This is a genomic window from Vibrio sp. TAP-3B (genome assembly GCF_057784735.1).
Window position 1 is genome coordinate 461374 of sequence record NZ_CM173495.1, and the last position, 57671, is coordinate 519044.

Here is a 57671-nt window from a genome sequence, read left to right on the forward strand (position 1 = left end):
TTAACTTCCTCAAACAGTTTACTTAACTCAGTTAAATCGGATAGCAGTTCAATTTGATGCTCGTCACTAGTTTTAGCAATCATGAATTCAAAGGATAAGTTTTTACTGCCACTTTTTCCCTGAGGGTCAATTAGTTTAGTTAACTCCAAATATAAAACATCGACTAAGCATTTTTGATAATTGCCGAAGATAAAAGGATGAAATTGATTCATCGCCTCAACGGCTTCGGGGCTATCGAACAGTTCCGTATATACTGTAAAATTTAAGGAGACATCTGATAACTTTTTCTTGAAAAGAACCACATCTTCCATTTTTCCTCCTAACACATAGCCCGCTTAAGTGGTGAGCAACGCTACCACGACATTCAACTAGTACACCGTAAACACTAAAGCCAAATCAGATCAAAACCGCCACGCGTTTGCAGTCCGTCTTAAGCTTGTTAGGCGATTTTTCAAGCCAAGTCCATACATGTCTTGCTTTTTAGCAACTCAAATATATCTGGACGTTCCTGAAAAAGAACATCCGTCACCATGTCTTGTATGAATGGAGCAACCCAATATTGTGAACCTTCGGGTGGAGTCATACCTACTTCTAAGTGATCCACATAATCCGATGACATCATGTAGCTCTCTTTTATTGTCAGTATGTATGACATATTTAAAATAAACACATCACGAACATCTAACCTGAGTTGCTCTAAATGATGAAGGCGCGATTTCATATGAATTTTACCTTCATTGAGCATCAGTAATGCAAAAAAGTTGTAGTGCATATTATCATTGCAACGGTCTCTAATACCTTCATATCTTTTATCTAATTTGAGTAATGTATTTAGCTCAGACAAAAACTCCGAGTTATCAAGATACTTAGACATCTTCGGCATTCGTGGTAATGGTTTTTTACCATGTAACCAGTCATTTATTTCTGTAATGTAGTAATCAGCTCTACCTGCATTGTCATTTAGATATAAATTGGTATATGCATTAACCATAACCGAGTCGTAGTACTTCCTTAAAAGAGCATAAGCATCATTCAACTTTCCATCTTTTAGTACCAAGTTTATTGACTCAATTGTGCCTTTCATAGACATAAAAACATATGTATCTATGCTCATGATTGCACTTGTCCCAGCAGTAGAAAAACTCATTACTGCATCAGATAAATACTCGTAAAACTGTGCATAATAGTTCAGCTCTTCGAATATTTGATGATTAACATACTTATCGTCTGTTGATTGCATTATTTAAACTCTATCGCCTAACGCCGCATTAAGGTGTGAGCGGCACTTGGCTACACTTGAGCGAAGCGAAGCTGCCAAGCGCTGCGAATCACTCTTAAATGCTTTGTTATGTTCGTAACTTTTTTTGCATATCGTTAAGTCTTTGTTCTTCGAGCTTCCTTGAAAACTCTTTACCTTTTGCGAGCTGTTCTTGCGACAATGGAGAAGTCATTACCTGATGATAACGAGCTTGAACGATATTCACTGACATATGCCTAGAAATTACAAAGTCTACTGAGTTATCAAGTAGTCTAGCCTTAGTTGCTTGTAGTTCTGGTGTTGTTGCATCTCTCTGTAACAACCATAAGAATAAATCAACAACTTGTAAGCCATATGACTTCTTAGAAGACTCAAGCATGAACTGACCAATATCATAGCCAAAGTCTTTAAGTGTAGGAACACCGCCAAAAGAAGTTTCTTCTTGTTCAAATTTAAAGAACAATTTATGAAACTCTCGCATCGTCCCACGAAACTCATCATTTTGGTCATGGACAAACTGTTTAACGCCCAAATCTAACTTATTGCAAAATCCATGTATCGAGTTAAGTAAGCTTGAAAACGCAACCATATTAGGGGTTTGTTTTTTGTACGCACTTTTCCCTTTTGCTGAAATCAACGTGAAAAGCTGCGGGTTTTCGATAGCATATGCCAAGCTTTCGGATACGACTTGCTTTAGCCTTTGATCTGGTATCTGTTGAGAGCGTACTAATAGTGTTCTGCACACAGCCATAAGCTCCTCGAGATCATCAGCCAAATATGCTCGCCAGAAGTCTTCATCCAGACCATCATACATCATGTCATCAATGACTAAACAAATAGAATGCCTCAGTAGGTCAACGACATACCATGTTCTTGGCACAGCTGGGTTATCCCAGCAGTCAAAAATCGTGTCAACAAACTTTGTCGGAGCTAAGTATCTTTTCTGTACAATCGTATAGTGGAACTCCCAATTTTGCTGATCTAAGGCGTCTAACAGTTGAATGCACAGTTTATTAGTTCTTTCTTCACCAAGTTCAAAGCCATGTAACCGCTCTAAGCCATGCTCTTCGCAGTAGCTTGCAATGATTCCCTCTACTAACGAATCTATTTCACGATCAATCAGTACAGCTCCTTGATAATAAAGAGCCGACTGCTCTTTGAATATCTCTTTTCCCGAATGACCAGATTCATCCGCATAAATGTATACACCTTGAGTACTCATAAAGATTTACCTTGTCAAATTTCTCGGAGAACATAACGCTTTCTATACGGCTTTTAGCCGCTTTGCATACTCCTATCATCATGCAGCCTTTCCCATCACAGTTCAATTGATAATCAATGGGTTAATGAAAAGCATTGGATATTAGATTGCAAAATGACGCATACTTTTTAAAAAGCTTACTTCGACACTCCCTCGGATAACTACAGGTAAGGCAAACATACAATCAAAGATTGTGAATGGACTTTCGCGTTGAGAAGAAAAGGGGCATTTTTGATTCAGAAAGGTGCCCACTGAGAAGGCTCTGGACAGAAAAAGTGAGGTACAGTCTCTCCTAAATTAGTAAGGACTAATTTCTACTTGGCTACACCCCAAAAAAGCAAGCAGAATTCATCTTGAATTATGCGCTCTGGCCAGCTCTCGCTCTACCTCAACTAACGGATGCTTGGCGTTATATGGGCAAATCTCATCGATCGTTTCAGAAACATTTTTCCACACTAGGTAAATATCATCACTAGATACAGTGAAGTCATCTGACTGAGCCAACGTGTCTAGTGCGTCTTGTACTGTACCGTGCTCTAGGAATGGGCCGAGCGACTTAATCAAATTGCCTCTATGGTTAACTTGATTAAACCAGTTTCGTCGATAATCGTCATAATCCAATCCGATGTAGTCCCGATTTCCTGTCATCGTATCCCACAAGTTGAAAAACAAGCACTTGGTGTTACGACTAATCAGAGACTCATTTTGCCTTAGAAAATATGGGTATCTTGCATTTTTTACTCTTTTCATAACGCACCTCTGCTAGATAAACCTGAGCTTCGACTTATGACTTCGTCAGTTCTATTTGAAATAGCAACTCAACTAGGTCGGTTGAACTAACATCATCCCATCGCAAGTAACTATCCAGAGAACTTGTTCCAGAGTCTTTGCCCAAAACTTTAAGACAGACAGCTTGGTGGTCTACCGATGCAGAAATCCAGACTTTTCCACCTTGTTGACAAAGGTATGTTGAACCTTTGATGCCATCTTTTTGAATACGTTTCTTCCATGTATCAACTTTTTGTGTGGTTATTTTTAAACTCATAGTATCCCTATAAACTGAGTCCAAGAGCGAATCGCTATATACATAAATTATGTTACATAGATGAGAGAAATTTGGTCAAATTAAAGGTTATTGAAGTGTGATAGCAAAGCGAGCTAACTCATTTCGGGGCAAAACTGAGGTAGTGCTTGCTCATACCCCGACGTTGAAAAGTTTCAATGGTTGAAGAAATCAACGTTGTTATACGTGCCGTGGTGCGAACATGATGATAGCCATGCCGATCAACGCTACCGTTACACCTACTATGTCCCATAAAGTTGGTCGAATACCATCAACTATCCACAGCCATAGTATTGCTACAAAAATATAAATCCCACCATAAGCAGCATAAACCCTACCAGCCGCTGTTGGGTGAAGAGAAAGTAACCAAGCAAATAGTGCTAAGGATAGAGCTGCTGGTAGTAAAAGCCAGACAGATTTCCCGTCTTTCAACCAGAGATAAGGTAGATAACACCCCAATATTTCTGCTACTGCTGTAATAAAGAACAACCCGATAGTTTTTGCTTCTACCAACTCAATTTCCTCATATTATTTATGACCGACTTAGCACTGAATATGACGATTGGAACGTTCAGCTCTCAATGATGCAGTCTTTTGGCTATTGCTTCAATTTATGAATCCAGACACAACAAAGAACAACTGATTAATTTCTTAAAGGCAACACATCGCTCTGACACACTGCCACCGTTCATCAGAGATAGGTTTTATTAAGGCTACGTAAGTACAGTTGATAGTAGTATCTTTGCTGCAAAGAAGGAATGGGGCAAAAGCAAGTTTAAGACAAGAAATTAACAGATAAGCGGTTGACATAAATACGTAAGCCAATAGCAGAAATGGTTTTTATCACCTTTTGGGTTTCAGTGGTAAAAACTCTAAATCAGGAGGAATCAATAAACGTATTTCTGGACGTTACATTTGGCAATGTATCACTCAACTCTTACTACGTTTAATGTCCAGCGTATTTCCATGAACCGAACAAACCTCGACATGCTCGCCTGATTGTAACTGCTCATCAGAAAGCGCATTCCAATATTCATTGTTTAAACGAACCTTATATAACCCGTTCTTTATGCCGACTATTGTCCCCACTTGGTGAAGAAGAGCTTCAGCCCCCGTAACAACGGGTAAATGCATCGCGCGATAGGCAAGCCAATAGATGATCACAGAAATCGTAAAAATCAGGCCATAGACTGGAATCGCGATGGATAAAGGAGCCAACCAAAAAATTGGCAGTACTAATAAAGGAAGAGCGAGTAAAACATGACACATAATGGATTGGCTCGATTGGTACTTTATATAATTATAGTTCGCAATCAGCGGGCTTTATATCAGGTTCCGGGGCAATAGATCTCTGCATCAAACAGAAAACTCTTACAATACTCTTGTACAATTGGACGCGCTATACTCTCTATTTGATTGAATCTAATCAAATTTGCTTCCAGTCTTTAAGCCCCCTATATAACAAATCCCGTTGTCCCTGCTCATGATTAAAAACTTACCTTTCATGACAAAAAAGTCACTTTACTGAAAGGGTGGTGTCAGAGGCGATATTCAATAATGTCAACACTGAAAACAAGCACTCAAAGGATAAAAACATGAACACAATCAAAACGGCTCTTTTCGTTACTGTTATGACAATGACCAGCGCGTCAGCATTGGCGCAACCTCTATACGCGGCGGGCAACTACGTTAGCCGTGAAGAGATGAAAACGATTTATGTCGCACCAACGTCATCGTCGGATGAAGCTTATCAACAAGCGTTATCCGAACTTAATACTCTTAAATCGTTGCCAGCGAGCGAACTGAACAAAGAGCTCAATATTTTGACCTTCAATGTGAAATCACGAAGCACTCACTTGAAAGACGGTGGTTTCGTCACGGTACAAGAGCGCATGAATGAAAATGGTCAACTGGAGTACCTGGGTAAGGTGAACGTCAAAGTGCATTATGTAGAACGTCGTGATAATCAATAATGTCATGTCAATGGAAAAGAGTATACTGTGGCTCACATCATGCTCTTTTTTATCTATTTATACTGAGCGTTTACCCATCCCGCTAATGCCATAGGTAAGTTAACTTGAAGATACTGATCGTCGAAGATGAACATAAAGCCGGAGAATATCTACAAAAGGGGTTGATTGAGTCTGGGTATGTAGTGGACTTAGTGCACGACGGTGTCGATGGGCTCTACCACGCGACCAGTGAAGAGTATGATCTGATTCTCCTCGATATTATGTTGCCAAAACTCGACGGTTGGCAGGTACTTAATACATTGCGTAGTAGCGGGATTCACACGCCAGTGATTATGCTGACAGCAAAAGAACAAGTAGAAGATCGTGTACGTGGCTTCGAGCTAGGCGCTAATGATTATGTGGTAAAACCTTATGCGTTCGCTGAACTAATGGCACGAATTCAAAATGTATTTCGTGCGCAGGTGGTCGCTTCGCCCCAAATATTACGCGTAGCGGATTTGGAGCTGGATATGATCAAACGGGTTGCCACGCGAGCAGGACACTCGATCCCTCTTACTGCCAAAGAATATGCCTTATTAGAACTGATGATGCGAAAAACTGGACAAGTGCTTTCTCGCACCACGATTGCCTCGTTAGTCTGGGATATGAATTTTGACAGTGATACCAATGTCATTGATGTGGCGGTCAAACGCCTGCGCAGTAAAGTGGATAAACCTTTCGATAAACCAATGATTCACACAATTAGAGGAATGGGCTACAAATTAGAAGATATCCCCGATGCCTAAACTTTCACTCCCTTTATCTATGAAAAACAGGCTCGTGCTGATGTTCATTGGTATGACGCTTGTCACCTATTTTTCTTTGGCTTTCATTCTCCACTATGCGATAGAACGCCACTTTTACACTCAAGATTTCAACTATATCTCCAGTAGGTTTAATGCCATTGATAAGGATTTAGAAAAGTCGCCAGAATCAATATTTAAACAGTCAAACAGTACCCCACTCTACATGTGGGTGTTTAAAGGCAAAAACGCTATCTATCAAAACTCAAGCCTAACGATTCCTCAAGTTCGGGCCTATACCCTCAGCTCGCCACAAATTTTAAACAACGACCGGGCGATAGAATGGAGCGAAGATTCGCTTAATATTCGTGCCTTTGCATTTCAGACGGGCGATTATGTGGTCGTGCTTGGTATGAGTATTAATCACCACTTTTTATTTTTAGACAAGTTGAATTGGATTCTATTCTGGTTACTTGGCTTTGCATTTTTAGTCTCTTCTGTATTTAGCAGCTTTATCGTAAAGCGAGGGCTTCAACCGCTCGTTGGACTTAATAAGCACATTCAGCAAGTTTCGCTAGAACAGATGGGGATCCGTATCGATCCTGATTCTTTGCCAACAGAACTGCGAGACTTGGCAAACAAGCACAATGCAATGCTCGATCGATTACAGATGGGGTTTCGTCGGTTAAGCGAGTTTTCTTCGGATATTGCCCATGAATTAAAAACGCCACTTACCAATATTACGACGCAAAACCAGGTTATTTTGGGAGCCTGCCGATCACCAGAAGAGTATCAGGATGCGATAGCCTCAACGTTGGAAGAGCTCTATCGCATCACTAAGACCATCAATGATTTGCTGTACATCGCGAAAGCAGAAAACAAGCTAATACATCGCAATGACGAAGTGTTCGCAGTGCATGAGGAACTTGCTCGCCTAGTGGATTATTTTGAGATACTCGCTGATGATGCCGAAGTGCAGATAGTAAGCTCTGGTAAAGGGCGACTTTACATGGATAAGAATATGTTTGAGCGAGCCGTGGGCAATTTGCTTTCTAATGCCATTCGCCATGCTTATGCTCATTCGACGATCATTATTAAAGTACAAGAAGTCGGCAAACACTTAACAATATCAGTCAGTAACCAGGGTGACGAGATTCCTAAGCAAAGCTTACCGTATATTTTCGATCGTTTTTATCGGGCAGATAAATCACGCCAAAATCTGGGGAGCATTGGCGCTGGATTAGGCTTATCCATCACTCAATCAATTGTGCACGCCTATGATGGTGAGATAAATGTAAAGTCTAAAGGCCAACACACGACCTTCCAAATCACCTTGCGCTCCGCGAGTTAGTTATGTCTCATGGCAAGAACAATCCGGCCAGTAGTATGTAAGTGGCCGGATTGTTGCCTGATAAAGAATTGAACACTAGCCAAAGAAATAAGCTAACGCTAAGATCAAGACTAACAACACACCTATCCCTTTAAGCATAGAACCCATTTCGTTATTGTTGGGGCCTCCTGCAGGAGGTCGATTACAGCAACTCATAATATATTCTCCATGTTATAAGCCAATACCAAAATTCTTAGGCAGTGGCAGGTTAGTCATATTTTTTATACAGGCTTGGTTTACCATTTTTATCGAAAGCGACAACGTTGAAGTTTTTATATGCTTCTCCATCACGAGCCATACCTGGGGAATAACGAGGCATTCCTGGTACTGATATGCCTGATATATTTGCCGGACGTTCTTTTAGAAGACGGGCTACCTCTGCCTCTGGCACATGACCTTCAATCATATAGCCATCAATAATCGCGGTATGGCATGAGCTAAGCTGTTTAGGCATATTGAAAGGCGCTTTCACTGAATCCCAGTTGTGTTGTTTGTGAACGTTGACTTGATAGCCTTCTTTCTCCATTGTGGCCGCCCATTGACTGCAACAACCACAAGTTGGTGATTTATAAAGTTCCACGACTGGGTTAGCGAAGGCATTTACACTAAACACAAGTGCTGAAATTGCTGTAATGTTAAGATACTTTTTCATCAAATTTCCCTTAATTTTTTAGAACATGACATGCATGTCAAGAACATGCTGTTTGTACTTCAATCTGTAATCACCGGCATTTGCGGTCCATGAGTAGGATTTGGTCTCATAAGGTTCAATTGACAATGCACGGCCAGATCCAATCGGCTTCAACGTCAAATCCAGGGTTTCAAAGGTTTTGTTTAAAATAACCAGTTGATTAGTATTGCTTTTGTCGACGTTTACTTCGGTGTATGAAACGTCACCATCTATCGTCCATTCAATGAGCTGTAGATTACCTAAGGCTTTCAGATATCCCGCCAACAGATACTTTTCTCCATCGCTAAGCGCATTATTCAGGAGCTGCATTGTCGGTTCATTTTTGAGCGCATCATTTATCTGGCTTAATGAGTGGTCTCGTATATTGCCTCCCACGTTACCACCCCCTTGTGCAAACAGACCATGGCAGGCGCTGCAGCCATAACCACCAACGGTACGAAAAAGCGTTTCTGCTTGTTTAAATTTTGCGGAATCCAATGTTAATGCCGGTACATCTTGGTTTGCCTCTTCTACACTCATTTGTTCCTTTGTGTGATTCGTACCTTCATGGGCAAATGCTGTCAGTGCATGAGAACCTAATAGAAAGGCAGAAAAACAGACTAAAAATATTCTGGTATTCATGAGGTTACCTTCTCGCGCTTATAAGCACGGCTACTAAGTGTTCGTTAAACTAATGACGTGGTTGAGCAGGTTATATTGACAAGCGCTATTTAGAATGAGCTTGTGAATGTAACGATGGACAGAGCGATAGCCCTTGAGGGATTTAGACTATTGGAGGTCGGTATAACGAACGAGTAACCGAGTTTACACACTCGACAGTGTCTGCAAGGAAAGGTATCAAACGAGAGGTTTGATGATGACTAACGATAACTTGTGATATGAGTGGATAACTGGCCGTACAGCTTGCGGGACAGCATTGATGCGCAGAAACATCGCTATTTGCTGTGTCATGGCAGTCAGTTTTTACAGCGAGAGTCTCATGTTGTGATGATGAACAATCTATGTGTGCATCATGTGATAGAGAGAGTGACGGCTGCGCACCAGCCTGATTTAGAACTGGTAAATTAAGAGATGCATTAACAGGCATACTGGAGAGCACTAAAGCAACCAGTGTTAGCCCAGTCAACCAAATTGTGTGCAGCGGTTTTAGCATCACAACCTCTCAATTACCGATACAATATCGATTTACAAAACTCACTTAAAAATATAAACCCTTCCCCTAGGGAAAGGTCAATAGGATCGAATAAAAACCATACTAATACTGAGACTTTAAGGCATGTATATCCAGCCCTATTCTTCTTATCAGTCTTTGGTCAGCGCCGACACCTCATTTTTTATCAATAATAACTAACGTACCACGGTACATTTGCATCTGACAGGTAAAGCTATATTCTCCTGGTGATCCGGGAGGCAAATAAACATCTTTATTTTTGTTCAGTGGCAGCTCTTCACTAATATCAAAGTCGGCAAATACCACGGTCGCAGCGCAAGGTGAAGCATCTTTGCGCAGAAACCGTAATGTTGTAGGCTTACCTGCCTGTATTCGGATACGTGATGGTTCATAGGTACCGTTTTCAACTTTTATCGAGATCACTCCCTCATCCGCCGTCACCTCTTTTGCTTTATACAGCCAAAACCACCAGACAATTAAGCCTATTAACAGCAGCCCGAGTAGATTAATTATTATCATGTCACTCCCTCCCGTTAATGTTCTTTTGCCTTGAACAACCGTAATCGGTTTGCATTACTCACTACGGTTAATGATGAGAATGCCATTGCCGCGCCAGCGATTACAGGATTTAACAGCACCCCGAAGAACGGATAAAACAGTCCGGCAGCAAACGGAACACCAGCGACGTTATAAATAAACGCTCCGAATAAGTTCTGTTTTATATTACGCAACGTTGCTTTACTTACCGCTATAGCATCCGCAAGACCGTGTAAGGAGCCTCGCATCAATGTGATATCAGCACTTTCAATGGCCACATCGGTTCCTGTACCGATGGCAAAGCCAACATTGGCCAAGGCCAGAGCAGGAGCATCATTGATACCGTCACCGGTCATGCCAACAATTTCTCCCTCCGTTTGTAGCTCTGCAACTTTATTCGATTTATCTTCTGGCAAGACTTCTGCGAAAAACTCCTTAATTCCCACTTTTTCGGCCACGGCTTTGGCTGTTGCCCTATTGTCGCCGGTGAGCATCACAACCCGGATACCATTGTTCTGCAATCGCTTGATTGCACTGATGGAGTCTTCCTTGATCGGATCGGATACGGCAATGATGGCAGCCAGCTTACCATCGACAGCAAGATAAATAGGAGTCTGCGCTTCTTTGGCCATTAGCTGAGCCGTTTCGATATGTGGTTCAATATCAATTGACTGATCGCGCATCAGCTTTTCGTTACCAAAAAACAACCGATGTCCACGGACGACGCCTTCTACTCCATGTCCGGCTATCGCCTGAAATTTCTCAGCTTGTTCAGGAACCAAGTCCCGATCTTTGGCTGATTCAACAATCGACAACGCCAATGGGTGTTCGGAACCTGCCTCAAGGCTGGCAGCCAGTTGCAATACTTCATTTTCATCAGAGGCTTCTGCCAGATAGATACGGGTCACTTTAGGCGACCCCAACGTTATCGTGCCGGTTTTATCAAGGATCATGGCGGTTATTTTTGACGATGTCTGTAAAGCCTCACCATTTCGGATCAATACTCCGGCTTCTGCTGCTTTACCGACCCCAACCATAACAGACATAGGTGTCGCCAAACCCAGAGCACAAGGACAGGCAATAATTAACACAGAGGTAGCAGATACTGTAGCAAAAGCGACTGCGGGGGCTGGGCCAAAGTTGAGCCACATAAGGGAACTGACGATGGCAATAATCATCACTACGGGAACAAAGTAAGCAGAGATGACGTCAGCAAGGCGTCCAATAGGCGGTTTTGAGTTTTGTGCCCGTTTCACCATGCTTATAATTTGAGCCAACGCAGTATCTTTACCAACCCTAGTTGCTTCAAATAAGATTGACCCACTTTTATTCATCGTTCCTGCGACCACCTTATCACCAGTGGTCTTCTCGACCGGCATAGGTTCGCCTGTCAGCATCGATTCATCTATGCTGGTGTGGCCCTCTAGTACCTCCCCGTCCACTGGAACCTTTTCTCCCGGCCTGACTCTGACGTTATCACCAAGCAGTACTTCCTCAATAGCAATATCAACATCTTTACCATCTCGAATTACCCGAGCCGTCTTTGCCTGTAAGCCAATTAACCGCTTAATCGCTTCTGATGTTCGCCCCCGAGCTTTTATCTCTAGGGCTAAACCAAGGTCAATTAAGCCAATAATCATAGCGGAAGCTTCGAAATAGACATGGCGTGCCATTTCCGGTACAAAATTTGGGAAAAAAACCACGACCATGGAATAAAGCCATGCCGTTCCAGTACCTAGTGCAATGAGGGTATCCATATTAGCGCTATGGTTGACAAAAGACTTCCATGCACCAATGTAAAAATGCTTACCCGAGAAATACATTACGCCTAAAGTCAGCAATCCGACGACAAACCATGCAATTCGCTCTGTGGTTGTTGTGACTGTCATTTCACCGACAACAATACTGTAGAGCATTAAAGGAATACCAATTGACAAGGCGACTGTCATTTCTCGTATCAAGCGCTTGTAGTATGCCCAGTCTGCTTGCTCTTTGTCGTCAAGCAACTCTTCATCGCTTGCTTCTTCGCCACTTCTGGCGTTATACCCCGCACGCTCAACCGCTTTTATCAACATCTCAGGAGAGGCGCTTCCCGTTACTGTCACGGTACGTAAAGCAAAGTTCATTGTGGCATTGTCTACGCCATCTACCTCCAATAAAGCTTGCTCTATCTTTCGGGTACAACTGGCGCAGGTCGCCCCATCGATAATTAGCTCACACGTTACGCCATGCTCATTATGGATATGAGAATTGTTCACTTGAACCTCCTCTGCTTATTGAGGCTTGATACAACCCACTAGAAAGGTTAGTGATCCTGCGCCTCTGTCCCCGAAGTACCTTCGGCCAAATAATTGACTAAATCATCTAGATCCTGTTCACTCATCATCCAACGCGGCATTGTCGAATCCAGATGCTCTCCGGACGGGTTGACACCAAAGGTGATCACCTGTTTAAGACTTTCTTTGTTGTATGCCGGATGATCGCCATGTCCATCACTATGTTCGCCAAACAAAACCTCGGCTTTCAATGAAGGAGGCTTCTGCCAGAAAGACGGATACATCCGCCGACCACCTTCGCGTTGCTCGCCATGGCAGTCGGCACAAGCAGTAAAATGCATCCGAGCGCGCATATTCCCTCCTTGATAAGCAATCATGCTTCCGGTTTGACTTCTTCCGGTGAAATAGATCTGTTCACCGTTTGTAGGGTATGTGCGGCTCTTATCTACTGTGGAATACATGTGGCTAACCGACATATCACAACCGACTAATACAAGGGTGGTAAGAAGCCATCCCCACCGTAGTTGCCTTATTTGTATTTTCATGCCTAATCAACCTTTATGAAGAGCTAAAAATTACGACACAATAGGTTCCGTTACCGTAAAAATAGCCCAGTCAGGATCAGATTGGAGATAACTTTATTCATGACCATGACTCTGCTGTTGATGTATTTCATCCGACTCCAGCATTTGTTCCATCATCATATTCATCATGCCCATCCTCTGTTCCATCATATTCATGCGTTCATCGACCTTCATTTGATCATGCTGTGCGCTCGTATCTCCCATCATCATATGCATACCTTCCTGCATACTATTGTGGTGTTCTCGTAGTAATTGCTCACGCTTTTCAGGGTCACTTTCTTGCTTAATACTTGCCATTAGCGATTGCATTTCGTGCATATGTTTGTGCATCACATCCATTTGAACGCCACTCATCATTCCCATCGCCATTCCACCTTGTTGCGCACCGTGGTTTTCCTGATGCGCACTGGCAACAATAGGTGTCGATGCCAACACGGCCGAGACTGCAATGGTAGTAATCAACGTTTTCATACGATTCTCCTTAAATAATTTTTGTCTGAAAAATCTAAAGCTGTTTAGGAAACCAACCGGGAGTAAGCTTCATGTACTGAAGATATTCATCACCGAATTCTTGTATTGAGTATTTCTCTTCGCGATTAGCAAGACGTACATATAGAACCACAAGAATTGGAAACATAATCAGGGTCGGAATAGTTGGCCACTGTAATAAGAAGCCCAGCATGATAAGGATAAAAGCGATATATTGCGGATGCCGACAACGGGCATACCACCCTTCCTTAGCGACAACATGTAACTGCTGCGCCCGATGAAGCGCACTCCACGCGGTTGCTAACATATAGAATCCAAAGAAAATAGCGAACATACTTAATATATGCATCGGGTCCCAATGGGGATCCCCCTCAAAACCGAACAACGTGTGCCATAAATGTCCGTTTTCATGTGTTAAAAAATCAACATTGGGAAATTGCTCCGTTAACCAACCAGACAATAAATAGATAGTTAATGGAAACCCGTACATTTCTGTAAACAAAGCGACAATAAATGCTGAAAAAACACCTAAGCTGCGCCAGTCCGTTTGGCTTTTCGGTTTCACAAAACTAAATGCAAAGAAGATGAAGATCGCTGAGTTCATCAGTACCAAGCCCCAAAGCCCGTAATCACTTCCTTCGCTCATGATTCTCGTCCTCGTCTTCAGATTTGTGTTTAGTCAGACGCCAGCTCTCTTCCATATGACCATCTTTGCCTCTATCTGAAGACGATTCATCTCGTTGCCCATATTCTCGATGGTGAACATCATTATGATGATGGCCATGACCATGGTGCATAAAAAGATGCATCACAGGACAGAGCAAAAGAATGAGGTATGGAAAATACTCAAAAACATGCTCACGATGTTCGGTTATAAGAAAATAACTCGCAGCGCCAATCAGAGCGATAGCACCCCAACCGTTCGGTGTGGTCCAAAAAGAACGTGATTGCCTTGCCATTATTCTTCCCCATGAAATCTGTGTTCTTCGGCCTTTGAAGGTTGTTTTGTATGGATCCGATAAAGGCCATCTACGGCTTCCACCGCAACCAATCCTTCCGCGTCCGCATTAACATACGCAGTATCAACGATTAGCTTGGCTATTTTTTCTGCATGCTCAGTAATGGTATAGATGGTTAGCTGGATATGTTTAATAAGATGTTGCTCATCTATGGCATCAAAATACTTCCCTCGACCATACACTTCATGGACCGTGAAGCCAGTTACACCATGCTTGATAAGGCTAGTTTTCACTGCATCTAATCGCTGTTCATCGAAGATTGCGATTACTTTCTTAAAAGTCATCCGTTATTCCTCTCAGCACTTCCGCTACTTCACTTCAGTTTTATCTAGTCCCATATTTACTATACGAATAAGTACTTTCAGCAAACTGACGCATAGATGACATTTCTGTAATCTAGCCTCATGATGGATTTATACTACGAAGTTTCTATAAAAATCGGGGACGGATTGTCTTTTAGGTTTTCGGATTAGGTTTAGTATGGAAAACTGCAGGAACAGGATGGAGGTGAACTTTCACTCTAAATTACTTTGGGGCAAGGACGTGTTTGTCGAGATCGACGTCAACACGTCCTTTGGACAAAAGTGATTTAGAGATATTGTAACTTCTGAGGCACATCGGGTTAGAAAAAGTATCTTAAAACCTTAATCACTTGTTATATTGGGTTTCGATGTTTATAAATGCCTCTCCAACCTCTTTTACATAATTGTCTATCACTTTCATGAACAAAGCAGAGTCCTTGTAATCCAGCCCGCTATTTTCATCTTCAATATAGGTGGTCAAAAAGACAGAAGTAATTTGCGCAAGACTAATTGCTGTAAAGTGTGCAGGTTCTGTAAGCCCCGAATTAGATTGACCACAAAGTAACATATCATGCTTCGCTTCTCTCATCGCATATAAGGAAGCCATCTCGTAATAGTCAGAATGAACGTTACGACTAGCTAGCTTATAATTATGAGACCATTTATCAAGCTCTACAAATTCACGTAGTTTACCAATTTGCTTAAAACCAGTGTGTTTTCTAGCCCAATGCCACCCGGAGTCACCATTGGTTATTGCTTGTTTAAGATCAGCGTAAAGCTTTGCCTCTTCTTCTGAAAAAGTTTCTTGCCCCATTGCATCCGCCGTTTTTCGGTGTTCTTCAATTCCCTCAGCAGTTTGAACCATTCCATGTTTGATATAATCAATAGCTGCTTCACGTCCACATTTTTTAATCACTAGACACGTAACAACCATTTCATACAAAGTACGCCAACGAGCCAGAGCAGCATCAGGATATCCACCTTCTAAAAGGTGGATTATTTCCCCTGAAATACGACATGCGTGAGCGTGCTGACGCATGAAAACGCCAATCAACTCATCAGTTTCATATTTAGGGATTTTTATGAACTGCTGCTGAAAGTTCATACCAGCCTCTAAGCAAGTTTCTCTTAACATATGCAGCTTCGTGAAACCTAGAGCCCACCTTTTACGATTTCTATTTATAAAAGCGTCATGCTCAGACATAACACGTTTAACGTTACCTTCTTCTTGCTCATTGATATCTTCAATTAATAAAGACGCAGCCAAATCAATGACTGACTCGTAACCAGGATCACTACCATCTTTTCGGAGTTTTTCTTCCACAAGATCTAACAGTTCTTCGAACAATTTTTACTCCTAACTTTGATACCAATATAACGCTTTCTAGACGGCTTCTAGCCGTCTTTTATTCATCTATAATGCGGTCTTTCTTATCGTAGTTCAATTGATAATCAGCATGTTAGCTAGATGTATGGGAAGTTAGACTGCAAAATGGCGCATAATTTTAGAAAGTCCAACATTCAAACTTTGTCTATAAATTTTAGTAAGCCAAACGCACATTGGAAAAATGTGTATTACATTCGAGGCTACAACAGAGTGGGGCATAATCGTGCCAGATTGAAGAGGCTGTCACGAAGTGGGACATTTCAAATTACTGTATGCCCCTTTCAGTAAAATCTATAAGGCGCTCTACAAGACATCAGCAAATTTGGGGAGAGCACTGGAAGACGATAACTCTTCTCCTTCTAACTTTCCTTCTCTTGCTAGGCGCTGTTTGTTCATCGCTTGTGTTTCGTAATAGTCCTGTGCAATCGCTGTTTCAATGAACCCCACAGACTGCTCGGTAAAGTCACTTACCGCATGTTTGATCTCTTCCAGCGAGACACTGAAAAACTCTTTACGGCGATTAATCATATTCAATCGGTGAGTATCAAACTTATCGTGAAGTTTCTTCTCTAGAGTTGGAGCATCATCAGTATGAATCATTGCATGTACATCAAAGGTAAACGGTACTGAAGCATCTCCAAGCTCTTTCACTCTATCCATTGGTTCTAATCGACGGGTCATGCCTATCTTGTAGACATTTTCCCCAAACGATCCAATGTTAGAAATAACATAAACATGACCTTGCTTAGTTTGCTCCGCCATTGATTGAGCGCGTTGGTGCTTGCGCTCTGCTTCCTCTAAATTTGCCTGTAACTGTGCAATCTGTTTTTCTAGTTCTGATTTCATTTCGTCGCTAGCTTTTTCAAGCTCTTTTCTCGCAGCATCCAAAGCTTTGTGATAACGTTTTTCTTCCTTTATAGCTTCCGCTTCTGCTTTTTTTATCTCTGCCTCTATTCTTGCTTCTTCACGCATTTGTGCTTTGATTTCCGCCTGTTCTTCTTTCTCGCGTTGTTTCTTTTCACGATATTCGTAAGTCAATTGGAGTTCTTTTAACTTTTCTTTGAGATAACGCTCTGTAATAGATATGGCATTCGGTTCATTTAGCTGGTTGATTGCGGCGAACGCTTTCTTTATACGTTCTTCCATCTTTGTAACGTTTTTCCACGTACAGTTGGCAATAGCTGCCTCACATTCGTTATTGAAGGCTCTTGCGGTGAGACGAATACTCTTGTTGGTCATTTTCTTGCCTTCGGTTCGAGAACCGTCGACAGCCCATTCACGGTAGCAGTGTATCGCTCCACTGGAAGACTTCTCTCTCAACAAGGTTTTCTGGCACTCCTTACATTTCTTGATCTCTTCTTTGAATGTTTCAGATGCATCAAAATCGAACTTTGGCTCATAGAATCCGAGTTCGATAAGCTCAATATCTTCGCTGAATATGGCGATTTGCTTAGTTAAAGAGTCATAAGTGATTTTCTTACTTTTGTAGTCGACCTGAAGTTCACTGATCTGCTCTTCAACAGATTGACGTTTCGTAATTGCCTCGTCTCTCTTGGATTCGATTTCGCGTAAGGCTTGACTCGCTTTTTCTTCTATCTCATTCTTGTCAATTTTCAGCTGATCCTTGATTTGCTCGCACTCAGCTTCAATATCAAATATCTGAGAGTATTTTTCTTTATACTCTTCGATTGTTGTTGCTGCCTCTGATAATTGAGTTTCTGTAACTGCCAGTTTCTGACTCAGCTTTGAAGACTTTCTTACCCAAAAAAGCCCGACAACAAGCAAGATTACTATAGCTCCTATTAGCATGTAAGTTAGTGAAATTTGTTCCATTTACCGCCCCTACCGTCTCATTAAATATGAAACTGATAAGATAACTAATATCTACTCTCGTGTAACCGAGCAAATGTCACAATCGAGATATTTGTGTGCGGAAAATGTGAGTCAATCATCCTGACTTCATGTGCCAACATGCTTCGAGGCTTTCTATTAGTATTTGTATGGAAAAGCCCGATGAGCAGGATGTGAATGAATTCCTACTCTAACTGAAAATGGGGCATAAATGAGCCAGCACAGATCTGGACATAAACGCGTTAGATTAATGACTCTAACGCGCTTATCTGAGATTAGATAAAGTATCTTGAAACCTTAAACACTTGTTAGCACTCATTCTCAACAACAAGGCACGCTTGTGAAACTTGTTTTGCGAAGTCAGCCAACACATGGTTGAACACAATAGTGTCGATACTTGGATACGGTGTTAAGCACGCTGTTGTAGTAAACAGTAGCGATAATACGGTACAGTCAATAGGCTCCAAGTGACCAAAACTACTAGCGCCAACTAGAAATAAGGGATTTTGCTCGTTACAACTGGTACCCAAATTCGCATAGTTAACTTTAGACGGAGCGTGGTTTTTTTCACATGCCCAAGAGAAATAGGGGCGATAGTGGTCGAGACCAACTAACTCTTCTAACGTCTTTAATGATATATATTTGTTTTTGCCGATGCCATTATCTGTGGCTAAAGGTCTAGCCCATTCATAGTCGCCTTTTCTACCATAATCCTCACCGAGAATTGCTAATGCTTCCGCTTCTCGAAGCAAGTTTGCTTCCCGCATTTCCTCAGTAAACGGAGCATGATTTAGACGCTGATGATATTTGTCGTAACAGCGCATACCATTGGCATTTTTTACATGCTCAGACAACAGAAATCTAAAACCCGATTCTTTAGATAAAGCAATAGCTCTCGCACAAACAGCTAATTCATGCGATGTACGCCAACGAGCCAGAGCCCCATCCGCAAAACCCGCTGAAACTAAAGCTTGAGTTTCACGAGCCACTAGAATTGCTTTTGCATGAAGTTGAATTAACGCTATGAACTGATGATCTTCAGCTTTTTCGGCAGACTCTTCATTGTGTTTTCTATATTCAGAAACAACCTCAAATGCTAATTGTATATAACTGTCGAACAGACTAAATGCTTGCTCCCACTTCTCTACATTAAGAGACTCAAATTCACGCCTTTCTAGCAATGTATTTTGGTAGCTTTGAGATGAAAAATTCAGGTAATTCTTGAGCATTGGCTCTGCAATGGACTTTGTTATTTCAGTCAACTTTTCACTCGACATCTCACCAAGTTCTTCAGCTAATTCGTAAAGCTGATCTTGCATATCTCCAAACTTATACCCAATTGTCAATTTATACTCCTATGAGTGCTAACGCCCGCCTAAGGGGCTGACAACGCAAACAACCAGACTAAAACTAACCAGCCGCAACCTCAAAGCTCATTAAAGCCAAAAGTGGCGAGCGTTGGAAGTCTCGCTTGAGGCGTTTGTTAGCTGCGTTCTTCAGTATTCGACACTCTATAAAATATACTAACGTATAAAAGAGCATATTCACGCCTCGCTTCTTCAAGTTCATTTAAATGATCTTGACCAGAACGATTTCCTGAAAAATTGATTAACCCTAAAGCTTTTGTAATCGCAGACTCAAACCGAACGACTAGTTCATAAGATTTATGATCTTGAAGCATCTGGCAAATTGCCATAGCTTCAGCCAAGGCTACTTTTCTGCTTTCGACAGAAAATGAAATATAGTCGTCTAAAACTAGGCTGGCAAAATCACCTTTTAACGTTTTAGCATCTGTTTCCTTAGCAATTAAACCACTGTAATTGTGTAAAATCACCTCAGTTTTGGCATAAACTGGACTCAATACTTTTTGCAACTGTGTTGATGCTACTTGCTGATTTTTAAGTCTTTCAGTATTTCGAATCGAGCTTTGTTGAAGCTGTGCAAGTTCTATATCTTTTTGTTTAGTGATTTCAGCAACACGTTTAGTTTGTGCATATCCAAAAGCAGTCGTCCCTAACGCTACGGCGTATGGACCTACCGTTTTAAGAAGCTCAATAATATCTAAAGGTTGTTTTAAATCCGCCATTTAAACTCCATAAGCAGCTAACGCTTTCTATGCGGCTTTTAGCCGTCTTTCATATTCCTATGATGCAACCTTTTTAATACCACATCAACGTGTAATCAATAGGTTAATGAAAGTTAACGGAGGTTAGATTGCATGATGCCTTATAATTTCAGAAAAATGCTGCTACCCAAACTCCTTCGGATAACTTTTGATAGGGGAAAGTACTGTGAACTAAGTGAGCGAGAACTTTTAATCTGAATTGTTTTGGGGCAGAATTTTCTTAGCTCTTTCGCATCATAGTTGTGATAACCAAGAGATTCTGTCGTATTTTGAATGAGTTCATAGGCATTTTTTCAAAATATATTGGCCTCTATGGTTGCAATGCATGAAATATCTCCGATACTAAAACTTAGAAAATCTAAGTTTTAGGTGGCATGTGAATACAGACATTCAACTTTATTCTGATGAATCGCTTGAAAGCTTCTTTTTGCGTTTATCGCAAGAGCAAGGTTACGAGCGATTTTCTCATTTCGCAGAAGACATTTGGTTCGACACCATGGATCAGCATGAAGCGATTGCTGGTGCTTTCCCCTTAGAGCTCAACCGAGTCAATATCTACCACGCTCAAACCACAAGCCAAATGCGGGTGCGGGTTCTTATCCACCTTGAGAACCAACTAAAGCTCAATAACTTTGGTGTACTGCGCCTAGCGTTATCGCATTCAAAAGCTCAATTCTCTCCGCAATACAAAGCTGTTCATAGATTTGGGGTTGATTACCCTTATGCTTTTCTTCGCAAACGCTTCACGCCTATATGCCCTCTGTGTATTGACGAAGCTCCTTACATTCGCCAGCAGTGGCAATTTATCTCTCACCAAGCTTGTGAACATCATGGCTGTAAACTGATTCATCACTGCCCTGAGTGTAGTTCGAGGCTTGAATACCAAAGTACCGGGAGTATTAGCCAATGTGAATGTGGTTTTGAACTCCGAAACTCGCCAGTCGAAGATGCGCCAGAGGTTGAGGTATTAGTTGCTCAATGGTTGTCAGGGAATGATTCAAAACCCTTGGGATTACTAAAGGGAGAAATGACGTTATCTGAGCGCGATGGTTTTTTACTTTGGTATGTAAATCGTTATGGCGATATCGATAACCTCAGTTTTGAGTCATTCATCGAATACTGCGGCTCTTGGCCAACCTCATTGTGGCAAGACTTCGATGCTTTGAAAGAGAAGGCAGAACTCGTTCGAGTAAAAGATTGGAAGAAGGTATTTTTCAATGAAGCCTTTGGTGCTCTGCTTAAAGATTGCCGTCAGTTACCCAGTCGGCAGCTGAGTCACAATATCGTACTTACTCAGGTGTTAGCTTACTTTACAAAGCTAGTGGCAACAGTGCCTTCAAGCGCTAAAGGAAATATCGGTGATGTACTGCTCAGCCCCTTAGAAGCTTCCACATTGCTCTCTTGTACAACGGATGAAGTGTATCGGCTGTATGAGTTTGGTGAGATTAAAGCCGCGATCAGGCCGCGAATGCATACAAAGATAGCGAGTCATGAATCGGCGTTTACTTTAAGAAGTGTCATCGAAACAAAGTTGACTCGAATGAGCTCTGAAAGTGATGGTTTAAGTGTGTATCTACCTGAGTGGTAATTATGACGAAATTAAGTGACTTATTAACAATTGAAGACGAAGCAGTAAAGCAGTCTGCTTTAAAGAAGATGTTCATGCCCTATACGGAAGATGTCTGTGTTGATGGGTGTGAAAAAGAAGCGCTAACGATCTTGCTCAATCTCAGTTCAAGCCATCAATCAGATAGATGCTTGGATTGGTTGGATGTTGCCCGAGCTAAAAGGCATTTAAAAGCGGCTGAGAACCTAGAGGCGTCCCTTGGTGAAATCAAATGGTTCCATACTCATAATCTCAAGTTTCCAGACTGCCGAGTTAAAGATCAGCGGATAATTGCAAAACCTCTTACTACAACCGAGGCATTTATTTCAAGCGCAGTATTAGAGCAACGCTTGGGGTGGGCGCATAACTCTGCAGTGTATCGCCATACATTGTGGTTATTGAATCCTTTTCGTTGGCAATCACAGTCCGTGAGTCTTATTTCACTTATTCAGCAAGAAACCCCTGTTTGGCTCGATCTGCTTAAAGAGTTTGGTTTGGGTGTTAAGTCTCTTGCTCGCTTACAAAACACAATGGTAGAACAGCTACCTGAAAATAGCTTCCCTGTTAGTGTTAATACTCACAGCAAGCAACTACGGTTTCCATGGGAGGATGATTATGTCTCGGTCACCCCTGTGGTCAGTCATGCTATTCAGAGCGAGTTAGAGGCGAGATCGCGAAGTCAGGAAAGTAAGCTCAGTTTTGTGTCTTCATCGCTGCCAAACTCGGCAAGTATCGGGAACCTGTGTGGCAGTTTAGGTGGGCATATGAAAGTCTTAAACTACCCGCTAGACGTCAAACCAGCGCAAGGTGGGACATTAACTGAAAGTCGCAAAAAGAATGGCCACTACTTTGATGACTATCAGGTAACTAACGCTAAAATCTGTCAGGTGTTAAATCATCTAATTGGTTCAGAGCCATCAAAAACACAGAAGCAAAGGGAGAGCGCTCGTAAGGTTAGAAGTAAGATATTGCGAAAGCAGGTAGCCCTGTGGATGCTTCCATTAATTGAGTTAAGAGATATCGTTGACGCTGACCCCAACCAACAGCAATTGGAACATGATGACACTTTAGCTCAAGCCTTTTTAGTGCTACCAGAATCGGGTCTAGGCTCTTTAGCTAGTGAGTTTAATCGCCGCTTACATCTCACGTTTCAGAATAATAAGTATGCCGCAAAGTTTGCTTATCACCCTAAGCTTATGCAGGTCGTCAAAGCCCAAATCATATGGATCCTCGAACAAATCAGTAAACCAAATGGCAATGAAGATAAGGTAACGGGTGAGCAGTATATCTATTTGTCATCAATGAGGGCGCAAGATGCGGTCGCAATGAGTAGCCCATATATGTGTGGTGTTCCTTCTTTGACGGCTATTTGGGGCTTTATGCACCTCTATCAAAGAGAGTTTAATAAGTTAGTTAATTGTGACTCCCCGTTTGAGTTTTCGAGTTTCTCTTTTTATGTTCGAAGCGAGAACATTCAACAGACAGCGAAACTTACCGAACCTAACTCTGTCGCCAAAGCTAGAACGATTTCGAACGCTAAACGGCCAACCATTCGTAGTGAAGGATTGGCGGACCTAGAAATAGATTTAGTTATTAGAGTTCATAGTGATAGTAGAATATCAGACTTTAAATCAGCTCTTAAAACGGCACTTCCCGTTGCTTTCGCCGGAGGGGGGCTATACCAACCACAACTATCGGCGCAGATTGAGTGGCTTAGAACCTTTACTAGCAGGAGCGAGCTTTTCCATGTTTTGAAAGGGTTACCAGCATACGGGCGATGGTTATATCCAAGTGAGAGCCAGCCGAGTAGCTTTGATGAACTAGAGTGTTTAATAACGAAAGACGCTGATAATTTGCCGGTTTCGATTGGCTACCATTTGTTAGAACGTCCAACTAAACGGTGCAACTCGATCACCGATTGTCACGCCTATGCAGAAAATGCGATAGGGTTAGCTAAGAAAGTAAATCCGATAGAAGTACGTTTTAGTGGAAGAGATCACTTTTTCAACCATGCCTTTTGGTCGATAGAATGCAGTAGCGAAACTATTCTTATAAAAAACTATAGGGATTAATCGTTTATGGAACTTTGCACTCAGCTGAACTACGTTCGATCACTCTCTGCTGGCAAAGCATATTTCTACTATCTATCTAAAAGTGGTGAGATGTGCCCCCTTGAAATTGATAGGACTAGGTTGCGCGCACCAAAAGGTGGTTATGCAGAAGCATATAAAGGGGGCAAATTCGTAGAAAAGAATGTTGCTCCACAAGACTTAGCATACTCCAACCCTCAGTTCATCGAAGAGTGTTATGTCAAACCTGGTGTTGATGATATCTACTGTGCATTCCCTCTTCGAATTCGAGCTAACTCTCTAACTCCAGATACCTGTAGTGATGATGAAGTGCGCTCTAAACTTTTGTTACTGGCTAAAACATATGAAGAGCTCAATGGGTATCAGGAACTTGCTCTACGATACGCGAAGAACATTCTGCTTGGTACTTGGCTTTGGAGAAACAGAGAGTGTCGAACATTGTCGATAGAGGTGACCACCAGTGATTCACAAACCTTGATTGTCGAGAATGTAACAAGGCTTTCTTGGTATGGTCATTGGGATGAAGCTTCATCGGAATGCCTAGAAAAACTTACAACTTATTTGACGCGAGCCCTGTCTGACCCAACCGAATATTTCTACATGGATGTTAAAGCTAAAATTGGAGTCGGTTGGGGGGATGAGGTTTACCCAAGCCAAGAGTTCTTGGATGATCGAGAAGATGGTGCTCCTACTAAGCAGTTAGCTACCGTAGAATTATTGAACGGAGAAGAAACTGTTGCTTTTCATGGTCAGAAAATTGGTGCAGCATTGCAATCGATTGACGATTGGTGGCATGAAGAAGCAGATAAACCATTAAGAGTGAACGAATATGGGGCAGATCGAGAATACGTTATAGCAAGGCGACATGTTTCCCATGGAAATGACTTTTACCAATTAGTCAGAAATACAGAGAATTGGATTGAGACAATGACAGCTTCACAGACCATCCCAAATGAAGTGCACTTTATTATGTCGGTCTTGATCAAGGGTGGTCTCTTCAATTGCTCCAAAGCGAAGTAAGGATGACTATGACGAAGCGTTACTACTTCTACATACGTTATACCCCTGTTCAAGCCGACTGTGAGCTGTTAGCAGGGCGTTGTATATCTCAAATGCATCTGTTTATGGTCAATAACCGACAAGCCATCAATAAAATAGGCGTGAGCTTCCCTGATTGGAATGAATCTACGGTTGGTCAAACCATAGCCTTTGTTGCGGAAGATAAAGAGATGATGACTGGACTCTCTTTTCAGCCCTATTTTTCTTTGATGGTAAATGAAGGTTTATTTGAGATTTCCAGCGTATGTGAGGTACCAGACAATGCTTTAGAGGTGAGGTTTACCCGTAATCAAACGATTGGGAAAAGCTTTCTGGGTTCCAAGAAACGTCGAATTAAACGTAGCATGGCGAGAGCCGAACTACTTGATGCTGGAACATCATTACCAGTCACTAATGAAGAGCGTGTCGTCGATAGCTTCCATCGAATACCAATCTCCAGCGGTTCATCTGGGGAAGATTATATGTTGTTTGTACAAAAGGAGTTTGTCGGTGAGCGCGGTGCAGCAAACTTTAATAGCTATGGTTTAGCCAGCAATCAAGAAAGAAAAGGCACGGTACCTGAGTTACGTTTTTGACCCTTTCTCTAAAGCTGTTTTTTAGATAAATAAAAACAAGCACTTACAAAAGCACGAAGAAAAAGGTTATTTTGATGAATTGTGACTTTAAGCACGCAGAATCAGATGGTTAGAGACTATATTCTACAGTGTCCTGCCGCATAGGCAGCTAAGAATTTTCAAGTGTTGAGTACCCCTTTTCTACTACCCGTGTCCTGCCGCATAGGCAGCTAAGAATAGGTCAGGAAGAAAGCAACCGACCTGCTGAACAAGCAGTTAGAAGCAAAACCATCAAGTTTAGGCTTGATGGTTTTTTATAATCGGCTTTATTCATTACATTTTGTGATAGCAAAATTACAGCTAGCACGTTTCTGCCCCATTGTTTGTCAGCCAAAGAATTAGGGCGCTTCTTTCTGGCGTTGTATAGACCTAATTTTTCTAATCAAAGTGATGATAGTTTGGGGTCTTCTTTAAAGTGAAGTCCGTTGAGCTCTTCTTACTAGATTAGTTTTAACTGATTAGTGTCAGTTATCTTTAATAGAACCGAAACTATTGGGATTTTCTAACTCCAATATGCCATTACATTAATTGAGTCGGCTAGAACTTATCTTTATCTGAATTCACAGGTACTTAATATCTCGACAAGACATTCGAAGTCGCTAATAGCAAAAAATACCAGTGATGCGATGCAGGCTTAAGTTTCAATATAATCAGGCAGTGAGAGGAAAGCTGGTGCACCAGAAATACCGTTGTCGACAATTTTTTTACACATCAATTGCAATACTAACCCTACCTCAGAATTGTGAAAGTCTGTTCCATTTTATTCACTAGTTCTGAAATAGCTAAATTCCTATGTCCATAAGAAATATCACCAGGTTTATCATTGATGATGTTAATAAAAAAATTGCCTACGTACCGCATTCCGATGCATATGACAACACTCGTTATATTATGTGCTGTATATTTTGGTACTGTGATGAATTATCCCGTACTGAAAACTATTTTTAATTTGAGTTCAGACGTTTCTAATCCTGTCTTCCCTTATACCGCGCCGGTGTTACTGACCTGTGCATTTATTATTATTTTCTCAGCATTTTCTTGGTCTTACATTTTTAAGCCGTTTATGTTTTTTGTGCTATTTACCTCTGCTGTCGCATTGTACGCGGCGTTAAATTTTCAGACCATGTTTGATTCCACTATGATGGAAAGTGTGTTTGAAACTAACTCATCTGAAGCCTTTTTCTACCTCAATTATACGACAGCCTTTTATTTATTCGCTTTTGGTGTCGTACCTTGTGGCTTCATAGCCGCCGTTCGTATAACACCGTTTCAAAATTGGAAACATGCTCTTCTCTCCAGAGTTGGTCTTGTTCTAGTCGCTGTCGTTGGTATTGGTCTTATTGCAGAGACTTGTTACAAAGATTACGCCTCAGTAGGCCGCAATAATAGTTACTTAAACAAAATGATTAATCCTGCCCACATCTACAATGGCGCGAAATACCTTAAGAAAACCTATTTCGAAACTAAACTGGCTTACCAAACGTTAGGTACAGATGCGAAGGTGGTTGAAGTTGCTAACGGAAAACCAACGTTGATGGTCGTCGTCTTAGGTGAGACTGCACGAGCAATGAACTTTGCTTATAACGGATATGATCGAGATACCAATCCGTACACGAGAGATATGGACTTAATTGCTTTTCAGGACGTCTCATCGTGTGGCACTTACACAGCTTTGTCCGTTCCGTGTATGTTCTCCCATATGACTCGCAATTCTTTCAATAAACCCCGCGCAGCTGCTCAGGATAACGTACTCAACGTACTTCAACACGCAGGAGTTGATGTCATGTGGATTGATAATGACGGTGGCGATAAAGGTGTCGCTCAAAATCTAACTTACATTTCCATCGATGCATCGCTTAAAAATGACAATTGCAACGGTCCAACTTGTTTTGATGTTGCGATGCTTAAAGATGCCAAACAGTTTATCGATGATGGCTCTCGTAACAAGTTGTTGGTTTTGCATACGATAGGTAGCCATGGCCCGACTTACTGGCAGCGTTACCCTAATGCTCAAGCACCGTTCCAACCTGCTTGTAATCGTAGCGACATTGAAAACTGTAACGACAAGCAAATCGTTAATGTTTACGACAATACACTGGTGTATACCGACTATGTACTATCCCAAGTGATTGATGAACTGAAAAGCGTGTCGAACGACTATAACGTCATGATGACCTATATCTCTGATCATGGTGAATCACTGGGTGAAGGTGGGCTGTATTTGCACGGTACACCTTATGCGATAGCACCGAAGGAGCAAACACAAGTGCCTTGGTTAATGTGGATGCCAGAAGAGTATGCTCAGCAAAAAGGGCTAAGTACTCAATGTCTTAAAGAAAAAGCACAGAAATACACATTATCACACGACAACTTATTTCATAGCTTGCTTGGAGTGTATGGTGTTCAGACAGAAGTTCAAGATTCAGAACTGGATATCACATACAGCTGCCGCTTAGATTCATAACCATTTTATAGAGTACCGTAAACATGCAACAAGAAATTATCATTAAACGTGAAGGTATTCATCGTATTATTTATACCTTTGTCCATAGCTTTAACGGCTTCAAATGGCTTTGTAAAAACGAAGCTGCCTTCCAACAAGAACTAATGCTTTTTGTACCTCTATCTGCGTTTGCATTTTGGCTGGATTTACCCGCGATGCATACCTTATTAATTATGTTGGGCATGGTATCAGTGCTGTTTGCCGAAATGGTGAATACCGCAATTGAGGCAGTGGTTGACCGAGTAGGGTTGGAGTATCACACGTTATCTGGCGTAGCTAAGAACATTGGTTCCGCTCTAGTACTATTGAGCATGATTTGTTCTCTGGCTATTTGGGGAACGGTTCTATGGTTGCGCTAATTTCAACGCAGAGCAATGACGATTCAAAACTAAAAATGGGCACATTACTGCCGGTGCTGTGCTTTGCTTTGATTGATTTGATATTGTTAAGTGCTTCGCGATTGATGCTTTCGTTATGGCAGAGTGAGCGTGCGTTTGCCTCTGTTGATTATGGCCAAATTTTTCTCGGTGGTTTTCGCATTGATATTTCGGCAGTGTGTTATTTGCTAGTACCAGCATTGTTGCTGATAATGCTGGCAACATTGCTAAAAGCGACTCACTACCTTCGCCTACCTCTAAAAGTTTACTTAGTGGGTGGCTGCATGTTGTTTTTGTTCTTTGAACTGATTACTCCCACGTTCATTCTCGAATATGACTTGCGTCCAAACCGATTGTTTATCGATTATCTGGTCTACCCAAAAGAAGTCTTTTCGATGCTGATTTCGGGTTACAAAATAGAAATTTTAGTCACCATAGCAGGGCTATTCATCGCAGCCCGATTGTTGAGTAAAGTGTTCGATATTGTTTGGCCTACAGAGACCAAAGGGGCGCTTATACAGCAATTGGCGATGCAACTAGCTATTGCGTGCCTTCTTATTCTAGGTGCCCGTGGTACATTAGAACATCGCCCGATAAACCCGGCATTGGTGGCATTTTCAACGGATCACTTGTTAAATGATCTCAGTTTAAATTCTGCTTATTCAGTTGCATTTGCGTGGAAACAAGCAAAAAGTGAAATGTCGAGTGCTGAATTTTATGGTGCTCTCGGGCAAGATGAGCTGCTTGATCAAGTTCGCAGCACTTTACAAAACCCATATGCTGAGTTCTCTTATCCTCTTCTTCCAACGAAAACGATGCATACCTCTAGTTTTCCTAATCGTAAGAAAAATTTAGTTATTTTGCTGCAAGAAAGCTTAGGAGCGAGATACGTAGGAAAGCTGGGAGGATTGCCACTAACGCCTAATCTAGACAAAATCATGGATGAGGGATGGAACTTTACCCACTTATACGCGACAGGTACCCGTTCTGTTAGAGGGATTGAAGCTGTCGTGACTGGGTTTACCCCAACCCCGGCACGCTCTGTTGTTAAGCTAGGCAAATCTCAGCAAAACTTTTTTACTTTAGCTAGTTTTCTTGGTGAGCAGGGATACAACACACAGTTCATTTACGGCGGTGAAGCGCATTTCGATAATATGAAGACATTCTTTTTAGGTAATGGTTTTCAAGATATTGTTCAAGGCAGTGATTTCGACAAAATAGATTTTAACGGCTCTTGGGGCGCATCTGACGAAGATTTGTATGATCAAGCGAATAAAGAATTCACCGAGCTACATAAACAAGGTAAGCCATTCTTTAGCCTTGTATTTACTTCGTCGAATCATTCTCCGTACGATTATCCAGATGGAAAAATTTCACAGTACGACAGTCAAAAACAAACTCGTAATAATGCCGCTAAATATTCTGATTATGCTTTGGGACAATTTGTTGAAAAGGCAAAACAATCGGAATACTGGAAAGATACGATATTCGTGGTTGTAGCTGATCATGATTCCCGTGTGTCTGGTGCGAGTTTAGTCCCCGTTGGTCACTTCCATATCCCTGCTGTTATTTTTGGCAACGATGTGGAGCATCGAGAGGATGCTCGGCTAGCTAGCCAGCTTGATCTTGCCCCAACACTCCTGTCATTGATAGGAGCTTCCGGAGAGCACCCAATGCTGGGTAACGACTTCACTAAGCCATTAGATGATTCTCAATTGAGAGCAATGCTGCAATATGATAAGAACTTTGCGTATATTAAAAATGGCAAGGCGGTAATTTTTCAACCTGATAAAACACCAAAAACTTTCTTGGTAGATGGTAAAAAACTTATCGCGACTCAGCTTGATCAAGCTCTGACCAAGGAAGCGCATGCCTATGCTAATTTTGGCAGTATGGCTTATAAAAAGGGATGGTATTCCCATGCTAATAACTAACTAATAGTGAATTTAGATAGTGATTCATTTTTGACCCGAACAAAAGCTTCGGGTCAAATTTTTTAAAGGCTATGTTCCCTTTAACTGTTGTTATACTTAAAGTAGGCAACGATTGGAGGGAACTCCTATGCTTCAGTCACAGTTCCACAAGCTTATAAAACTGCTACCCAAGCTCACCGATAATCAATCTGTACTACTCGAACAATTCTTGAGAGGGGTTGAACCTGTCTCGCAAGTCATTCGTGAACTTGAACAAAGAGTCGTTGACTCCCCTGAATGCCCTCACTGCCATAGTTCACTCATAAATCGCCATGGCAAGGTTAATGATATGCAGCGATATCGCTGCAAAAACTGCCTAAAAACATTTGTCGCTACGACAGGTACGCCTCTTGCTCGATTGCGTTACAAAGAACAATGGGTTAACTACATGAAGTGTATGCTTGATAGTAAAGTGCTGCGTGTCAGTGCTAAAGAGTGTGGTATCAACCTGAAAACATCATTTCGCTGGCGTCATCGCTTCCTTGAATTCCCTGCAACGCTAAACGCATCAAAGCTTGAGGGGATCATTGAAGCAGATGAAACTCTATTTCCGTACTCTGAAAAAGGCTCAAAAAAGCTAACACGTAAACCAAGAAAACGAGGAATGAGAGCGCATAAGCGTGGTCGCTCTAAGGAGGATTGGGTTCCAGTTTTAACGGTCAGAGACCGAGGTAAGCACACGTTTGAGTCAATCTTGCCTGATGTAAAAGAAGAAACACTAGCCAAAGAGTTAGCAGGCAAGCTAGAAAAAGATAGTGTGCTCTGTACTGATGGCCATAAGTCTTACATTAGTTTATGCCTTAACAATGACTTAGTGCATAAGCAACTCAATATATCCGCAGGATTAAAGGTCATTGACCGAGTTTTTCATGTTCAAAATGTGAATGCTTATCACAGTCGCACCAAAGAATGGATGAAGCGATTCCATGGAGTAGCAACGAAGTACCTAGATCATTACCTTGGTTGGCACCGTTACATGGAAGTTACTGAAGAACTTAATGAAAACAGGATGTTAAGTCTTCAGCAACAATTAAAGGGAACATAGCCTTTTTAAAAGACCATTCCTATCTCTACGTGTAATGATGATCTGCGATTGTCTTCGGTCTTTCAAAATCACTGAGAACTAAGCATATAACTATCCGATATGCATAAGATAAAGAACGAGCTGATATGAAAAAAGTGTTAATAGTAGAAGACAATAGAGAAGTTGCTGGGATCTTGTTTGACTACTTCGAAAGTGAAAAAATTGAACTTGATTATGCCGACAATGGAGAGCTCGGTCTTAAACTCGCTTTAGAAATAGAATTTGATGCCATCATCCTGGATCTTATGCTTCCACGCATGGACGGTTTAACGGTCTGTGAGAAGCTTAGAGAGGCTGGGAATGAAACTCCAGTGCTGATGTTAACTGCATTGGATAGCCGGAATGATATATTAAATGGCTTCAAATATGGAGCAGACGATTACTTAACTAAACCGTTCGATCTCGACATTCTAGGCGCTCGATTAGAAGCGTTAATCAAACGCTACCGACGCACAGTGACAGAAACGCACTTAGAGTTTGGTAACTTACATATCGATCAGAAGACCCATAAAGCTTATCGTGAAGGTATTGCGCTTAATTTAAACCCAACGACCTACTCAATATTAGAGTTACTTTGCCAACGTGCTCCTGATATTGTCACGCGCAATGAGATTACGAGTATGCTTTGGCAAGACAATGAGCCCAGTAATGACATATTGCGCAGTCATATCTATCAGTTGCGAGTTCAGTTAGATAAGCCATTTGCTACCTCCATGTTGATTACGGTTCCCAAAGTGGGTTTTCGATTGGGGAAAGCATAATGAAGCAATCTAATTTTACCAGCACTCGCACCCTAACGAGTCAATTGGCGATATTTTTTACGATTGTCGCCCTCGTAATGGGGTTAGTCAGCTACACGATTTTTTTTGCTGCCTTAAATTGGTCTGAAGATAGAGTTGGGGAGCGCCGTATTGAACTAGATAAGAATGAAGCAATACAGCGATTTATTGATGGAGAAAATGGTGAAATCTCCATAGACGTTCTCACTCATGCTTATAATGATATCAGTTTGGTTCCTTCAAGATTCCATAAGTACTTTGAAGGCAGAGATTATTATGTTGGTGAGGTCGGATATGGAGCCGAATCACTCATGCTTTACTTTAGCTACTACACGAATAATGGAGAAAGAAAACCCGTTATATTGCTATCTGATATCAATCAAATTGAATTTGGTGTATATGAAACAGTGTATGCCAGTCTTATAGTGATCACTAGTATTGCTGGGTTATTGCTTGTCTTCGGACTATTGTTGAATCGTTTAACGCAACGCTTGATAACTCCCATTAATCATTTGATAGAGCAATTAACTGAACAAAGCGGTAATAGCGCTCATGTGTTTGATATTCCTACAGGTGGTGCCAGTGAATTTCAGATTTTAGCGGATCAGCTCAATCAATATCGTCATGACATTCATAGTTTGTTAAAGCGTGAACAGGCATTTGCCCGATATGCCAGCCATGAACTGAGAACACCGTTAACCATAGTAAAAGGCGCGAGTAACTTGTTAGAACGAAAGGTGTCTGACGATTTCCAAAAGAGGCAGGTCGTTCGTATAAATGAAGCCACGTTACAGATGACCACGATGGTTGATGCATTGTTAGGACTTGTGCGCTATGAACGCAGTGAAGATGAAACTGTTGAGAGAAAGGTAAGCCAAGACGAGTTTGAGAACATCATTGAGCTCAACAGTGCTCAGGCAAAAGATAAAAATATCGATGTTGAACTGACGTTTATCCAAAGCCCATCGATCAAAGCAGCGCCAGCCGTGCTTAATATGGTGGTAGGAAACTTATTGAGGAACGCAATTGCCGCAACTCCGGAGGGAACAATAACCCTAGAAGTATCCGCAGACTCATTAATTATTCGGGATAATGGTTCGGGTCTAAATGAAGTGCCTAACCAAGATGGACATGGGTTAGGGTTACTAATCGTTGAAGATTTATGTCGAAGATATCAATGGAGCTTCTCTATTCGTAACCGCTCTACTTCGGGTTGTGAAGCATTGATAACTTTTTAGTAATCTTTTTTGTTCAAGGCCAGAACGTTTGGTTTGTAGAGTGTCCATACTTAAAGTTATCCGTATTTTGCTAATTTAAGTGATTACTCTAAGAAGGTTCTGTCCATCTTCGAGTCAGCTTGGTCTGAGCTGACTCATTTGTGCCCCAAAACAATTCAGATCAAAAGTTCTCGCTCACTTAGTTCACAGTACTTTCCCCTATCAAAAGTTATCCGAAGGAGTTTGGGTAGCAGCATTTTTCTGAAATTATAAGGCATCATGCAATCTAACCTCCGTTAACTTTCATTAACCTATTGATTACACGTTGATGTGGTATTAAAAAGGTTGCATCATAGGAATATGAAAGACGGCTAAAAGCCGCATAGAAAGCGTTATACGCTTTTTGAGGGAATTATGATTCAGAGTATCTATGATCAGATGTGGCAAAGGTTTGAGCAGGCGACAGTTCAGAATGATTATGAGTTAGACGCTCATTTACTAGACACTACTAGTGATACTCGTAGGGGTATCACAGCTTTAGCATACTTAAAGCAGGGTAATAGTGCTGTCCTCAATGAAATCATCAAATTTCAGCAAGCAGTGCGAGAAATTGAACCTAATCAGTATTATCATCCGCTTGATGAGCTTCACCTTACTGTTTTATCGGTCATTTCATGCGTTCCAAAATTCGATCTAAACGAAATCAATATTCAGGCGTATGCTGATATATTCATTTCGGTATTGAAAACAACACAACTGATAGAAATAAAATATCATGGTGTTAGTGCATCTCCCAATTGTATTGTGCTTCAAGGTTTTCCTACCAGTAACGCTTTAGAGCAGTTCAGAAATAACCTTAGGACTCAACTAAGTGACGCAGGGTTAAGGGTAACTTTTGATAGTCGTTATAAATTGGTCACAGCTCATAGTTCTCTTATTCGTTTTAAGCTCCCAATTAGTGATGGTCAGCAACTTTTAGCGTTGTGTCAGCAGTATCGAAATTATGATTTTGGTAGCTTCGTTTTGAAAGACTTTGAGTTGGTGTTTAACAATTGGTATCAAAACTTGGTCGTCACTAAATGTCTGGCTAAGGGTTCAGTGGCAGACCAACCACGCGTATAACAAGTGTTTAAGGTTTCAAGATACTTTATCTAATCTCAGATAAGCGCGTTAGAGTCATTAATCTAACGCGTTTATGTCCAAAAGTTTGTTACATACATGTCCACTATGTTGTCCACTATGTCCTCGAGGGACTGATTATAATGTGGTAATTTTACAACGTTGAACTTAAATCGTTAGCTAAATATGCAAGCTTTTGATGCAATTTTATGCGAACTTATGCTGCAAATAGTTTTGTAGCTGTTTGAAAGCTAGTTCGGACTATGCTAACTTACTTTGCAGGCATCACCTTGAAAGCCCTGCGTTGATCGCAGGGCTTTTTCGTTTCTGCTGCCTCTTTTGGCTTTGTCTGCTTTAATCTATAATCACGTTCGCTTTGTATCCAAGCCTCGTGAAGACTGCTTGTGTAACATTCGTCAAATAATCATTGTCACCCAGGATATTGTAATGATTTCAAAAAACCAATTAAAACTGCTTCGTGCTTTGGGTCAAAAGAAACAGCGTAAAGCACATGGCTTATTCCTTGTTCAGGGTGAAAAGAATGTGTTGGAGTTAGCGAGCAGTCCGCTGAGAGTCAAACACATTTTTGCTACATCGGAGTTCTTACAACACAACTCTCAAAAGCTGAGTGGTTTCGATTGTATTCAAGCGTCTTTAGACGAGCTAACGAAAGCGAGCACTCTAGTAAGCAATAACGCGGCAATAGCGGTCGTTGAGATTCCCAATGTCAAAGAGCCACCAACCAAAGGGTTGATGATCGCGCTTGATGGTGTTTCTGACCCAGGCAATTTAGGTACGATCATCCGCGTTGCAGATTGGTATGGGGTCGAACACATTGTTGCGAGTACAGATTGTGCTGACCCATATAACCCTAAAACCATCAGTGCCACCATGGGAAGTTTTGGCCGCGTACAAGTGAGCCAAGTGGATTTGCCCAGTTACTTACAGCAAGCTCAGTTGCCTGTGTATGGCGCGTTTTTGGAAGGGGAGAGTGTACATAACACTGAATTCTCAGCAGAAGGTATCCTGTTAATGGGCAGCGAATCCCACGGCGTGCGCGAAGACGCCGCGAAATTTGTAACGAATAAGATTACTATTCCAGCATTCGGTGGTGCGGAATCACTCAACGTGGCGATGGCCACGGGCATTATTCTAGATAATATGCGCCGCCAGCACACTTAGATTAATCCAGCGAGTTGAATAACAAAAAAAGCCAGTCGTGTTGACTGGCTTTTTTGTATTTTGCACTTACCTAATGAATGTTTCTGCTTTTATTTTACTGACTTTGAAGGGGACAAATAGGCAACTAGTTCTTTTGTCACCATTTAATAAATGATTTTGGATAGAGATCAATAGTCTGCATCTATGAATAAAATTACTCATTTCCATTTAGTAAATTCAGAAAATTAGGCGACACTTACCTAAAGGCCGCAATAAAAATGCCGCTAAGGAGATAAGAATGCATTCATTAAAAGTAAAAGATTACATGACGTTACAAGCGGTGACCTTTACTAAAAATATGTCACTCACGGCTGCTTTGAACAAGGTAATGCAAAGTGTAACACTAGGTGGTCCCGTCATTGATGAGAACAAAAAGGTTGTTGGATTCTTATCAGAGCAAGATTTGTTAGATAAGTTGGTGAAAGCGAGTTATTACTGCCAAGACACGCATACAGTAGAGGAATGTATGCATGATGATGTTTTGTCGGTGTCGCCGGAAATGTCGATTATTGAGTTGGCGGATATGATGAAAGTCGGTAAGCCTAAAATGTACCCAGTTGTGGATGATAAAGGGAAGCTGGTTGGGGTCATCACTAGGCGAGATGTATTGAGAGCGATTGGAATAACGTTCAGTGATTGTTTCAAACACCCTGTTTAGTTGGCAGCCATGTTCTATCGATAAAGACGCTTCGGCGTCTTTTTTTGTATTCACCAACAACAATAATAACTTTTCATCAAAAAAAACTTGACCTTGGAGCTGACTCTAAGGTTTATCCTTGGTCACAGGTACAAAGCCTATACCAGTAAGGAAAATAAATTATGTGTACAAAACATCAAGGTTGCCAATCTCGAAAAATCAAAACTGCGGTGCCCTTTAGTGCGAGCGAGTCGTGCTGTGCACCAGTCAAATCTTCACTCAACATTTCTCAAGCAGGCGTAGAAGTGTCCGACAGTTCCTGTTGCAGTGAAGAGAGCTGTAGCGCCGACCCAGGCGAGGAAGAAGAGCCCTCGAGGGAGAATTATTCCCCAATTCGCAATTCGTGGCTTGTGTCAGGTATGGATTGCCCTTCATGTGCGCAAAAACTTGAGAAAGCCATTACGTCTTTGAAAGGTGTTAGCCAAGCCAAAGTCCTGTTTGCAACAGAAAAACTGGTCGTCGATTTTGATGATCATAAACTGACATCTGCGATTGAACATACAGCACAACAAACGGGTTTTCCGCTTTCTTCATTAGGTGTTCCAAAACCAAATACAGCGGTTAAAGGCTGGCGTGGGATCGTAAAAAATAACATCCAAATTCTCTCAATTTCTGGCGCGATGGCTGTCGCGGCGGTAATTTCTAAGATCGATCCGCAAATAAGCGCTTGGTTATTCACTTTGACGTGCTTGTTTGGTTTATACCCGATTGCAATGAAAGCGATTAAGTTGGCTCGTAGCGGTACGCCATTTGCGATTGAAACATTAATGAGTGTAGCGGCGCTTGGTGCGTTATATCTTGGTGAAACCGCTGAGGCGGCGATGGTGCTGCTGCTGTTCCTTATTGGTGAAAAGTTAGAAGCGCACGCATCATCTCGCGCTCGAAGTGGCGTTCAAGCACTGATGGATTTGGTTCCAGAAAACTCGACCGTAATTGTCGATGGAGAACGAAAACAAGTACCGGCTGCACAACTTGAACCTAGAGATATCATAGAAATCGCACCGGGTGGGCGTTTACCCGCCGATGGTGTGTTAACAAGCGCGTTTGCAAGCTTTGACGAAAGTGCCTTGACTGGTGAGTCAGTGCCAGTAGATCACGAAAAGGGCAGCAAAATTATGGCGGGTGCTGTTGTCGTCGACAAAGTGGTTCAGGTGGAAGTCACTTCTCGTCAAGGTGAAAACGCGATTGACCGGATCCTTCATTTGATTGAAGAAGCAGAGTCTCGTAAGGCGCCACTGGAACGTTTCTTAGATAAATTTAGTCGCTGGTACACACCATTTATGATGTTGGTATCACTGGCCGTCATCATTACGCCACCTTTGCTGTTCGCCCAACCATGGGAAACATGGATTTACCGAGGTTTGGCCTTATTGCTAATTGCTTGTCCGTGTGCGTTAGTTATTTCAACACCGGCCGCGATTACGTCTGGTTTAGCTGCAGGAGCGAAGCGCGGAGCGTTAATCAAAGGGGGAGCTGCATTAGAACTACTTGGTAGAGTTGAATCTGTCGCGTTCGATAAAACAGGCACCTTAACTCAAGGTAAACCTCAAGTGACCGATGTGTTGGCTTTTGAAGTGAGCGAAGAGACGTTACTGAGTCTCACTGCATCTATTGAAGTCGGAGCCAGTCACCCTCTTGCCGTCTCGCTAGTGAACAAAGTAAAGGCGCATGGAATAAGCATTCCGGAGGCGACAGATAAAACCACGCAAGTCGGTTCTGGAATTACAGGGTACGTAGACGGAAAACTTGTTCAAATTAGCGCGCCTTCAAAAGTCAACTTCTCATTGTCTCAAGCAACAGAAGAGCACGTTGTTGAGTTAGAGCAACAAGGAAAGACGGTGGTCATCGTACGTTACGACGACCAAGTTATCGGCATAATTGCATGGCAGGACACCTTACGTCAGGACGCTCAAGAGGCGATTGCAATCCTTCGGGAGCTTGGGGTGACTTCCGTGATGTTAACTGGCGATAACCCGCGTAGTGCGCAAGCCATAGCTAACCAAATTGGTTTGGATTATCAAGCCAGTCTGCTACCGGCGGATAAAGTGCGTTACGTTGAGGCGTTATCTAAACAACACATTGTCGCTATGGTTGGTGATGGTATTAATGATGCGCCAGCGATGAAAGCGTCTAGCATAGGAATTGCCATGGGAGGCGGTACTGACGTTGCGCTAGAAACTGCAGATGCGGCGTTAACACACAACCGATTAGTCGAATTGCCTGCAATGATAGAGTTATCGCGCGCGACATTGAATAATATTCGTCAGAACGTCGCATTGGCACTTGGCTTGAAAGGAGTATTCTTGGTAACCAGCTTACTGGGCATCACTGGATTGTGGGTGGCGGTTCTGGCCGATAGTGGTGCCACCGCGCTAGTGACCTTGAACGCGTTGCGACTGCTTCGCTTTGAATCCAAGCAAATAAAGTAAGTTATCGAGTGGGATAACCCGCCTGAGGCATAGGCATGCGTTGCCTCGGGCTTTATTCTTAAACAACGTTGAGATGTTTGGTTCTATGAGAAGAGTTAGTTTTGATAATCACCTATTATTATGCAACGGGATGAGATTTCGAGTTAAAAGTGTGATGAAGTCTGTTTTTACTTGAAATTGCGATTTTATTACATTTTCTCATTGTGATTTTGATCACTCTATATCAATGAAAGGTTCGCTACAGTGCATCTGTACCCAATAACTGATTAATGAGCTTATTGTTTATAAAATAAGCCACAACAAGGAGCGACTTATGTCTCAAGCTGTATTCCATTTAGGTGTTACTGAAGCTGATCTTAATGGGGCGACTCTAGCCATTATTCCTGGTGATCCAGCACGCGTGCAAAAAATCGCAGAACAAATGGAGAACCCAGAATTCTTAGCGAGTCAACGTGAATACACGCTTTACCGTGCAGAATTGGACGGTAAACCTGTTGTGGTTTGTTCGACTGGTATTGGTGGTCCATCTACTTCCATTGCTGTAGAAGAGTTGGCGCAACTTGGTGTTCGCACTTTCCTGCGTGTGGGTACAACGGGTGCTATCCAACCACACGTTAATGTTGGCGATATGATCGTGACGACAGGTTCCGTACGTCTTGATGGTGCGAGCCTACACTTTGCTCCAATGGAATTCCCAGCAGTTGCTGACTTTGAAGTGGCAACCGCAATGAAAGCTGCCGTAGAAGAGTCTGGCGCGACGGTTCACATGGGGGTGACTGCATCAAGTGATACTTTCTACCCAGGTCAAGAGCGTTACGATACGTTCTCTGGTCGCGTGGTTAAACGCTTCCAAGGCTCTATGCAAGAGTGGCAAGACATGGGTGTATTAAACTTCGAAATGGAATCTGCAACACTTCTGACCATGTGTGCAAGCTCTGGTTTAAAAGCAGGTTGTGTCGCGGGGGTCATCATCAACCGTACACAAAAAGAGATTCCAGATCATTCAACATTGAAAGAAACGGAAGCTCGTTCAATTAAAGTGGTAGTAGAAGCTGCACGTAAAATGCTTTAACTCGCAATAATTGGCATTTTAAACACACATAAAAAACCAGAGGCTCGCTCGCCTCTGGTTTTTGCTATTAATGGAACAGTGTCGCCTTGTTCTCAAACTTATTTCTTTTTAACCTGAGCGGAGGATAAGTCCGCAAGCTCAGGTTGTTGACATTATTTGAGTGTCACGTGATTCGCTAAATTTCGTCAGAGCCACCCGCATCTTTAAACCAAGCGGTCAGGTGTGTTCTTAAATCCTTCAACTCATCAGGGCCAATGAGCGCCAAACCAAGATCTTCTGCGCGAGTAATGTCGTTATGACGAAGCGGACGAAAGCTGACTAACATGGCACGTGCTTGTAGGCCACCTAGTAGATCCCGCAGCGACTCAAGTTTGTATAAGGTATCATCGCCATCATCACGCATGCCTTTGGTTTTACACTCGATTATATGCAGCTTGTTGTTGACTACCGTGGCCACATCCAATTCATTACGCACTTCGCTTTCACCAAGCTTACGGTAGACTTGTACATTCAATGACCGATCTTGAATGGTCGGCATCGTGTCCTGAATCTGTTTGACGGTGCTGTTAACCAGTGTTTCGAGCCACTCACCGTTTGAAAAACGTCGCGCATCCTCATCTGCAAACGTCAGTATCCCATTCTCATAGGTCGCGATTTGAGCTTCGACTAAATCAGAAATCAGCATGTTGAGCTCACGATAGCCTTGTTGCTTCTCAGATAACGCTACATCCAACTTTTGTTCCTTACGACACGTCGTGGCGAGGTAGTTGAGTGTCGCTAAGCCAGGGCCAAGCTCGAGTGCGTTAGATGCCCAACGTTCACCAAGCTCATACAGCTTTTTATCAAGAAGAGGTGGTAAATCGACATGGTGGAATTCGCCACGAGCACCAAAAATAGTAAGGTAGTCGGAAATTTTAATGTGGTCTTCGACTTGAGTGTCTTCTTTGCCATCAGGATATAGCCAGCAGAGCTTGTCGCTACTTGGTTCGACAACAAATATTGGCCAATGATAAGTGCGGAAAACTTCGTATACAGATAATAATCGGTGACGGAGGCCACCGCTGGCGTTCAGTTTTACGTCTTCGCCGCGTTCGTGTAGATCTTTGGCTAACTTCTGAATCGATTGTTTAATCAAAGAGGTATTTACTGCGGAAGGAATTTCAAAAAATTCCGAGGTGATCTCACGCTGTTCTAATACGGCACTCAGTCGATAAAAAATATGTTTTTGGCTTTTATCTCCGATAAAGACGATATGTGTACTTAAGGTGCGATTGTCTAAAAGAGGAGTGACCAATCTCACTGGGTCTTGGTCGATAATACCAACATGAACAGCCATAGATTTTCCTTTTAATGTGGCCGCTCGAAAGAGGTGTGCAAGGGGATGAGCAAGCCATATTAACCATATGTAGACACGGCCGACAAAAAACAAGGGCGACTTAACAAAAAGTCGCCCTTATACAGTTGGTTGCACTAATTAGTGCACGAAATTATCATTTTTTTATAATTTAAATCGGTGAACCAATTCGTTCTGTTGATGAGCTAAGTGAGTTAATGACTCACTGGTATGTGCAATGCTGGACATCGCTTGGTAGCTTTCATCTGCGATATTATTAATATCTTCGATGTTACGTGCTATGTCTGTTGACGTTTCACTTTGCTCGGCAGCCGCTTGTGAGATATGAGTACTCATTTGGCTGATTTCGATGATTAACGCTTGGATTTCTTCCATCGAGCTATTCGCTTTTGATGCTTGCTCGATAGACATTTCCATATCGCTCATACAACTTTGGATCACTTGGTTAGCTGATTGAGAGCTTGACTGTAAATTACTGATCATCGACTCAATTTCTGTCGTTGATTGGGTGGTTCTTGATGCCAGTACGCGGACTTCATCTGCTACAACCGCAAAACCACGACCTTGTTCACCAGCTCGAGCGGCTTCAATTGCAGCATTCAACGCCAACAGATTTGTTTGTTCGGCGATGTTGCGAATTACATCCAGAATAGAGCCAATTTTACCACTCATTTTTTGCAGGTCAGAAACCGCAGAAACAGATTCATTTAAGCGTGTCTCTAGTTGGTTGATGGTCGAAATATTACTGCTCATCACGTGTCTACCTTCTTCAGAGGCAGATTCTACACGTTGCACCATCTCTAGGGAGCCTTGTGCGCTCTGAGCCACTTCTTGTACCGAGTGCGACATTTCTGTCATGGCGGTTGCCACGTTGGCGGTTTGCTCGCGCTGAGTGCTTAATTTAGATTGCGCCTGAGACGACGTTTTTTCGTTGGTTGAGGCCGTCGAAGAGAGATTGTCTGATGCTTCATTGAGCTTAACCAGAACCTCATGCAAACTGTCTGCTAAAGAGTTGATATGGCCACCAACGCGGCTGAACTCGTTGTTGTAACGAATATCAATGCGTTGAGTCATGTCACCTTCAGTCAGGCTTTCGAGTACTTTTAGAATACGAGTCAGGGGTTCGCGCACACTGTGTGCGATGTGGTAGCCAATAGCGGTAGCCAATAGCACTACAATAACGCCAATCACAATGGCTTTTGTGACATCGGCTGAGTAAATATCACCAGCGTCAGCCAGAGACTGATTCAGCTTATCCGTCGCCGTAGTGGTAAATTGCTCAAGAATTGCCATGGTGGAATCGACTTTATTCGCAAGGTTGGCAATATTATCGTACAACGCTGCTCGTGCATTGAGGTAACTGTTGTGTTGATCTAACACCCCGCCGCGCATACCTACATCTCGCGTAAACTGTTTTACTGAATCACCAAAGGCTTTTTCCAATGCAGGCAGCTGTGCGACCAAGCCACGGAAGGCATAGTTTAAATGCGTCACTGCTTTACGGTTTTTCGTTACAGCTTGCGTCACAAATTCAGGGTCAGAACTGGCTAAAGCGTCTGAGGTGATGACTTCAGCATCCTTCAATTTGATGAAGTAACTTTTTGCTATCACTTTGACTGAAATGCTCGATTGATCCGCAACGTACTCCTTTAGGCCAACAGAGAGTTGAGTGTTGAGCTTTTGGAAGCGACGTGTCGATTTCTGCACGTCTTCTTGCGCAGAGAACATTGCTTCATAGTTGTCCATTGCCTCACGCGCTTCAGTAAAATAGCTCTGTTCCAAAGTTTTGAGTTTTGCAAAAGGTTCGGCAAGAGAAGGATAGATCTGGCTTGCCGTTTCTAGCTGAGTCAATGCGGATTCGAAACGTTGTTGAGATTTAGCAAATTCCTGACGCATTTCGTCCATGCGTTGTTTATTCTCTGTAGTCAGGAAGTCTTTAAAAGATTTGTCGGCAGAAAGCAGCTCAACGCTGGTTTGGTTAGATAGTGATACGAGCGGTAAAGACGATTTAGAAACGGTTTCGAATTTACCATAAATGTTACTCATTCCCCCCATCATGATAGTGATCGTGACAGCAAATAAGATGATGATCAGCGCAAAGCCGGCATACATCCGTTTAATAACTGAACCTCGCATAAGTGAGCTTCCCCTCCCAAAAGTAGACAACATAAATTTCTATTGTCTTAAAAAGTAACAAAATTTACTGGATTGTATTGAGTTTGTGATGCACGTTTTATGACGTATACGACAAAACAAGCTTCGTTATTTAGCGTTTGGTTAATAATGTTAAGTGAACACTGTTTTTATTGAGCTCCGCTTTTGGTTGGCGCATACTAAATGGAATATACCCACCCTTATAAAATGGAGTCCTCATGGCGGAAGAAACTATCTTTAGTAAAATTATTCGTAAGGAAATCCCGGCAGACATTCTTTATCAAGATGATTTAGTCACGGCTTTTCGCGATATTAACCCGCGCACGCCGAGCCATATTCTCATTATTCCTAATAAGTTGATCCCGACAGCGAATGACGTTGAAGTTGAAGATGAGGCAATGATGGGGCGTTTGTTTACCGTGGCTAAAAAGTTAGCCAAAGAGGAAGGCCTTGCCGAAGACGGCTACCGTTTGATCGTTAATTGTAACCCGCACGGTGGCCAAGAGGTTTACCATATTCACATGCACCTATTAGGCGGTCGTCCTCTAGGTCCAATGGTATTGAGCTAAGCTTTAAAAAGTGGGTGGCGTAGTTCATCCACTTCTTATTCCTGTCGAATGACACATTTGTGGAGATAAATGTGAAACTAGGTGTAAAGCTGTTAGGGCTGATGAGCTGGGCTTTAATTGCCTCTGGCTGCGCGAATTTGTCTGCGGGCAATCTGTTTAGCCACTATAGCAACCAGAACCAAGAAGTTTATCAAGCCGTTGTTGCAGGGGAATATGCGAAAGCGAAACAACTTCAATCGAGCGAAGTGGGTGGCGAGATACTTGGCAACTTTGAAAAGGGCCGTATTTCTTTTCTTGCTGAAGATTACCCGACGAGTTTGAAAGCGCTGGAAAATGGTGATCGTGCCGTTCGTGTTCAGCAAGATCGCGCGACTATTTCTGTGTCAGAAACCGCAACGAGCGTCGGCTCTCTCGCAGTGAACGACAATCTCCAAGATTATCATCCCGCCGATTATGAACTTGGCTTTCTGCACCTTTATCTCGGGCTAAACTATTTACAGAAAAACGATTTGGAAGGGGCGCTTGTTGAAGTGCGTCGAGCCAATCAAGTTCAGGAAGCGGCCAGAAAGGCGCGTGAAAAAGAACTAAAAGCAGCAGAAAAAGACCTGAAAAAGCAAGGCATGTCTGCCAATTTAGGTAGTGTGTTGGCGAGCTACCCTGATGCTGGTAAAAAACTAAGCGCAGTACAAAACGGCTATTTGTTCTATCTTTCTGGCTTGTTATATGAAGCGTCACGAGATTTAAACAGTGCTTATGTTGATTACCGACGAGCACTCGCTGTGATGCCAGACAACAAACAAGTTGTTGAAAGCACGTTGTACGCCGCTAAGAAACTAGGCATGCGTGAAGACTTACGTATTCTGGAAAAGCGGTATGGCAAAGCACCTTCTGGGTTAACTCAGTCTCAAGGTCGAGTCATCGTCATTTATGAACAAGGCGTTGTGGAGGCTTTGAAAGGTTGGCGTATTGATCTACCGATTTACGACAGTCGAGATAACGGAGCTATTTATTCGTTAGCACTTCCTTATTATCCGAATCGGGGCGCTCAACGCTTTAATGACTTGGTTTTAAATGGTCAGGCATTGCCTTCCAGTACGCTGACTGATGTTAATGCGATGGCGCAAAATGATCTCCATGAGCGCCTGACAACGATGGTGATTCGTCAAGCCCTTCGTGTTTGGGCAAAAGATCGAATCCGAAAAGAGGCAGCAAAAAAAGGCGATGATGTGGGCAACATACTTTTTAACGTATGGAACACATTGACCGAGCAGCCAGATACGAGAAGTTGGCAAACGTTGCCTGCGCAAGTCAAAACGGCTTCACAAGTCGTGAAACCGGGAACACAAAGTTTAAACTTGGGTGATCAAACCTATCAGTTTGAAGTGCCTGCACAGCAGACTACATTGGTATGGGTATCCCGTCAGGGAGCACACTCAACCGTGTGGCATAAACAGCTAGGGAGACTGTAATGAAAGCATGGCTTATTGGCTTAATAATGGTCATTGGTTTGGGCGGGTGCGCAGCAAATACTGCAGGCGTCCGAATTGATGGTCAAACGCAAAAAGTATTTTTTAATGATAACGTTTTGGGTAGTCGCTTATTAGTTGACAACATCACCACCACTTACGTTGATGATCGTCCACGTGGGGTGGTGCAACTAAGCAGTAACTATAAAGGTGACCAGCATATTCTTTACCGCTTCTATTGGTATGACAACAATGGGTTGGAAGTGAATACCCAGCTTGGTCCGTGGCGAAAAATGATTGTACGAGGATTTGAGCAAGTCACGTTGTCTGAAGTGACTGTAAATCCAAATGGCACACAATTTCGTCTTCAAATTAGAGAAGCACAAGATAATTAGGTCAACACGCCTTTAATAAACTTACGGCTCTGCCGCAGCTGCCGCGCTAACGATGCGCTGGTATTGAACAACTAAGGAACTCTCATGAAAAAAAGTATTATTGCTCTTTTAGGTCTTGCCGTCATTTTAGGTGGCTGTTCTAACAAAGTCTCTTACGGCGATGCGCAAGCAACAGAAACCACGACTATCGATTTTGGCTCAACAGATTTACAAACCATTGCAGCTGAAATGGTTGATAGCATGATGATGTCGGGTTCTGTCGCGGCAATTACTCGTGACCAACGTCCTATCGTTTTTGTTGAGCGCATTAAGAACAAAACCAGTGAGCATATTGATACGGAGTCTATCACTGACACTATTTCAACGAAGATGTTGAATTCAGGTAAATTTCGTTTTGTTGATATGGGACGAGTGGAGTCTGTGCGAGAACAACTTAACTTCCAAAACACGGATGAGTTAGTCAACCAAAGTACTGCAATTCAGTTTGGTAAAATGGTCGGTGCTCAGTACATGCTTTACGGCAACTTATCAAGCATCGTAAAAAATGCGGGTAGCGATAAAGACGTATACTATAAGATGACAATGCGCCTAATGGACTTAGAAACAGGTCTGATTGAATGGGCAGATGAAACGGAAATCCGTAAAGCGCAATCGAAGAGCCTATTTGGTCTTTAATCGATAACGAGGGAGAAGTCATCAATGGCATGGTTTTCTTGGCAACCAGCAAAACAGTTAGACCCGAGTCTTAATGCTCTCGATGGCTTCTTTACTGAGCCCCCAGTAAAAGTACAAACCGTTACGGGCGGCTTAACCAACCGTTGTTGGCGGTTGGAATCTTCTCAAGGCCTTGCATATGTCTGGCGCCCGACCAGTCAAGTATGTAAGGCTTTTTCGATTTCTCGTCATAACGAATATCAGGTGCTGAATGCCATTTCCTCACTCAATATTGGGCCAAAACCGATTTTTGTGCACGAACAAGGTTTACTGGTGCAGTGGTTAGAAGGGCAAGTATTAACGGACTTAGGTATTGAGTTGAATGAGCTATTGACGATAGCAGTAACAATTCATCAACACCCGGTCAGTACAATTCCGTTGGTTCCGTTCTCGTACATCGCACGTATTGATCACTATTGGCTTGAACTTGATGATCAATATGCTGGAACAGAGTTTGAATCTCTGTACTTGAAGTGGCGGACGGAGCCGAGTATCGATACCGTTCCATTAGCGCTTTGCCACTTTGACTTAGGCTGCTATAACCTTGTTAGAGGGGCGGATGGTGTTAAAGTGATTGATTGGGAATACGCTGGTTTAGCCGATCCTAGGCTGGATTTGACGTTGACTTTACAAGTTGCTGGTGCGCCCATTGAAGACGCAGTGACACAATATTGCCAACTCCGAGACATCGAAGACCCCTCTATTTGGTTAGCTGGTGTGCAGGCGTGGCAACCAAGAACGCTAGTTATGGCGATGCTTTGGTATCTACTCGCTTATAAATTGTGGGAGGATGAGCAATACTTAAACAGTGCACATGAGTGTAAAGCCGCATTGTGTATAGAAGATCACTGTTTTGAGAATCCGTAATATTTCCCCCTTTAAGTATAAGGAAATAGTGGTAGTTTTAAGGCAAGTACCAGCGACATACAGGGAGAGGTACATATGATTATTTACTTGCACGGCTTTGATAGTACAAGCCCAGGTAACCACGAAAAAGTGCTTCAATTGCAATTCATCGACGACGACGTACGTTTCATTAATTACAGCACACTTCATCCAAAGCACGACATGCAACATCTTCTTAAAGAGGTGTCGAAAGTGATTGAGCAATCCGACGATCCTGATCCATTAATTTGTGGGGTCGGTCTAGGGGGGTATTGGTCAGAGCGCATTGGTTTTCTCTGCGGCATTAAACAAGTGATGTTCAATCCGAACTTGCACCCAGGGAAAAACATGGCTGGACGGATAGATCGCCCTGAAGAATACGAAGATATTGCAACGAAATGTGTCGACCAGTTCCGCGTTAAAAATCAGACGCATTGTTTAGTCATCTTGTCGAGAGATGATGAAGTTCATGATAATGAAAAAACAGCGGCCGAATTAGAGAAATATTACCCAATTATTTGGGATGAAACACAATCTCACAAGTTTACAAAAATTTCTCATCACTTACAGATGATGAAAGAATTCAAAAATACTTAGCGCTTGTATTGAGTAAAACAGCACTTGGTGAAGTGCTGTTTTACTCTTCGAACACTAATTTCCAAGTATCTTGACGATATTTTGGTGTAGGGTATCACTTCCTCTTTGTTCCCTTTCGAAGCTTACATTCTCGCGATGTCGAAACCTCAATATTGTGCTTTTCTTATTGTTTTGTGATTGATTCATTCTGTGGCACGGGCATTGTGTTATAAAGTAGTCGAAAAATAGTCAATCCGTATACGTTATAAGGATTTTGGTTGCCTTCAAAGTATGGCTCTATATAATGAACCAAACTAAAATAATTTGATAAATATCAAAAAAAATTGAGAGCGAGTAAGAAACTTGCCCACAAATTCTGGCGTCGTATGCGTGCCAGATGAGTCTGTTGATTTTTATCAATTTATTGATAAATAAAGAAAAATCAGGCGAAGTTTTTAATCCAAATAAATTGAGACACCTCTAACAACCAAAAATTCATCGGTTGGATGCATGCCACAGAAAGACGGTGAGTAAAGTATCGAGCTGAACCCCATATATTCATTTTTGTAGAGGAAAATCATTGTGACACGCATTATCGTTGTAGGTGGCGGTGCTGGTGGCCTTGAGTTGGCAACTAAGCTCGGTCGCACTCTTGGTCGTAAGAATCGTGCGAAAATCACGTTAGTTGACCGTAAAGCGAGCCACTTATGGAAACCATTGTTACATGAAGTAGCAACCGGTTCGTTGGATGAAGGTGTTGACGCATTGAGCTACCGCGCTCATGCAAAAAATCATAGCTTCGACTTCCAAATGGGTAGCCTTCAAGACATTGACCGTGAACGTAAAGTGATCATTTTAAGTGAGCTTAAAGATGAACACGGTGAACTTCTTATGCCTAGCCGTGAACTAGAATACGATATTCTAGTGATGGCGATAGGCTCCACATCAAACGATTTCAATACTCCTGGAGTTCGGGAGAACTGTATTTTCCTAGACAGTCCTGAGCAAGCGCATCGTTTCCGCCGTGAAATGAACAATGAGTTCTTAAAACTGCACGCAAAAAACGGTAACGGTACAGTGGACATTGCGATTGTTGGTGCGGGTGCGACTGGTGTTGAGCTCTCTGCAGAGCTACACAACGCAGTAAAAGAATTGCGTACTTATGGGTTTGGTGACTTGGACTCTAGTAAGTTAAACGTCAATCTTATTGAAGCTGGCGAGCGTATTTTACCTGCGCTTCCTCCACGAATTTCTTCTGCGGCCCACCAAGAATTAGTAAAGCTTGGTGTAAATGTTCGTACGGCTACGATGGTAACAAAGGCAGAGAAAGATGGGTTAACGACGAAAGATGGTGAAAAAATCCCAGCGCAAATAATGGTGTGGGCGGCAGGTATTAAAGCGCCAGATTTCATTAAAGATATTGCTGGCCTAGAAACTAACCGCATTAACCAACTAGTAGTGAAAAACACGCTACAAACGACACGTGATGACGATATTTTCGTTATTGGTGATCTCGCCCAGTGTACGCAGAAAGATGGCTCTTTTGTGCCACCTCGAGCGCAAGCAGCGCATCAAATGGCAAGCCAAGCATTCAGTAACATTGTGGCTAAAATTAACGACCGCGAGCTGAAAGACTACGTATACAAAGACCACGGTTCATTGGTGTCTCTAAGTCGCTTTTCGACTGTCGGCAGTTTGATGGGCAACCTAACTAAAGGATCTATGATGGTAGAGGGGCGTATTGCTCGTGTGGTCTATATCTCGCTCTATCGAATGCATTTAGTGGCACTGCACGGCATTATTAAGACAGGTTTGATGATGCTGGTTGGTCGCATTAACCGCGTGCTTCGTCCTAACTTGAAATTACACTGATATTTATAGTAGATAGAAAAAAGCCACCGCATCGGTGGCTTTTTTATTTAGTCAAATCATGCGGTAGTAGAGAGTAGACGACGCCGTCTTTAGGCTTACCATGGAAAATAAAGCGATTACGAGCAATCGTCTCTTTTTGCGCACCGACGGATTCGATCAAAGTTTGGCTCGCGGAGTTGTTCGGGTCACAAACGATTTCTAAGCGTGTGAGATTCAGTTTAGCAAAGCAGAACTCGGCTAATGCTCGGACAGCTTCTTGCGCATAACCTTGCCGTTGGTAGCGGTCTGCCACCCAGTACCCCATACTGGCCATGTTAAAAGTATGGTAGAACTCGTTAACGGCTACCATACCAACCAGCGTGTTAGTCTCCCGCTCATAAATGCCGAAACCGAACGCTTCTGTTTTCACCCAATTTAAGCGAGTCGCCAGTAAAAAGTCTTGTGCATTTTTTAAAGTGACGTTTGCATCGCACCAATCAAGCCATTGGTGAAGAGACGGGGACTCGGAGAGCAAACGTTGCAACGTATGAGCGTCTTCGGAAGGAATGAGTTTCAGCGCTAAGCGAGGAGCAATGATTTCAAAATCTGGACTCATGAATTGATACAGCTTCCATGTTATATCAACCCAAAAATTATAATGCCGTGATGGCGTATTGGTAATCAGTGAGGATGATTCGTTATTTACTGCGATTGATATTAAATTCGAGATAAAACCAAGCGCAGAAATACTGGGTGCTGCGCTTGGTTTTTGTTAGCGTTTATTCAACACGACGAACTTGAATGATCATTCCCATCAATGGGTTGTCTAGATAGTGAGTTTCGCTACTACGCATACGACGCTTTTGATCCATTCGGTAACTTTTGAGGAATTTTTCTTCCGTTATTGTCGGTGATATCTCCGCTAAGTTGCCGACCTGAACGTTGCCGTCCACTTCACCAAGCTGGTTTGTTGATTGTTCTATTGAGGTTGGCTCAAAACGTACTTCTCGAATACTCGGCTCACGAAGGTCTAGAGTTGTCTCGGCGAATAGATAATGCTGTACATAGATTTGGAGTCTGCCATCTAGCTCATACAGAGGACCATTGATAGTTTCTTCACTGTAACCGTCGCGAGAAAGTGTCTGGTTGCTGCCATTAATAGGGCTACCGTCAGGAAGATAAGAGTTGGAGAAGTCACGCCCACCAACGATGCGGAAGATAGGCGCACTAGACCTACCTTGGTCACCTTGACGCCACGCCACGTGTTTAAGTACTTTAAACCCCGCGTGATTGTTAAGTGCCGATTCCTGTTCGTTTAGAAGAAAAGAAGAACGAGGCAGCAGCGTAACGCCTTTAGAGCGACGGTAAGATTCACTCTCTAAACTGCCGACATTCACCATGTCGATTTTTGGCAGTTGATTGGGCCAAGCTTCAGTGGTGTTTTCTACGTCGACTGCTCGCTTGAAAATGATCACTTCAATATCAAACTGACGCTGTGCCCAAGAGGGCATAGAGACACATAGAAGTAATAACGGGATCAGTATTCTCATTCGACTATTAGCTCGTTGGTAATAAGTTCTGTTTAAAATCATTCAGTAAGTCTTGTACAAACTGAATGCGTTTGCGTCGGTCCGCCAATGGTACGCTAAACTTGAACTTAGTTGGACCTTCCATTGCAAATTTTTGCGGTTGTGATTGCAGCAGTTTAACCAAATACGCAGGATTTATGTCAGCATCAGGGTAAAACTCGATAAATCCCCCTTTATCATAAGCTTCAATCTTTTTCGCTTTTAGGCTAGCAGCGGAAAATTTCAGTTCTGAGACAACCAATAAATTCTTGGCTGCATCCGGCAGTAAACCAAAGCGGTCGATAAGTTCGACTTTTAGTTCCGACAATTCTTCGCTGTTCGTTACGCTGGCAATGCGTTTGTACATCGAAAGGCGTGTGTTTACATCAGGAATGTAGTCGTCCGGCAATAGGGCTGGAATTCTCATTTCAACTTCAGTTTGCTCGCGAAGGAGTTCATCCAAAGAGGGCTCTTTCCCTTCCTTCAGCGCTTGTACTGCTTGTTCAAGCATTTCCATGTAAAGTGTAAAACCAACCGATTGAATTTGCCCACTTTGTTCGTCACCTAGCAGTTCACCTGCGCCACGAATTTCAAGATCGTGCGTCGCGAGCGTAAAGCCCGCACCGAGATCTTCCAATGAGGCGATGGCATCGAGGCGTTTAATCGCGTCCTTAGTCATTGCTTTGGGATGTGGTGTCAATAAGTAAGCATAAGCTTGGTGGTGAGAGCGACCAACACGGCCCCGCAATTGGTGCAGTTGCGCCAAACCGAGGTTATCCGCACGATCCATGATAATGGTATTGGCGGTTGGTACATCGATACCGGTTTCGATGATCGTCGTACACACCAAAACATTGAAGCGTTGGTGGTAGAAGTCGTTCATCACTTGCTCTAGTTCGCGCTCACGCATTTGACCATGAGCGACGGTGATCCGAGCTTCTGGTACCAATTTTTGTAAGTCCTCAGCAGTTTTTTCTATCGTTTCGACCTGATTATGCAGGAAGTAAACTTGCCCACCACGCATAATTTCACGTAGCACGGCTTCACGGACGATAGGCTCTTCTCTTTGTCGAACAAAAGTTTTGATGGCCAAACGGCGGGCGGGTGGTGTCGCGATGATCGATAAATCGCGCATGCCGCTCATGGCCATGTTGAGGGTGCGTGGAATTGGCGTTGCTGTGAGCGTGAGGATGTCGACATCGGCCCGCATTGCTTTCACTTTTTCTTTTTGACGAACCCCAAAGCGGTGCTCTTCATCGACGATCAACAAGCCCAGATCTTTAAATTTAATATCACTCGAAAGCAGCTTGTGTGTACCGACGACGATATCGACCTTACCGTCTTCGACATCTTGCAAAATGGTTTTTTGCTCTTTAGCGGATTTAAAGCGCGAAAGTACTTCGACACGGATTGGCAAGTTGGCAAAGCGGTCACGGAAGTTTTCGAAGTGCTGCTGAGCGAGTAGGGTGGTCGGTACTAATACTGCAACCTGCTTGCTGTTGTCTGTCGCGACAAACGCAGCCCGCATCGCGACCTCCGTTTTACCAAAGCCCACATCGCCACAAACTAGACGGTCCATGGCTTTCGCTTGACACATATCCGATAGCACAGCGTTGATCGCCATTGCTTGGTCTTCAGTTTCTTCAAATGGAAAAGTTGCTTTGAAAGTCGCGTATTGGCCGCGATCTAGTTCAAACTTGAAGCCCGGTTTTAGTTCACGCTTGGCGTAGACATCAAGTAACTCGGCTGCCACATCACGAACTTTTTCTGCTGCTTTACGGCGTGCTTTGGCCCATGTTTCTCCACCGAGTTTATGCAGTGGCGCTGTATCCTCTGCGCCACCAGAGTAACGACTGATCAGGTTCAGTGCCGAAACAGGGACATAGAGTTTGGCGTCGTTTTGATATTCAAGAGTGACGTATTCGGTTTTCATGCCGCCGGCTTCAAGCGTTTGCAGGCCAATATAACGACCGATTCCGTGGTCTATGTGTACAACAGGTTGGCCCGGTTTCAGTTCGGCAAGATGACGTATGACCGTATCGCTGTTGACCGTTTTTTTATCTTTGCGGCGGCGTTGGATCACGCGATCGCCAAGTAAGTCACTTTCGCAAATGAATGCGAAGTTCAGCTCGTCGTGGATGAAGCCGTGTTCTGCCGCGCCAAGGATGAGACTGAAGCGGTCGTTTGACTCTAAGGCTTGATAAAAAGACGGATGCACGACGGGGCGAACTTTAATGCCTTGCAGCAGTTCTGTCAGTGCTTCACGACGACCTTCAGACTCCACAGAGAAGATGATTTTCCCGGTGAATTGTTCACTAAATTGACGAAGACGTGAGAGTGGTTCTTTATTTTGTTGCTGAACGCCAAGTTCTGCTAGTGACTGAACGGCTAGATTCTGTCGACCAGCACGCTTAACAACTTTCTCAAGGCTTAATTGAGCCATTGGTAGTTGCTTTAACTGGCTGAACAGTTCGTCTTTTTTCAACCACAGTTGATGTGGTGCGAGCAGAGGACGCAATGGGTCGATTTTTTTCTGGTCGTATCGGAACTCAACGTCTGTTAAGAATGTCTCTACCGCTGATTCTATATCGCCATAAGTGATGATCTGTGAATCTTCTGGTAAGTATTCAAACAAGGTTTCCGTGTGGTCAAAGAACAGTGGTTGCCAATATTCGATGCCGGCAGGCCATGTTCCTTTGGTAACCTGCATATAGATAGATTCTGGTTCGCGACGGGCTTCGAATTGTGTTCGCCAACGAGTCCGGAAGTCTTCAATCGCTGCTTTGGTCGTCGGGAACTCATGAGCTGGCAATAATTGGATTTGCTGAATATCTTCAATCGAACGTTGGCTTTCTGGATCGAACGTACGAATGGTATCAATCTCATCATCAAAGAAATCGATGCGATAAGGATCCGTGCTGCCCATCGGGTAAAGATCGAGAATCGATCCTCGGCTCGCGTATTCACCCGGTCCAAATACTTGGTCCACATGGCGGTAACCAGAATTCTCTAGTTGCACTCGCAGCTTTTCGAGTGAAAATTGATCGCCCGTTTTTACCATTAAGGTGTGCTGTAACAAAAAATCACGTGGAGACTGGCGCTGCAGAACGGTACTGACCGGCACAATGGTAATTCCGTTACGCTGGCTTGGCAGTTGGTAAAGGCGCGCAATACGTTCAGAAATAATTTCTTGATGCGGAGAAAAGTTATCGTAAGGCAGAGTTTCCCAGTCAGGGAAAAGGCTTACGGGATGATCGGTAAACTGCTCAATTTCTGCTTGCAGTTTTAAGGCGATTTGCGGGTCGGGCACCACGAGTAACGAGTGACTCGTGTGCTGTTTTGCTAATTCAGCAATCGCCAAAGGCAGAGCCGCGCCCGGTAGATTACCTAGCTGTTTTTTGTCGCCACGCTCAGAAGGATTGGTGACGGAAAGAATCGTTGCTTTTGTCATAGGAGTTATTTTTTATCTCGCTCCATTGAGCGCTGACGTAAAAGTTTTTGTTGTTGATATAAAGCTGCTTTGATCAGTAAGTCTTGGTCGGCTTCTCTGAGCATTTTATACCTAAGAGTGATGATGAAACCCTGCTCAGAAGAGGCACATTCTTCTACTTGAGCGTAACAGTAAATCGCAGCTGCGGGATGATCTAGGAACAACTTTACACGCACTAACTGTTGAGGTTCGAGCGCGGCATCGGCGCGGTAGCTTAACTGACTTGCGCCGAATTGGGTCGTTTGAAATCTCAGTGCAATCTCATCTTGTTGCGAAAGCATGAAGCTTAGCAAGAGGTTGAGTTTGGAATTCTGTGTATCAAGTAAGCTAATGACATGCTTCAAGTCTTTGTTTTTTAATTCAAAACGTGCATTTTCTGCTAGCATGTCTAAGTGGCTAAATTCACTGGCGACAATAAAAGGCGCGGGAATTTCGGAAACAAAGGTTTCTTCATCTGGCAAAGCAAAGTCCGCACTTAACGCTTCCACGTTAATGGTTAGGTTATGGTGAACAATAAAGTATTCTTGCTCTGTCATGTAGTCGGTCCTTTTGCCATCGAGCGCGCTCTGTTGGAATTAACGAAAACAGAGAAATAGGGCACTGATTATCGCTAACTGAATGAAGTTATCAAGTCTACCCGAATTGTGCCTGAACTTTTTGGCCTAAATGCAGACTTATTGCATGTCGTTGACAAATTTGGCGATTATCTTGTCTTCTTCATAAGAAGAGTAAGGTAAGATAACCCGCTAAAGTATCGTGTTATACCAAAACAACCAGTTGGTTTGTCTTATATGTATCATCCTATCTCATTATTTATTGGTTTGAGATATCTTCGGGGGCGCTCTGGAGATAAATTTAGCCGATTTGTTTCTTATATGTCGACAGCAGGCATCACGATCGGTGTGATGGCGCTGGTGACGGTGCTTTCTGTGATGAACGGTTTTGAAGCGCAGTTAAAAGAACGAATTCTCGGTGTATTGCCTCATGCTGTGGTTTCACAACAAGGTGGCAAAACATTACTCACGGAATCTGCGCCAGCTTTCATCCAAAATATGTCGAGTGTCGCCAAGCCAGAGCCCATTGTACGCGGTGAAGCGGTGATTCAAAGCCCAGCGCAGCTGACTGCGGGCTACTTAATCGGTATTGAACCTAAGCAAGGCGATCCGATCAGCCATCATTTAATCGCTGGCCGATTGTCATCGCTTCAAGCCGGGGAATATCAGGTTTTTTTAGGGCATAGCTTAGCGCGTTCATTAAAAGTGTCTATGGGCGATAAGATTCGTTTGATGGTGACTAACGCGACGCAATTTACGCCGTTTGGCCGAATTCCTAGTCAACGTAACTTTACTGTGGCAGGTATTTTCAATACAGGTTCGGATGTTGATGGGCAGTTGATGGTTGTTAACATGACAGACGCGTCTAAGCTGATGCGTTTACCGAAAGAGACCATATCCGGCTGGCGCGTATTTTTCTCTGATCCATTCATGGTGACGGATTTTGCCGATAAGCCTATGCCTGATGGGTGGCAATGGAGCGATTGGCGTGCTCAACGTGGTGAGTTGTTCCAAGCGGTAAAAATGGAAAAGAACATGATGGGATTAATGTTGGGTTTAATCGTTGGGGTTGCCGCGTTTAATATCATTTCGGCATTGATCATGGTGGTGATGGAAAAACAGTCGGAAGTTGCGATTTTGAAAACGCAGGGTATGACTCAATCTCAAGTAATGACGATTTTCATGGTACAAGGTGCAAGCAGTGGTGTGATTGGTGCGATTGTTGGTGGCATCGCCGGCGTAGCCCTGTCTCTTAATCTGAATGCGATTCTTGAGTCTGCAGGCGTTGCTTTGTTTAGCTTCGGTGGGCACTTACCCATCTTGATTGATTCACGGCAAATTCTTTTAGTAGTGGTGTTGGCGATTGCTCTCAGCCTTGCTGCTACGATTTATCCTTCTTATCGAGCATCTTCTGTTAAACCTGCTGAGGCACTTCGCTATGAATAAGCTATTAAAATGTCGTGATATTCGTAAAGTCTACCGAGAAGGTTCGCTAGATACGGAAGTACTGAAAGGTGTCAGCTTCGATATTGAGAAGGGTGAATTGGTGTCGATTGTGGGCTCTTCTGGTTCGGGTAAGAGTACGCTGTTGCATATTCTGGGAGCATTGGATGACGCTACTCAAGGGGACGTCGACTTCTTAGGGCAAAATCTATCAGCGCTGAGCTCAAATAAACAAGCCGCGGTACGTAATAAGCACTTGGGTTTTGTTTATCAATTTCATCACTTATTGGCTGATTTTACCGCGCTTGAAAATGTGGCGATGCCATTATTGATTGGTGGCGTGAAAGTTGCGAAAGCAAAGGATGAAGCAAAAGTATTGCTTGAGAAGGTGGGGTTGGGTCACCGTATGGAGCATAGACCATCGGAACTCTCGGGCGGCGAACGTCAACGTGTGGCTATTGCCCGAGCCTTGGTCAACAGACCAGATTTAGTGCTCGCCGATGAACCGACAGGTAACCTTGACCATAATACTGCATTATCGATTTATGATCTGATGCGAGAGTTGAATCAAGAATCGAACATCGCGTTTTTGGTTGTGACGCATGATAAAGAACTGGCGGCAAAGATGGACCGTCAAATGGATATGCAAGATG

Annotated in this window: 54 protein-coding genes (2 of these 54 only partly in view); 28 read left to right on the forward strand and 26 right to left on the reverse strand. The window is 42.8% G+C overall.

What is annotated here, in order from left to right; all coding sequences use genetic code 11:
- From AC3D28_RS02285 to AC3D28_RS02315, 7 genes are all read right to left on the reverse strand, one after another.
- Window positions 1–311, reverse strand: partial view of an AbiU2 domain-containing protein gene (locus AC3D28_RS02285; protein ID WP_488535397.1) — the 5' portion only. It extends 250 nt beyond the left edge of the window; 311 of the gene's 561 nt are visible here — the first part of the coding sequence; it begins with the start codon at window positions 309–311; the stop codon falls past the left edge of the window.
- A gap of 140 nt (window positions 312–451) precedes the next feature.
- Complete coding sequence (locus AC3D28_RS02290) at window positions 452–1240, reverse strand: hypothetical protein (RefSeq protein ID WP_237305182.1); 789 nt, start codon at window positions 1238–1240, stop codon at window positions 452–454.
- Window positions 1241–1346: 106 nt separating this feature from the next.
- On the reverse strand, window positions 1347–2480 hold the full coding sequence (locus AC3D28_RS02295; RefSeq protein WP_488535398.1) for a DUF3800 domain-containing protein: 1134 nt from the start codon (window positions 2478–2480) through the stop codon (window positions 1347–1349).
- A 387-nt stretch (window positions 2481–2867) separates the two neighbouring features.
- Complete coding sequence (locus AC3D28_RS02300; RefSeq protein ID WP_488535399.1) at window positions 2868–3269, reverse strand: hypothetical protein; 402 nt, start codon at window positions 3267–3269, stop codon at window positions 2868–2870.
- A gap of 34 nt (window positions 3270–3303) precedes the next feature.
- Window positions 3304–3564, reverse strand: a complete 261-nt coding sequence (locus AC3D28_RS02305; RefSeq protein ID WP_258487063.1) for a hypothetical protein — start codon at window positions 3562–3564, stop codon at window positions 3304–3306.
- 198 nt (window positions 3565–3762) lie between these two features.
- Window positions 3763–4095: a YnfA family protein gene (locus AC3D28_RS02310; protein ID WP_488535400.1), complete on the reverse strand. Its 333-nt coding sequence runs from the start codon at window positions 4093–4095 to the stop codon at window positions 3763–3765.
- Between the two features lie 417 nt (window positions 4096–4512).
- Window positions 4513–4851, reverse strand: coding sequence for an NfeD family protein (locus AC3D28_RS02315; RefSeq protein WP_025767088.1), 339 nt, complete (start codon window positions 4849–4851; stop codon window positions 4513–4515).
- Between the two features lie 326 nt (window positions 4852–5177).
- Here AC3D28_RS02315 and AC3D28_RS02320 point away from each other — a divergent pair, with 326 nt between their 5' ends.
- The 3 genes from AC3D28_RS02320 to AC3D28_RS02330 all read left to right on the forward strand — a co-directional run bounded on the left by AC3D28_RS02320 (window position 5178) and on the right by AC3D28_RS02330 (window position 7688).
- Complete coding sequence (locus AC3D28_RS02320; protein WP_065300088.1) at window positions 5178–5555, forward strand: DUF3316 domain-containing protein; 378 nt, start codon at window positions 5178–5180, stop codon at window positions 5553–5555.
- Between the two features lie 104 nt (window positions 5556–5659).
- The gene (locus AC3D28_RS02325; protein WP_488535401.1) at window positions 5660–6340 is read left to right on the forward strand and encodes a heavy metal response regulator transcription factor; all 681 of its coding nucleotides are present in this window, start codon (window positions 5660–5662) and stop codon (window positions 6338–6340) included.
- Window positions 6333–7688 (forward strand): heavy metal sensor histidine kinase, encoded by a 1356-nt coding sequence (locus AC3D28_RS02330; RefSeq protein WP_488535402.1) that lies wholly within the window; start codon window positions 6333–6335, stop codon window positions 7686–7688. Before AC3D28_RS02325 ends, AC3D28_RS02330 begins: the two co-directional genes overlap by 8 nt.
- Window positions 7689–7935: 247 nt before the next feature.
- Here AC3D28_RS02330 and AC3D28_RS02335 read toward each other — a convergent pair whose 3' ends face one another.
- Both AC3D28_RS02335 and AC3D28_RS02340 read right to left on the reverse strand, forming a co-directional pair.
- Window positions 7936–8379: a DUF411 domain-containing protein gene (locus AC3D28_RS02335; RefSeq protein ID WP_065300091.1), complete on the reverse strand. Its 444-nt coding sequence runs from the start codon at window positions 8377–8379 to the stop codon at window positions 7936–7938.
- Between the two features lie 18 nt (window positions 8380–8397).
- On the reverse strand, window positions 8398–9039 hold the full coding sequence (locus tag AC3D28_RS02340) for a c-type cytochrome (protein WP_065300092.1): 642 nt from the start codon (window positions 9037–9039) through the stop codon (window positions 8398–8400).
- Window positions 9040–9300: 261 nt separating this feature from the next.
- Here AC3D28_RS02340 and AC3D28_RS02345 point away from each other — a divergent pair, with 261 nt between their 5' ends.
- Window positions 9301–9486 carry a hypothetical protein gene (locus AC3D28_RS02345; RefSeq protein WP_155760000.1) on the forward strand — a complete coding sequence of 62 codons (186 nt, stop codon included), beginning with the start codon at window positions 9301–9303 and terminating at the stop codon, window positions 9484–9486.
- A 259-nt stretch (window positions 9487–9745) separates the two neighbouring features.
- On the opposite strand, the gene AC3D28_RS02350 is transcribed toward AC3D28_RS02345, so the two are convergent.
- The 11 genes from AC3D28_RS02350 to AC3D28_RS02400 form a co-directional block, all read right to left on the reverse strand.
- Complete coding sequence (locus AC3D28_RS02350; RefSeq protein WP_065300093.1) at window positions 9746–10108, reverse strand: cupredoxin domain-containing protein; 363 nt, start codon at window positions 10106–10108, stop codon at window positions 9746–9748.
- 14 nt (window positions 10109–10122) lie between these two features.
- On the reverse strand, window positions 10123–12384 hold the full coding sequence (locus tag AC3D28_RS02355) for a heavy metal translocating P-type ATPase (protein WP_065300094.1): 2262 nt from the start codon (window positions 12382–12384) through the stop codon (window positions 10123–10125).
- A 47-nt stretch (window positions 12385–12431) separates the two neighbouring features.
- Complete coding sequence (locus AC3D28_RS02360) at window positions 12432–12947, reverse strand: c-type cytochrome (RefSeq protein WP_081280092.1); 516 nt, start codon at window positions 12945–12947, stop codon at window positions 12432–12434.
- A 93-nt stretch (window positions 12948–13040) separates the two neighbouring features.
- Entirely contained in the window at window positions 13041–13457 is a 417-nt protein-coding gene (locus tag AC3D28_RS02365; protein ID WP_488535403.1) for a hypothetical protein, read from the reverse strand.
- Window positions 13458–13491: 34 nt separating this feature from the next.
- Window positions 13492–14121, reverse strand: coding sequence for a methyltransferase family protein (locus AC3D28_RS02370; RefSeq protein ID WP_065300096.1), 630 nt, complete (start codon window positions 14119–14121; stop codon window positions 13492–13494).
- Window positions 14105–14434: a DUF2933 domain-containing protein gene (locus AC3D28_RS02375; RefSeq protein ID WP_065300097.1), complete on the reverse strand. Its 330-nt coding sequence runs from the start codon at window positions 14432–14434 to the stop codon at window positions 14105–14107. Before AC3D28_RS02375 ends, AC3D28_RS02370 begins: the two co-directional genes overlap by 17 nt.
- Window positions 14434–14778 carry a P-II family nitrogen regulator gene (locus AC3D28_RS02380; RefSeq protein ID WP_065300098.1) on the reverse strand — a complete coding sequence of 115 codons (345 nt, stop codon included), beginning with the start codon at window positions 14776–14778 and terminating at the stop codon, window positions 14434–14436. Before AC3D28_RS02380 ends, AC3D28_RS02375 begins: the two co-directional genes overlap by 1 nt.
- Window positions 14779–15142: 364 nt before the next feature.
- The gene (locus AC3D28_RS02385) at window positions 15143–16144 is read right to left on the reverse strand and encodes a DUF5677 domain-containing protein (protein WP_488535404.1); all 1002 of its coding nucleotides are present in this window, start codon (window positions 16142–16144) and stop codon (window positions 15143–15145) included.
- 342 nt (window positions 16145–16486) lie between these two features.
- A complete protein-coding gene (locus AC3D28_RS02390; RefSeq protein WP_488535405.1) occupies window positions 16487–18016 on the reverse strand; it encodes an SNIPE associated domain-containing protein in 1530 nt (509 codons plus the stop codon).
- Between the two features lie 326 nt (window positions 18017–18342).
- Window positions 18343–19380, reverse strand: a complete 1038-nt coding sequence (locus AC3D28_RS02395; protein ID WP_146075931.1) for a DUF5677 domain-containing protein — start codon at window positions 19378–19380, stop codon at window positions 18343–18345.
- 137 nt (window positions 19381–19517) lie between these two features.
- A complete protein-coding gene (locus tag AC3D28_RS02400) occupies window positions 19518–20120 on the reverse strand; it encodes a hypothetical protein (protein ID WP_488535406.1) in 603 nt (200 codons plus the stop codon).
- 415 nt (window positions 20121–20535) lie between these two features.
- On the opposite strand from AC3D28_RS02400, the gene AC3D28_RS02405 reads away from it, so the two are divergent.
- The 15 genes from AC3D28_RS02405 (at window position 20536) to udp (ending at window position 39999) form a co-directional block, all read left to right on the forward strand.
- Window positions 20536–21747 (forward strand): TniQ family protein, encoded by a 1212-nt coding sequence (locus tag AC3D28_RS02405; protein ID WP_372021598.1) that lies wholly within the window; start codon window positions 20536–20538, stop codon window positions 21745–21747.
- 2 nt (window positions 21748–21749) lie between these two features.
- Entirely contained in the window at window positions 21750–23837 is a 2088-nt protein-coding gene (locus AC3D28_RS02410) for a type I-F CRISPR-associated protein Csy2 (RefSeq protein ID WP_488535407.1), read from the forward strand.
- Between the two features lie 6 nt (window positions 23838–23843).
- Complete coding sequence (gene csy3 / locus AC3D28_RS02415; RefSeq protein WP_488535408.1) at window positions 23844–24875, forward strand: type I-F CRISPR-associated protein Csy3; 1032 nt, start codon at window positions 23844–23846, stop codon at window positions 24873–24875.
- A gap of 8 nt (window positions 24876–24883) precedes the next feature.
- Window positions 24884–25489, forward strand: coding sequence for a type I-F CRISPR-associated endoribonuclease Cas6/Csy4 (cas6f, locus tag AC3D28_RS02420; RefSeq protein WP_488535409.1), 606 nt, complete (start codon window positions 24884–24886; stop codon window positions 25487–25489).
- Between the two features lie 910 nt (window positions 25490–26399).
- Window positions 26400–27992 (forward strand): phosphoethanolamine transferase, encoded by a 1593-nt coding sequence (locus tag AC3D28_RS02425; RefSeq protein WP_488536036.1) that lies wholly within the window; start codon window positions 26400–26402, stop codon window positions 27990–27992.
- 23 nt (window positions 27993–28015) lie between these two features.
- On the forward strand, window positions 28016–28390 hold the full coding sequence (locus tag AC3D28_RS02430; protein ID WP_488535410.1) for a diacylglycerol kinase: 375 nt from the start codon (window positions 28016–28018) through the stop codon (window positions 28388–28390).
- A complete protein-coding gene (locus AC3D28_RS02435) occupies window positions 28378–30342 on the forward strand; it encodes an LTA synthase family protein (RefSeq protein ID WP_488535411.1) in 1965 nt (654 codons plus the stop codon). The genes AC3D28_RS02430 and AC3D28_RS02435 overlap by 13 nt, the downstream gene beginning before the upstream one ends.
- A gap of 127 nt (window positions 30343–30469) precedes the next feature.
- The gene (locus tag AC3D28_RS02440) at window positions 30470–31426 is read left to right on the forward strand and encodes an IS1595-like element ISVal3 family transposase (protein ID WP_086558361.1); all 957 of its coding nucleotides are present in this window, start codon (window positions 30470–30472) and stop codon (window positions 31424–31426) included.
- Between the two features lie 125 nt (window positions 31427–31551).
- On the forward strand, window positions 31552–32226 hold the full coding sequence (locus tag AC3D28_RS02445; protein ID WP_488535412.1) for a response regulator transcription factor: 675 nt from the start codon (window positions 31552–31554) through the stop codon (window positions 32224–32226).
- The gene (locus AC3D28_RS02450) at window positions 32226–33482 is read left to right on the forward strand and encodes a sensor histidine kinase (protein WP_488535413.1); all 1257 of its coding nucleotides are present in this window, start codon (window positions 32226–32228) and stop codon (window positions 33480–33482) included. Before AC3D28_RS02445 ends, AC3D28_RS02450 begins: the two co-directional genes overlap by 1 nt.
- 393 nt (window positions 33483–33875) lie before the next feature.
- Window positions 33876–34583, forward strand: coding sequence for a 2'-5' RNA ligase family protein (locus tag AC3D28_RS02455; RefSeq protein ID WP_078927637.1), 708 nt, complete (start codon window positions 33876–33878; stop codon window positions 34581–34583).
- 444 nt (window positions 34584–35027) lie between these two features.
- On the forward strand, window positions 35028–35762 hold the full coding sequence (locus AC3D28_RS02460) for a TrmH family RNA methyltransferase (RefSeq protein WP_488535414.1): 735 nt from the start codon (window positions 35028–35030) through the stop codon (window positions 35760–35762).
- Between the two features lie 277 nt (window positions 35763–36039).
- Window positions 36040–36459 (forward strand): CBS domain-containing protein, encoded by a 420-nt coding sequence (locus AC3D28_RS02465; RefSeq protein ID WP_098416068.1) that lies wholly within the window; start codon window positions 36040–36042, stop codon window positions 36457–36459.
- A 161-nt stretch (window positions 36460–36620) separates the two neighbouring features.
- On the forward strand, window positions 36621–38927 hold the full coding sequence (locus AC3D28_RS02470; RefSeq protein ID WP_488535415.1) for a zinc/cadmium/mercury/lead-transporting ATPase: 2307 nt from the start codon (window positions 36621–36623) through the stop codon (window positions 38925–38927).
- Window positions 38928–39240: 313 nt separating this feature from the next.
- The gene (gene udp, locus AC3D28_RS02475; protein WP_098416066.1) at window positions 39241–39999 is read left to right on the forward strand and encodes a uridine phosphorylase; all 759 of its coding nucleotides are present in this window, start codon (window positions 39241–39243) and stop codon (window positions 39997–39999) included.
- A 175-nt stretch (window positions 40000–40174) separates the two neighbouring features.
- On the opposite strand, the gene AC3D28_RS02480 is transcribed toward udp, so the two are convergent.
- Window positions 40175–41335 (reverse strand): DUF1887 family protein, encoded by a 1161-nt coding sequence (locus AC3D28_RS02480; RefSeq protein WP_098416065.1) that lies wholly within the window; start codon window positions 41333–41335, stop codon window positions 40175–40177.
- Between the two features lie 162 nt (window positions 41336–41497).
- Complete coding sequence (locus AC3D28_RS02485; protein ID WP_488535416.1) at window positions 41498–43489, reverse strand: methyl-accepting chemotaxis protein; 1992 nt, start codon at window positions 43487–43489, stop codon at window positions 41498–41500.
- Between the two features lie 236 nt (window positions 43490–43725).
- On the opposite strand from AC3D28_RS02485, the gene hinT reads away from it, so the two are divergent.
- The 7 genes from hinT to AC3D28_RS02520 all read left to right on the forward strand — a co-directional run bounded on the left by hinT (window position 43726) and on the right by AC3D28_RS02520 (window position 49984).
- Window positions 43726–44076, forward strand: a complete 351-nt coding sequence (gene hinT, locus AC3D28_RS02490) for a purine nucleoside phosphoramidase (RefSeq protein ID WP_098416063.1) — start codon at window positions 43726–43728, stop codon at window positions 44074–44076.
- A 71-nt stretch (window positions 44077–44147) separates the two neighbouring features.
- Complete coding sequence (locus tag AC3D28_RS02495) at window positions 44148–45545, forward strand: COG3014 family protein (RefSeq protein ID WP_488535417.1); 1398 nt, start codon at window positions 44148–44150, stop codon at window positions 45543–45545.
- A complete protein-coding gene (locus AC3D28_RS02500; protein WP_488535418.1) occupies window positions 45545–45937 on the forward strand; it encodes a YcfL family putative periplasmic lipoprotein in 393 nt (130 codons plus the stop codon). Before AC3D28_RS02495 ends, AC3D28_RS02500 begins: the two co-directional genes overlap by 1 nt.
- A gap of 84 nt (window positions 45938–46021) precedes the next feature.
- Entirely contained in the window at window positions 46022–46612 is a 591-nt protein-coding gene (gene lpoB / locus AC3D28_RS02505) for a penicillin-binding protein activator LpoB (RefSeq protein ID WP_098416060.1), read from the forward strand.
- Between the two features lie 24 nt (window positions 46613–46636).
- Window positions 46637–47518, forward strand: a complete 882-nt coding sequence (thiK, locus tag AC3D28_RS02510; RefSeq protein WP_488535419.1) for a thiamine kinase — start codon at window positions 46637–46639, stop codon at window positions 47516–47518.
- 75 nt (window positions 47519–47593) lie between these two features.
- Window positions 47594–48133 carry an alpha/beta hydrolase YcfP gene (gene ycfP, locus AC3D28_RS02515; RefSeq protein ID WP_488535420.1) on the forward strand — a complete coding sequence of 180 codons (540 nt, stop codon included), beginning with the start codon at window positions 47594–47596 and terminating at the stop codon, window positions 48131–48133.
- A 561-nt stretch (window positions 48134–48694) separates the two neighbouring features.
- Window positions 48695–49984 carry an NAD(P)/FAD-dependent oxidoreductase gene (locus AC3D28_RS02520; protein WP_488535421.1) on the forward strand — a complete coding sequence of 430 codons (1290 nt, stop codon included), beginning with the start codon at window positions 48695–48697 and terminating at the stop codon, window positions 49982–49984.
- A 43-nt stretch (window positions 49985–50027) separates the two neighbouring features.
- Here the strand turns inward: AC3D28_RS02520 and AC3D28_RS02525 are convergent, their stop codons facing one another.
- The 4 genes from AC3D28_RS02525 to AC3D28_RS02540 form a co-directional block, all read right to left on the reverse strand.
- Window positions 50028–50579, reverse strand: a complete 552-nt coding sequence (locus AC3D28_RS02525; protein WP_488535422.1) for a GNAT family N-acetyltransferase — start codon at window positions 50577–50579, stop codon at window positions 50028–50030.
- A gap of 163 nt (window positions 50580–50742) precedes the next feature.
- Complete coding sequence (locus AC3D28_RS02530; protein ID WP_488535423.1) at window positions 50743–51513, reverse strand: peptidoglycan binding protein CsiV; 771 nt, start codon at window positions 51511–51513, stop codon at window positions 50743–50745.
- Window positions 51514–51520: 7 nt separating this feature from the next.
- A complete protein-coding gene (gene mfd / locus AC3D28_RS02535) occupies window positions 51521–54982 on the reverse strand; it encodes a transcription-repair coupling factor (RefSeq protein WP_488535424.1) in 3462 nt (1153 codons plus the stop codon).
- 5 nt (window positions 54983–54987) lie between these two features.
- Window positions 54988–55557: a PilZ domain-containing protein gene (locus tag AC3D28_RS02540; RefSeq protein WP_488535425.1), complete on the reverse strand. Its 570-nt coding sequence runs from the start codon at window positions 55555–55557 to the stop codon at window positions 54988–54990.
- 255 nt (window positions 55558–55812) lie between these two features.
- On the opposite strand from AC3D28_RS02540, the gene lolC reads away from it, so the two are divergent.
- Both lolC and lolD read left to right on the forward strand, forming a co-directional pair.
- On the forward strand, window positions 55813–57021 hold the full coding sequence (gene lolC / locus AC3D28_RS02545) for a lipoprotein-releasing ABC transporter permease subunit LolC (RefSeq protein ID WP_488535426.1): 1209 nt from the start codon (window positions 55813–55815) through the stop codon (window positions 57019–57021).
- Window positions 57014–57671 carry the 5' portion of a lipoprotein-releasing ABC transporter ATP-binding protein LolD gene (gene lolD / locus AC3D28_RS02550; protein WP_488535427.1) on the forward strand. 47 nt of this gene lie beyond the right edge of the window, so 658 of the gene's 705 nt are visible here — the first part of the coding sequence; its start codon is at window positions 57014–57016; its stop codon lies off the right edge, out of view. Before lolC ends, lolD begins: the two co-directional genes overlap by 8 nt.

Coding starts and splice junctions, on each gene's coding strand:
- AC3D28_RS02290 (WP_237305182.1), bottom strand. CDS start 1,240: ATGCAATCAACAGACGATAAGTATGTTAATCATCAAATATTCGAAGAG.
- AC3D28_RS02295 (WP_488535398.1), bottom strand. CDS start 2,480: ATGAGTACTCAAGGTGTATACATTTATGCGGATGAATCTGGTCATTCG.
- AC3D28_RS02300 (WP_488535399.1), bottom strand. CDS start 3,269: ATGAAAAGAGTAAAAAATGCAAGATACCCATATTTTCTAAGGCAAAAT.
- AC3D28_RS02305 (WP_258487063.1), bottom strand. CDS start 3,564: ATGAGTTTAAAAATAACCACACAAAAAGTTGATACATGGAAGAAACGT.
- AC3D28_RS02315 (WP_025767088.1), bottom strand. CDS start 4,851: ATGTGTCATGTTTTACTCGCTCTTCCTTTATTAGTACTGCCAATTTTT.
- AC3D28_RS02320 (WP_065300088.1), top strand. CDS start 5,178: ATGAACACAATCAAAACGGCTCTTTTCGTTACTGTTATGACAATGACC.
- AC3D28_RS02330 (WP_488535402.1), top strand. CDS start 6,333: ATGCCTAAACTTTCACTCCCTTTATCTATGAAAAACAGGCTCGTGCTG.
- AC3D28_RS02335 (WP_065300091.1), bottom strand. CDS start 8,379: ATGAAAAAGTATCTTAACATTACAGCAATTTCAGCACTTGTGTTTAGT.
- AC3D28_RS02340 (WP_065300092.1), bottom strand. CDS start 9,039: ATGAATACCAGAATATTTTTAGTCTGTTTTTCTGCCTTTCTATTAGGT.
- AC3D28_RS02350 (WP_065300093.1), bottom strand. CDS start 10,108: ATGATAATAATTAATCTACTCGGGCTGCTGTTAATAGGCTTAATTGTC.
- AC3D28_RS02360 (WP_081280092.1), bottom strand. CDS start 12,947: ATGAAAATACAAATAAGGCAACTACGGTGGGGATGGCTTCTTACCACC.
- AC3D28_RS02365 (WP_488535403.1), bottom strand. CDS start 13,457: ATGAAAACGTTGATTACTACCATTGCAGTCTCGGCCGTGTTGGCATCG.
- AC3D28_RS02370 (WP_065300096.1), bottom strand. CDS start 14,121: ATGAGCGAAGGAAGTGATTACGGGCTTTGGGGCTTGGTACTGATGAAC.
- AC3D28_RS02375 (WP_065300097.1), bottom strand. CDS start 14,434: ATGGCAAGGCAATCACGTTCTTTTTGGACCACACCGAACGGTTGGGGT.
- AC3D28_RS02380 (WP_065300098.1), bottom strand. CDS start 14,778: ATGACTTTTAAGAAAGTAATCGCAATCTTCGATGAACAGCGATTAGAT.
- AC3D28_RS02390 (WP_488535405.1), bottom strand. CDS start 18,016: ATGGAACAAATTTCACTAACTTACATGCTAATAGGAGCTATAGTAATC.
- AC3D28_RS02400 (WP_488535406.1), bottom strand. CDS start 20,120: ATGGCGGATTTAAAACAACCTTTAGATATTATTGAGCTTCTTAAAACG.
- AC3D28_RS02410 (WP_488535407.1), top strand. CDS start 21,750: ATGACGAAATTAAGTGACTTATTAACAATTGAAGACGAAGCAGTAAAG.
- csy3 (WP_488535408.1), top strand. CDS start 23,844: ATGGAACTTTGCACTCAGCTGAACTACGTTCGATCACTCTCTGCTGGC.
- cas6f (WP_488535409.1), top strand. CDS start 24,884: ATGACGAAGCGTTACTACTTCTACATACGTTATACCCCTGTTCAAGCC.
- AC3D28_RS02425 (WP_488536036.1), top strand. CDS start 26,400: ATGACAACACTCGTTATATTATGTGCTGTATATTTTGGTACTGTGATG.
- AC3D28_RS02430 (WP_488535410.1), top strand. CDS start 28,016: ATGCAACAAGAAATTATCATTAAACGTGAAGGTATTCATCGTATTATT.
- AC3D28_RS02435 (WP_488535411.1), top strand. CDS start 28,378: ATGGTTGCGCTAATTTCAACGCAGAGCAATGACGATTCAAAACTAAAA.
- AC3D28_RS02440 (WP_086558361.1), top strand. CDS start 30,470: ATGCTTCAGTCACAGTTCCACAAGCTTATAAAACTGCTACCCAAGCTC.
- AC3D28_RS02445 (WP_488535412.1), top strand. CDS start 31,552: ATGAAAAAAGTGTTAATAGTAGAAGACAATAGAGAAGTTGCTGGGATC.
- AC3D28_RS02450 (WP_488535413.1), top strand. CDS start 32,226: ATGAAGCAATCTAATTTTACCAGCACTCGCACCCTAACGAGTCAATTG.
- AC3D28_RS02455 (WP_078927637.1), top strand. CDS start 33,876: ATGATTCAGAGTATCTATGATCAGATGTGGCAAAGGTTTGAGCAGGCG.
- AC3D28_RS02460 (WP_488535414.1), top strand. CDS start 35,028: ATGATTTCAAAAAACCAATTAAAACTGCTTCGTGCTTTGGGTCAAAAG.
- AC3D28_RS02465 (WP_098416068.1), top strand. CDS start 36,040: ATGCATTCATTAAAAGTAAAAGATTACATGACGTTACAAGCGGTGACC.
- AC3D28_RS02470 (WP_488535415.1), top strand. CDS start 36,621: ATGTGTACAAAACATCAAGGTTGCCAATCTCGAAAAATCAAAACTGCG.
- udp (WP_098416066.1), top strand. CDS start 39,241: ATGTCTCAAGCTGTATTCCATTTAGGTGTTACTGAAGCTGATCTTAAT.
- AC3D28_RS02480 (WP_098416065.1), bottom strand. CDS start 41,335: ATGGCTGTTCATGTTGGTATTATCGACCAAGACCCAGTGAGATTGGTC.
- AC3D28_RS02485 (WP_488535416.1), bottom strand. CDS start 43,489: ATGCGAGGTTCAGTTATTAAACGGATGTATGCCGGCTTTGCGCTGATC.
- hinT (WP_098416063.1), top strand. CDS start 43,726: ATGGCGGAAGAAACTATCTTTAGTAAAATTATTCGTAAGGAAATCCCG.
- AC3D28_RS02500 (WP_488535418.1), top strand. CDS start 45,545: ATGAAAGCATGGCTTATTGGCTTAATAATGGTCATTGGTTTGGGCGGG.
- lpoB (WP_098416060.1), top strand. CDS start 46,022: ATGAAAAAAAGTATTATTGCTCTTTTAGGTCTTGCCGTCATTTTAGGT.
- thiK (WP_488535419.1), top strand. CDS start 46,637: ATGGCATGGTTTTCTTGGCAACCAGCAAAACAGTTAGACCCGAGTCTT.
- ycfP (WP_488535420.1), top strand. CDS start 47,594: ATGATTATTTACTTGCACGGCTTTGATAGTACAAGCCCAGGTAACCAC.
- AC3D28_RS02525 (WP_488535422.1), bottom strand. CDS start 50,579: ATGAGTCCAGATTTTGAAATCATTGCTCCTCGCTTAGCGCTGAAACTC.
- AC3D28_RS02530 (WP_488535423.1), bottom strand. CDS start 51,513: ATGAGAATACTGATCCCGTTATTACTTCTATGTGTCTCTATGCCCTCT.
- mfd (WP_488535424.1), bottom strand. CDS start 54,982: ATGACAAAAGCAACGATTCTTTCCGTCACCAATCCTTCTGAGCGTGGC.
- AC3D28_RS02540 (WP_488535425.1), bottom strand. CDS start 55,557: ATGACAGAGCAAGAATACTTTATTGTTCACCATAACCTAACCATTAAC.
- lolC (WP_488535426.1), top strand. CDS start 55,813: ATGTATCATCCTATCTCATTATTTATTGGTTTGAGATATCTTCGGGGG.